Genomic DNA, 56,232 nt, shown 5'->3' with positions numbered 1-56,232 from the left:
GAAGGTGCGCAATCCCGTCGTCCTCACCGGTGACGTACACGCGCACTGGGCAAGCGATCTCAAGGCGGACTACGACGACCCGGACTCGCACACGGTCGGCTCCGAACTCGTCTGCAGCTCGATCACCTCGGGCGGGAACGGTGCGGACTCCATTCCCTCGGACCACCCGTACCTCACCATCAACCCGCACCTGAAGTTCTACAACAACCTCCGCGGGTACATCCGGACGACGGTCACGCCCGGCGAGATGTCGTCCGACTTCCGGTGCCTGCCGTACGTCCAGGAACAGGGCGCGGCGGCGTTCACGCGGGCGACGTTCGCGATCGAGGACGGTACGCCGGGCGTCCACCAGACGTACGACCGGCCGCCGTCGACCAACCGCACTCTGGGCAGCGACCGCGCAGAGATCGAGCGCACGATCGCATGGGAGACGAAGCGGCCCTGACGCCGTTCGCTACGCATCGTCGTACGTCTCGCCAACCGACAGTCGGCCGGACACTCTTGGACCGCGTCCGAGTGTGTCCGGCCGACGGGGAGCAGCGCATGCCTTCGACACCGATCGACCGACGCCAGTTCCTCGTCGCCGCCGGCACGGCCGGCGCGATCGTCGTGCTCGACCCTGTCGGCTTCGCGTTCGCCGACCAGGCGGACGAGGAGACCCGCGTCGTCGAGGGCACGCTCGACCGCGGCGTCGCCGACTGGGTGTACCTCCCGGTGCGGGTACCGGCGGGCATCCGCGAGATCGCGGTGACGTACTCGTACGACAAGCCGACGGTGCCGCCGGGCGAGCAGGGGAACGCGCTCGACATCGGCGTCTTCGACGAGAGCGGCCACGAGCTCGCCGACGCCAAGGGCTTCCGCGGGTGGTCCGGCGGCTTCCGCGACTCGTTCACGATCAGCGCGACCGAGGCGACGCCCGGCTACCTGCCGGGGCCCGTCCGGCAGGGCACCTGGCACGTCGTCCTCGGGCCGTACACGGTGGCGCCGCAGGGCCTCACGTACAAGGTCGAGATCACGTTGCGCAGGGGTACGCCGGGCGAGCCGTTCGTCCCGAGCCATGCGCCGCGCGAGGCGAAGGGACGCGGGAAGGACTGGTACCGCGGCGACCTGCACCTGCACACGCAGCACTCCGACGGACGGTGGGAGCCGGCCCAGCTCGTCGCCGCGGCGAAGGAAGCCGGCCTCGACTTCGTCAACTCCAGCGAGCACAACACCTCCAGCGCCGCGGGCATCTGGGGTCACCACGCATCCGATGACCTCCTGATCATCGACGGCGAGGAGATCACGACGCGCAACGGGCACTACGTCGCCGCCGGGCTGGAGCCCGGCACCTGGATCGACTGGCGCTACCGCTCGGTCGACGACGCACTTCCCCGCTTCCTGCGCCAGATCCACCGGCAGGGTGCGCTCGCGATCGCCGCGCACCCGCACTGCCCGTTCGTCGGGTGCTCGTGGAAGTTCGGCTTCGAGGACTTCGACGCGATCGAGGTGTGGAACGGCCCGTGGACCGCCGACGACGAGGTCTCGCTGTACGAGTGGGACGGCACCCTCGTCACGTCGGCGCGGCGCGGCGGCCGGTGGACTCCCGCCGTCGGTGACAGCGACTCGCACAACGACACCCAGGTCGTCGGGCTCCCGCAGAACGTCGTGCTCGCCTCGGGCCTGCGTCGCGACGCGATCCTCTCCGGCATCCGCGCGGGCCACGTGTACGTCGCGGAGTCCGCGAGCGTCGGGCTGACGTTCGGCGCGACGGCGGAGGGACGTACGGCCGGCATCGGCGAGCGGCTACGCGCCCGCGGGGACGCGAAGGTCACGGTCGAGCTGACCGTCCGCGGCGTCACCGCAGGCGTCGTCAGGATCCTCACCGACGAGGGGCAGCTCGCGCAGTTCACCCTCGCCGACGCCGCCGAGCAGACCGTCACGTGGACCACGACGCCGCAGCAGTCGGCGTACGTCCGTGCCGAGGTGCGCCGACCCGTGCCGACGCCGACGACGCCGGACACGATGGTCGCGTTCACCAACCCGATCTTCCTCGGCTGACCGGGGCACCCCGTGGACCCCCTCAGCCCCGGTGCCCGAAGCGCGGGAATCGTCGCCACCCGCAGGCGTTTCCTCACCCTCACCGGTGCCGCCGCCGCCCTGGCGCTCAACACCGACCTGCTCGGCATCGAGGAGGCCCGCGCGGCTCCACGGCCGGGCCGGTCGAGCGGCTACCCGTTCACCCTCGGCGTCTCGTCGGGCGACCCGCTCCCCGACGCGGTGGTGATCTGGACGCGGCTGGCGCTCGACCCGCTCGCGCCGTTCGGCGGCATGGACTACGAGCCGGTGCGGGTCAGATGGCAGGTCGCCGAGGACGAGCGCTTCCGCAAGGTCGTGAGGTCCGGCAGCACCCGTGCCGAGCCCGAGGTGACCCACGCGGTGCACGTCGACGTGCGCGGCCTCCGCCCGAGCCGGGACTACTTCTACCGGTTCGAGGCGGGCGGCGAGATCAGCCCGGTCGGGCGCACCAGGACCGCACCACCGGCGGGCGCGCACCTGCGCCGCATGAAGTTCGCGTTCGTCTCGTGCCAGTCGTGGACCTCGGGCTTCTACACCGCGTACGCCGACGTCGCCGGATACGACAACGACGTGATCGTCCACCTGGGCGACTACATCTACGAGTTCGGAGTGCGGCCCGACGTCGCGCGCAACGTCGAGATCCCGTCCCGGCTCACCTTCCCGAACGTCGTCGAGACGCGCACCCTGGACCAGTACCGCGACCAGTACGCGCTTTTCATGGCCGATCCCGATCTCCAGGCCGCGCACCGGGTCGCCCCGTGGATCGTCACGATCGACGACCACGAGGTCGCGGAGAACTGGGCCGGCATGTTCGACGAGGACGGCGAGCCCTGGGAGACGTTCATGATCCGGCGCGCCAACGCCCTGCGCGCCCACTGGGAGCACATGCCGCTCCGGCGGGCGCAGCGGCCGGTCGGCCCCGACATGCAGATCTACCGCAGGTTCGACTTCGGCGACCTGCTGCGGCTCAACGTCATGGACACCAGGCAGTACCGCACGCGCATCCTCGAGCAGGACGACCCGGGGTTCGAGGACCCGGCACGGACGTTCACCGGGGCGAAGCAGGAGGCCTGGCTCCTCGACGGGCTCGGCGGGTCGAGGCGCCGGTGGAACGTCATCGCGCAGCAGAACTCGATGGCCAGGCTCGACTCACTTCCCGGCCCGGGTCTGCGTCTCGGCATCGACAGGTGGGACGGCTACCCGGCGTCCCGCGACCGCGTGCTCACCGGCGTGTACGAGCGTGAGGTGCGCAACCTGGTGTCCATCGGCGGCGACGCGCACCGCAGCATCGCCTCGGATCTCAAGCTGGACTTCGACGACCCGGCCTCGCCCCGCGTGGGTGTCGAGTTCACCGGCACCTCGATCTCGTCCGGCGGCGACGGCGTCGACCTCGACGCGGCCGCCCGCGTGACGCTCGCAGAGAACCCGCACGTGAAGTACGTCAACGTGCAGCGCGGCTACGTGAACTGCACGGTCACTCCGCGGGAGTGGGAGTCGGAGTACCGGGTCGCGGACTTCATCACCGATCCCGGCGGGACGTTGTCCACCCGCATCCGCCTGGTCGTCGAGGACGGGCAGCCGCAGATCCGCACCGTGTGAGGAGACCGCCATGACCATGCATCCGGGCGTCAGGGCGGCGATCGTCGCGTTGGCCACCGCACTGCTCGTGGCGCCGGCGGGCCTCGCGCATGCGTCGGAGTCGTCGCCGATCGAGCTCTCCGCCACGCCCGACCGGCAGGAGATCCTGGCCGGCCTGCCCTGCCTACCGGCACCGCCCGTCACCCTCGGCATGACCAACACCGGCGACGAGGCGGTCTACGCCGACACGTTCCTGCGGGCCGACCGTCCACTGGAGCTGTCCCGTGCCATGTTCTCCAGCTACGTGCCCGCGGGCACCACGGTGACCGCACCCCTGACGGTCGAGGCGCCGTACGGCACCGAGCCGGGGCGCTATGACGTCACCCTCGACTCCGCCGGACAGGACCTGGTGGTCCCGATCACGGTCACCGCGCCGCCGGCGAGGGCCCCGGGCGACAACCTGCTCCTGGGCGAGCAGGCGGACCCGTCCTCCACGTACGTGACGGCCGAGACCGCGTTCGATCCCTGTGGTGCGGTCGACGGGGACCACGCCTGGTCGACATCGGCCGCGTGGAGCTCCGACACCTTCGGCGAGTTCCCCGACACGTACACCGTGACGCTGCCGGAGCCGGCGTGGATGAACCGGCTGGACATGTACACCCACGAGACCCAGGGCCTGTCCGCCTGGGACGTGCGGGTCGAGACGAGCGACGGCGCGTGGCGGACCGTGGCGGAGGTACGGGGCAACACCGCGGCGTTCGTGTCGTCCACCTTCCCCGACGTCGAGGCCGCGAAGGTGGAGATCGTGGCGCTGGACTCCGTCGATCACGGCCTCTCGCGGATCCGCGAGATCGAGGCGTACCTCGGCGGACCACCTCCGGCCGGATAGAACGTCGGCCGCTCTTCATCTCGACTTTCTTCATCATTCGCGCGCAACGCACTCGTTTGCCTGCCCTGATCCCAGCGTTCACTCTCGGGCCTGGAGATCGATGAACGCCATTTAGCGATATCCCGAACTATTTTGAATATGCGCACGCGACGATCCGTCCTGAGCACACCTGACCGACTCGAGGGGATCGTCGCCACCCGCAGGCGGTTCCTCACCTTCACGGGCGCCGCGGCCGCCGCGGCACTCACCCCCGACCTGCTCGGCATCGCGCGGGACCACGCCGCACCGCGACCGGGCAGCAAACTGCGCGGGAACCCGTTCGGCCTCGGCATCGCCTCCGGAGACCCGCTGTCGAACGCGGTCGTGATCTGGACCCGGCTCGCCCCCGAACCGCTCGCCCCGTTCGGCGGCATGGAGTACGAGGCGGTGCCGGTCTTGTGGCAGGTCGCCGAGGACGAACGCTTCGGCACGATCGTGAAGTCGGGGACCGCGCAGGCGCGACCCGAGTCGACCCACGCGGTGCACGTCGACGTGCGCGGCCTGCGTCCGGGCCGGGACTACTTCTACCGGTTCAACGCGGGTGGGGAGATCAGCCCCGTCGGGCGCACCAGGACTGCGCCGGCGGACGGCGCACCGTTGGACCGCCTGGCGTTCGCGTTCGCCTCCTGCCAGTCGTGGACCGCCGGCCACTACACCGCGTACGCCGACATGGCCCGACAGGACCTCGACGTGATCCTGCACCTCGGCGACTACATCTACGAGTACGGCGTGCGGCCGGACGTGGCGCGCGACGTCGCGGTGCCGTCGCGGCTCGCGTTCCCGAGCATGGTCGAGACGGAGACCCTGGACCAGTACCGCGACCAGTACGCGCTGTTCAAGAGCGACCCCGACCTGCAGGCCGCGCATGCGATCGCTCCGTGGATCGTCACGATCGACGATCACGAGGTCGTGGACAACTGGGCCGGGCGGATCGACAAGGACGAAACCCCCTGGGCGCGGTTCCTGCTGCGGCGCGCCAACGCCCTGCGCGCGCACTGGGAGCACATGCCGCTGCGGCTCTCCCAGCTACCCACCGGACCTGACATGCGGATCTACCGGAGGTTCACCTTCGGCGACCTCGCGCAGTTCAACGTCCTCGACACCAGGCAGCACCGGTCGGACCAGGTCGAGCAGGACAGCTCGGCGTGGCAGGACCCGGCGCGGACGATGACCGGGAAGAAGCAGGAGGACTGGCTGCTGACCGGACTGGCCGGGTCCGCCCAGCGATGGAAGGTCGTGGCACAGCAGAACGCGCTCTCCCGGCTCGACTCCCTCGAGGGCGCGGGCACGCGCTACTCGATGGACATGTGGGACGGCTACCCCGCGTCCCGCAGGCGCATCCTCGCCGGCGCGCACGAACGGCACGTACGCAACCTGGTGTCACTCGGCGGCGACGTCCACCGCAGCATCGCGTCGGACCTGAAACTGGACTTCGGCGACCAGAAGTCCCCGAACGTCGGCGTGGAGTTCACCGGCACGTCGATCTCGTCAGGCGGCGACGGCGTCGACCTCGACGCGTCCGGCCGGCGGACGCTCGACGAGAACCCACACGTGCGGTTCGTGAACGTGCAACGCGGCTACGTGCATTGCACCGTCACCCCGAGCGAGTGGCAGTCCGAGTTCCGGGTGGCGAACCAGGTCACCGACCCGGGCGGCACGGTGTCCACCCGCACGCGCCTGGTCGTCGAGGACGGCAGCTCACGCATCCAGTCCACGTCAGGAGCGCAGCCATGATCACGGTCCCTCTCGTCAGGTCGACGGTCGTCGCGGTGGCCGCCGTCCTGCTCGTGTCCCCGGCGACCGTCGGCAAGGCGGAGAAGCCCTCGTCCCCGGTGACGATCTCCGCCACGCCCGGCGAGCAACGGGTCAGGGCGGGCCTGCCCTGCCTGCCGGCACCGCCCGTCGACCTCGGGCTGACGAACACCACGGGCGACGCGGTGTACGCGGACATGTTCGTGACGACCGACGACCCGCTGCAGCTGTCGCGCGGGATGTTCTCCAGCTACCTGCCGGCGAAGACGAAGGCGACCGCACCCCTGTCGGTCGGCGCCGCGTACGGCACGAAGCCGGGGTCGTACGCCGTCACGCTGCAGTCCGGCGGACGGCACCTGCGGGTGCCGATCGAGGTCGTCGCGCCACCGGTGAAGAGCCCGGGTGACAACCTGCTGCTGGGCGAGCGGGCCGACCCGTCGTCGACGTACGTCACGGGGGCGCAGGAGTTCGACCCCTGCGGTGGCGTCGACGGGGACCGCACCTGGTCGACGTCGGCGTGGAACTCGGCCAGCAGCGGCGAGTTCCCCGACCACTACACCGTGACCCTGCCGAAGGCGGCGAAGATGAACCGGGTCGACGTGTACACGCACGCGACCGCCGGGATGACCGACTGGGACGTCCGCGTCCTGACGAGCACCGGGTGGCGGACCGTGGCGGCGGTCAGGGACAACTCCGCGGCGTCACGAGGGTCGACGTTCGCACCGGTCACGGCCACGCAGGTGCAGATCGTGGGGCTGGACTCCGTGAACCACGACTACTCGCGGATCCGCGAGGTGGAGGCGTACCTCGCGTGAGGTGTGGGGGGTGATCATCCGGTCACGTGATGTTACGGTAGTGCCTCCCCCCACCCGACCCCCCGACCCGGAGTACCGACCCGCATGGCAGAGGACGTTCTGCCGCGGTCCGCTCCCCCGCCAGCCGCCACGCATCGAACCGTCGCGCCCGCCGCGTCGACCCGTCCTGTCGTGGCGAACGGCGCGGACCGCGCACCCCGAACCGCGCGCGACCCCCTCCTCGACAACGCGAAGTTCCTCGCGATCGCCCTGGTGGTGATCGGCCACGCGATCGAGCTGACGATCGGGGACATGCGCACCGGCGATGGCGCGGTCCCACTGGCGCGGGCGGCGTACGTCACGATCTACTCGTTCCACATGCCGGTGTTCGTTCTCGTCGCCGGCTACCTCTCCCGCGACTTCGGTACGAGGCCGGGCCACGCGCAGCGCGTGATCTCGGCGATCGTGGTGCCCTACCTCGTCTTCGAGGTGACGTACGAGCTCTTCAACCACTACCTGGCGAACGGGTCGGCGAGCATCGACATCCTCGACCCGAGCTACGCGATGTGGTTCCTCATCGCGCTCTTCGTGTGGCGCCTGTCGGCGCCGCTGTGGCGTGTGATGACACCGGTCGCCGCCATCGCCGCCGCCGTCACGATCTCGCTGCTGTCTGGCGTCCTCGAGCTCCCGCCGGTGCTCGACCTGTACCGGATCCTCGGCTTCCTCCCGTTCTTCGTGGTCGGTCTGGTGATCCCGGCCGAGCGCTTCTTCACCCTCGTCCGCCACCGGATCACGCGCATCCTGGCGGCACCCGCACTCGCCGGCATGTTCGCGTTCGCCTACGTCGTCCTGCCGCACTACCCGACACAGTGGCTGTACTACACCGACGGCTACCACGCGATCGGGACGACCGACCTGCTCGGCATCGCGGGACGAGCGCTCGTCCTCGCCGGCGGCTTCGTCATGGTGACCGCGTTCCTCGCGCTCGTGCCGCGCAGGCGCACGTGGATCACCGCACTGGGCGCCGCGAGCCTGTACGTCTACCTGCTGCACCGGTTCGTCGTAAAGGCCGCCGAGTACAACGGCCTCTACGACATCGCGTGGATCCAGACACCACTCGGCGTCCTCGCACTCGTCGGGGGCGCACTGGTCCTCACGCTGATCCTCGCCAGTCCCCCGGTGCGCGCACTGTTCCGACCTGTCGTGGAGCCACGGTTGGAGTGGTTGTTCCGCTCGCAGAGATGAGTGAATTTGGCCGGAAGTGGGCGGGTTAATGGTCGGGTATTTCTGGTAGAATCGAACGTATGATCGAATGCCTGAGGTTGACGGTGGCGGACATGCACGTGTTCGCCGCCGAGACCCGGGCACCGGGACCGGAGATGCAGCGTGTCCTGGACACGATCGACCCCGCCGCGGTGAGCGATGACTCGCGGCTGCGGATGGTCGAGCTGTACCAGCGATGCGAGGCCGCGCTCGCCGCGCGGCAGCAGCACGTACTTGCCGCGTTCGGTTACGGCGACGACCCGGCCGGAGATCACGACACCCGCGGGGAGCTCGCGCCGCTGCTGCGGCTGTCCGAGGGCACGGTGCATTCCCGGTTGTCGGTCGCCGAGGCGTCGACCGATACGTTCACCGCCACGCTGGCCCTGCTCGCGGGCGGGCAGGTCACGTACTGGCACCTACGCGCCCTGGTCGACGAGACCCAGCCCCTCACCCCCGCCTTCGCGCTGGCGGTGGAGGCGCGGGTGCTGCCCAAGGCGCCGGGCCAGACTCTCAGCGAGTACCGCGCCGCGGTCCGCCGCGCGGTCGCGGCCGTGGACCCGGCAGGTGCGCAGGAACGGATGGCATGGCGGGTGAGGGACCGCGCCGCGTGGGTGAAGCCGCTGGGCGACGGGGTCTCCTCGTTGACCGCGGTCATGGCCGGTGACGTGGCGACCGCGGCATGGACCCGCGTCGACGACCTCGCCCGCACGACCACACCAGGTGATGACCGGACGTTGGACCAGCGGCGAGCCGACACCGTCGCTGACCTGCTCCTCGGCACCGCCCCCGGACACCATCAGGCACCCGCCGCCCGCGTCGAAGTCACGATCTCCGCCGACACCCTGCTCGGCGGCGACGAACCAGGTGAACTGCACGGCCACGGCCCGATCCCCGCCCCCACCGCGAGAGCACTCGCGTCCCGGCAAGGCTCGACCTGGCGCAGGCTGGTGATCGACCCGCACACCGGCTGGTTGCGAGCGTGTGGGGAGAAGACCTACCGGCCCGGCGACTGGACCACGCTCCTCACCGACCGGATCGAACCGGTCCCGGCAGCGGTCCCCACCCGGAAGCCGAGTGCGGCGCTGGACCGGTACGTGAAGACCAGAGACGTCCGCTGCATATTCCCCGGCTGCCGCCGCCGCGCCAAGGGCTGCGACCTCGACCACACCACCAGGTGGGAACACGGCGGCGCGACCTCCGCGAAGAACCTGCATCCCTTATGCCGTCGACATCACCGCTGGAAAGACCGCGACGACGTGAAGTGGCGATTACGCAACCACGAGAACGCCACCAGCACCTGGACCAGCCCCACCGGCCGGGTCTACCACCGCCATCCCCACGACCACCGCGACGACTGAGCCCCCACCACGGCATGAGGGCACCTCGATGCTGCCATGACGACATCGAGGTGCCCTTCACGGCTGTACAGCCGCCCTAGAGTGGCGATCATGGCTGCGCGCAACGTGCTCGTCACCGGTGGGTCGAGCGGGATCGGGGAGGCGACCGTGCGGCGGTTCGCCGCGGCGGGTGAGGCGGTGTGGTTCACGTACCGGTCGGGACGTAACCGCGCGACGCAGCTCGTGGACGAGCTGAGGGCCGAGGGTGCCGACGCGCTGGCGCTGGAGCTCGACCAGGGCGACGAGGACAGCCTCGAACGCATGGTCGACGCGCTGCCGGGTCCCGTCGACGTCCTGGTCAACAATGCCGGGCTGGGCACGAAGACCGTCGAGGCGCACGCGCCGGGGTCGGCGCGGGCGCAGGACGAGGCGCTCATGCGGGTCGACGGCCTGGGACCGCTGTGGCTCACCGACCTGCTGGTGCCGGGCATGCTCGACCGCGGGTACGGGAAGGTGGTGTTCGTCGCCAGTGTGGGCGGCGGCATCGCGGTGTTCCCGCAGTTCCGGCGGGCCGAGCAGATGGCGAAGGCAGGGGTCGCGTACCTGGCCAGGCAGCTCGCCGCGGAGCTGGTCCACACGCCCGTCGACGTGACGTGCGTCTGCCCCGGCGCGGTCGACACCCCGATGTTCCGGGCGAGCACGCTCGACGGCCTCGACGCCGGCGAGCGTCGAGCCGTGGAGGCGCGGATGCCCAAGGGTCGGCTGATCGAGCCGGCGGAGATCGCCGAGGTGGTGCACTGGCTGACCACCGACGCCGGGCGCGTCCTGCACGGCGCCGTGCTCGACGCGTCCCTCGGCCTCGGCGTGCATCCGGGCCTGCTGACCGCTGGGATGCTCGCTCCCGAGGACGGCTCGTGACCATCTCCCCCCGTGCCGAACGGCTCCTGGGCGGGGTGTCACCGCTCGTCGCCGCGCACTACCGGATCGCCGGTGACCTGTTCGACCCCGACCGCAACAGGGGCGGCTACGTCAACCTCGGCACGTCGGAGAACCACCTGCTGTGGGACCTCCTCGAGCCCGCACTCACCGGCAAGCGGCCGCTCACCCCGGACGACACGCACTACCACCCGATGTTCGGCATGGCCGGCTTCCGCGCGTCGACGGCCGCGTTCCTCTCCCGCGCGTACGACGTCGCCGTCGACGCCGACGACCTCGTCGTGGTCGGCGGCGCCACGGCCGCGCTCGACACGCTCGCGTACGCGCTCTGCTCGCCCGGCGAGGGCGTCGTCGTCCCGACGCCGTACTACACCGGCCTCGACGACGACCTCGGCGGTCGTGCCGGGGCGCGCGTGGTTCCCGCTCCGCTCAGCAGTGCCGACGGCTTCGCGCTGCGACCCGAGGTGCTCGACGAGGCCATCCGCACCGCGACCGCCGGCGGTGTGACCGTCCGGGCGATCCTGCTGATCTCACCGGCGAACCCGCTCGCGCGCACGTACGACGCCGAGACGATCGCGGCCGCCGCGCAGGTCGCACGCCGGCACGACCTGCACCTCGTCGTCGACGAGATCTACGCGGGCTCGGTGTTCGGCGGCACGCCGTTCTTCACCGCCGCCCGGCTGCCCGCCTCCGTGCTCGACCCGACGCGGGTGCACGTCGTCTGGGGCTTCGCGAAGGACTTCGGCATGTCCGGCTTCAAGGTCGGCGTGCTGCACACCAGGCACGAGGGCGTCCGCGCCGCGGCCGGCCACCTCGCCGCGTTCGGCCCCGTCTCGACCGACACCCAGGTGCTGCTGCGCACGATGCTCGACGACGCCGCGTGGGTCGACCGGCTGCGCACCGAGAACCGGCGTAGGCTGGCCGCGGCACACCACGACGTCACGTCACACCTCGCGTCGTACGGCGTCACCACCGCACCCGCCGACGCGGGACTCTACGTCTGGGTTGACCTGCGCCCGTGGCTGTCCCGGCCGACGTTCGACGCCGAGCGCGCCCTGTGGCTGCGACTACTCGACGACGCCAGGGTCAGCATCTCGCCCGGCGACGTCTTCCACTGCGCCGAACCCGGCTGGTTCCGGCTCTGCTACGCAAGCGACCACGAGGCAGTGCGCGAGGGCGTCGACCGCATCGGCCGCGCACTCCATCCGGCCTAGCCTGCCGCGCCGTTCGTCGGCACCCAGAAGCGCAACTTGCCGCCTCGCTCGTCCTCGAACACGCCGCCGTGCGCCTCGATCACCTTGCGGGACGCCACGTTGTCGACGTCGCAGGTGACCAGGGCCGACCCGATACCGAGCCGGCGCGCGATCGGCAGTGCCGCGCCGAGCATCGCCGTCGCGTGGCCCCGCCGTCGCGCGGTCGGGCGGACGTCATAGCCGATGTGGCCGCCGAGCTCACGCAGGTGGTCAGTCAGCCGGTGCCTGATGGCAAGCCTGGCGAGGTACGTGTCGCCGTCGACCCACCACAGCGTGGTGCAGGGCACCCGGTCTTCCGCGCGCGGTGTGTCCTCGCGGGCGTCCGCGCGCAGGGCCGCGGTGTACGCGGCGAAGCCCTCCTCGGTGTGCCAGCTGTCGCCGTACGTCCGGTGCTCGGAGCCGATCATCGAGTCATCGTCGGCATCGCCGCGACCCTCCTCGCGGAACTCCGCCATCGCGGCGAGGAACGACTTCCGCACCCGTACGTCGGGCTTGATCAGTTCAGGCATGGCTCACAGTGAAGCCCCCACCGGGTGGGGCAGGCAATCGGTTTACGCGGACGGCAGGAGGGCGCGTAGCTCGGCGTCACGCCAGCGGGCGCCCACGGCCTCGACGCGCACCCGACGTGTGTCTCCGCTCTCGTCGCCCGACGGCCGGGTGATCGCGACCTCGAGGCGGTCGTCGGCGAGATCCTCGACGAGGCCAGCGCCCCACTCGATCACGGTGACGGACTCGTCGAGCGCGGCGTCGAGGTCGAGGTCGTCGACCTCCGCGACGCCGCCGAGCCGGTACGCGTCGACGTGCACGAGCGCTGGTCCCTCCCCCCGCGGACGGTGCACGCGGGCGATGACGAACGTCGGTGACGTCACCTGGCCGCGGACGTCGAGTCCCGCGGCGATGCCCTGCACCAGGGTCGTCTTGCCCGCGCCGAGGTCACCGGTCAGGAGCAGGACGTCACCCGGGTCGGTCAACGCCGCCAGCCTGACGCCCAGCGCGCGCATGTCGTGCGCCGACGGGACCTCGACGTCGACGGGCAGCGGGCGGGCGAGGACCAGGGACGTGCCGGTGGCCGACTCGTCGAGGAACCCGCGGTGCCGCCAGAACCTGACCGTGTCCGGCAGCTCGGCGCGCGCGACGATCCGGACGATCGCGAACCCGCGGGCCGCCGCGAGGTCCTCGGCGTAGGCGACGAGCGCGGACGCGATGCCGTGCTTGTGGTAACGCGGCTCGACCGCGACCCGGCGCAACCACATGACGCGGCCGTCGGGGTCGAGCAGGAGTGCACCGGCGGGGTCGCCGTCGACGGTGCACAGCAGCCCGCCGTGCCCCGCCAGCGCCGCGCGGACGGACTCGACGGTCTCGGCCAGCGCGGGCGCGGGTGGGTCGAGCCGGGGACGCGCGGCGAACGCCTCGTGGATCACCCGGTGCACCGCGGGAGCGTCGGACGGGCCCGCCTCGGTGACGGCGAGCTGCATCAAGCCGACTTGCCGCCGGCGCGGACCGCCACCAGCGCGCGGTCGACGAGCTGGCCGATGGCCTCGTTGACGATGCCGGGGTCCTCCAGCATGACCATGTGCCCCGTGCCGGGGACGACGACGTACTCCGCTCCCGGCAGGGCCTCGACGATCGTCTCGGCGTGGAACACCGGGGTCAGCCGGTCGTCCTCGCCGACGACGACGAGGGTCTCGACCCGGTCGATGATCGGGAGCGCGTCGCGCAGGTCATGGGCGGCGAAGACCGGGTAGAACGCGGAGAGCACGTCCATCGGCGTCGAGTTGACCATGCGTTCCTGGAACGCTGCGACCGACGGGCTCACCCGACGCGAGCCGAACGCGTACCTGCGCACGAGGAGGTAGCCGATGTCGCTGCCGAGCCTGCGGGCGCCCTCGACGAAGGTGACCTGCTTGCCGAGCACGCCCACCACCGACTCGGTGAACCGGTCGAGCCTGACCGGCAGGTTGCGGGCCACGACCGAGACGGGATCCGCCGCGCTCGCCACGAACCCGACGCCGACGATCCGGTCGCCGAACAGGTCCGGCTGCCGCTCGGCGAGGGACATGATCGTCATGCCGCCCATGGAGTGGCCCATCAGCACGACGGGTCCGCGGGGCACGGCGGCGTTGAGCACGGCGTGCAGGTCGCGCCCGAGCTGCTCGATGGTGCAGTGCTCGGCGGGGCTGCGTCCTGACCGCCCGTGGCTGCGCTGGTCCCAGAACACCAGCCGGCCGAGGTGCCTGAGGTAGCGGCGCTGGTAGTGCCAGCAGTCCGAGCGCAGGCCGTACCCGTGGCAGAACACCACGGTCACGTCGGCGTCGTCGTCTCCGTCGATCTCGACGTGCAGCGGCACACCGTCGTCGGCGAGCACGGTCAGCGGTCTGCCGCGCAGCCGACCGAACGGCTCACGCGCCTCGGGATCGGGGCCGAGGCGCAAGCGTCCGACGGCATAGCGTTCCGCGGCGATGCCCGCCGCGACACCGGCGGCGAGCACTCCGGCCGCCGCGCCGGCCACGATGCCGGCAACCTTGGGCCCCCGGTTCACGACCTCCGCTCCTCCCGTCCGTCACGCGGCGCCTCGTACGTACGCGGCACCCGCGCACCGACTCTCGTGACGATCTCATACGAGATCGTGTCGAGGACCTCCGCCCAGTCCTGCGCGGTCGGCTCCCCGGCGTCGCCGGGACCGAACAGGACGGCCTCGTCGCCGGCGGCCGCGGCGTCGTCGCCGAGGTCGACGACGAACTGGTCCATGCACACCCGCCCCGCGATCCGCCGCCGCCGACCCGCCACGAGGACCTCCGCCCGGCTCGACGCCGCGCGCGGCACGCCGTCGCCGTAGCCCAATGGCACCAGCGCGAGCGTGGTCGGCCGCTCGGTGCGGTAGGTGTGTCCGTACGAGACCGCGGCGCCCCCTGCCACCCGCTTCACCACGGCGAGTCGCCCGAGCAGGGTCATGGCCGGACGCAGGCCGTAGCGTTCCGGCCCGCCGAGCTGCGGCACCGGGGTGAGCCCGTACGCCGCGATGCCCGTGCGGACGAGGTCGTACCGTGCGCCGGGCAGCGTGAGCGTCGCCGCCGAGTTCGCCAGGTGCCGCACCTCGGGACGGAGTCCCTGCGCCTCCGCATACGCCAGGGCGTCGCGGAAGGCCGTGAGCTGGGCGTCGAGGGACGGGTGTCCCGGCTCGTCGGCGCATGCGAGGTGCGACCACACGCCGACCACCCGGACGAGGCCGTCGGCCTCGTGCCGCCGCGCCGACCGCACCAGCTCGGGCCAGTCGGCGACCGTCGCGCCGCCGCGCGAGAGCCCGGTGTCGATCTTGAGGTGGACGCGCGCGGGCCGATCGGCCTCCACAGCGCCCTTCGCGATCTCGTCGAGCGTCCAGGACGCACCCGCACCGAGGTCGACGTCGGCGGCCACGGCGGCGGCGAACCTGTCACCGGGAACCGTGAGCCAGGCCAGCAGCGGGGCGTAGACGCCGGCCACACGCAGCTCCAGGGCCTCGTCGATCAGGGCGACGCCGAGCCAGCCCGCGCCGCCGGCGAGCGCGGCCCGCGCTACGGGCAGCATGCCGTGCCCGTAACCGTCGGCCTTGACCACCGCCATCAGCCCGGCGCCGCCGGCGTGCTCGCGCAGCGCCGCGACGTTGGAACTGACGGCGTCGAGGTCGATCCTCGCCTCGCCCGGAACCATGACGTCCACAGCTCTATTGTCCCAGGCCCCCGGAGAGCGAGCGCCAGGCGTCGGTGATCGCGGGGACGAGGCGCTCCGCCGAGATCGGAGCACTGCCGCCAGGCCGCCGGAGGCAGTCAACACTGTCGGCCGCGAGGCGGGCGGCGAGGCCATGCAGGTACGCGCCGACGCTGCCGGCGTCACGCGGCGACAGCCCCTGCGCGAGCAAGGCCCCGCACAGGCCGGAGAGCACGTCGCCGGTGCCCCCGGTCGCGAGCCACGGGGTGCCCGTCGGGTTGGCGCGGACGGGCATGCCGGGGGCGGCGACGAGGGTGGTCGACCCCTTCAGCAGGACCGTGACCCCCAGCCGGTCGGCGAGGTCGCGTACGTGGGTCAGCCGGCGCGCCTCGACCTCGGCCCGATCGGCGCCGGCGAGCCTTGCGAACTCGCCGGCGTGCGGCGTCAGCAGGGTGGGCGCCGACCGGTCGAGGGGACCGTCGCCCAGCGTGGCGGCGAGGACGCCGAGGCCGTCGGCGTCGACCAGGACGGGCACGTCGCTCGCGAGCACCTGGGCGAGTCGCTCCGCGGCGATCTCGTCGGTGTCGACGCCCGGCCCGACGATCCATGCCTGGACGCGGCCGGCGTCGGCGGGCATGCCCTCGTGGACCACCGTCGACGGCAGTTCGGCGAGCACGGCGTCGGCTACCCGCCGCGGACCCGAGTAGCGCACCATGCCGGCTCCGGCCCTGGCCGCGGCGGTGACGGCGAGCACGGCCGCGCCGGGGAAGCGGTCGCTGCCGGCGACGACCCCGACGACGCCGCGCCGGTACTTGTCGGACTCGCCGGCCGGCGCGGGCAGCAGCGCCGCGACGTCCGCAGCCTGCAGCGCCTCGACGGCCGCGGCCGGCAGGTCGTCCGCGAGGCCGATGTCGACGAGCTCGACCGCGCCCGCGTACGTCGCCGCGGGGTCGACGAGCAGGCCGGGCTTCCAGGTGCCGAAGGTGACGGTGACGTCGGCCCGTACGGCGACGCCGTCGACCTCACCGGTCGAGGCGTCGACCCCGCTCGGCAGGTCGACCGCCACCACGGTCGCGCCCGTCTCGGCCACGCGCCCGGCCACCGTCGCCGCCGGCTCGCGGAGCCCGCCGCGCCCGCCGATACCCAGCAGCCCGTCGACGACGAGGTCGGCGTCGTCGAGGACGGCGAGAGCAGCCGGATCCGTCACCACGGCCCCGCCGGCGCGACGAAGCGCGGCGATCCCCTGCTCGTGCACGCGCGACCCGACGAGCAGGGCGCTGACCCGCGCACCGCGCCGGGCGAGCCGCGTGCCCGCGTACAGCGCGTCGCCGCCGTTGTCACCGCTGCCGACGAGCAGCACGACGCGGGAGCCGTACACGCGGGGCAGCAGGCGCGCGCACGTCGAGGCGAGCCCGGCGGCGGCGCGCTGCATGAGCGCACCATCCGGTAGCCGCGCCATCAGCGCCCGCTCGGCGGCGCGGACGTCGTCGACCACGTGCGCCCGTCTCATCCGCCCACGCGCCCGCTCATGCCTCCGCCACCACCATGGCGACGGCCATGCCGCCGTCGTGGCTCAGCGAGAGGTGCCAGCTGCGGACGCCGAGCCTGGCCGCCCAGTCCTGCACGGTGCCCCGCACCTCGAGCACGGGACGCCCGCCGCCGCCCCCGACGACCTCGCAGTCATGCCACTCCAGGCCGGCCGGCACGCCCAGCGCCTTGGCCACCGCCTCCTTGGCGGCGAACCTGGCCGCGAGCGACGCCACCGGCAGCTGGCGCTCGGCGGGAGTGAACACCCGGGCGGCCAGCCCGGGCGTCCGCTCCAGCGCCGTCGCGAACCGCTCGACGGGGACGACGTCCACACCCACTCCGACGATCACGCCCCCAGCTTGGCAGATCGCGCGTCGGAGCCTCCGCGGCTACTTCGGGCCGAAGCCGGTGAGCATGGCACCGTCACCGGACTTGTTGAGCTTCAGCATGAGCAGGTATTTCCCCATCGAGTAGAGACCGCTGTAGCTGAAGCTGGTCGACGAGGCGCTGTCGTCGCCGATGTCGATCTTGTCCCCGGGGGCGGTCGCCCCCTTCTTCGCCGGGTCGATCGTCGACAGCTGCGGCGGGTGCTTCGTCGTGTAGTCGGCGTCGTAGCCACCCGTCGTCAGGATGGTGACCTTGGCGGCGTCCGCGGTACGCACCATGACCCCATCCCCCGGCGTGTCGATCTCCTTCGTCCACTCCCGCTCGCCGGTCGTGAGGTTGACGGCGATGACCGCGGGCTTCGCCTTGTAGTCGGACCCCTTGTCCTTCATCGCGATCAGGGTGGTGCCGACGACCTGCACCGGGTAGTCGTCGCGCATGTCGTTGAACCCGGTCGTCCCGAAGCTCGGCCGCAGGGCCATGGCGCCGCCGTCGCCGCGGGACTGGATGACCTTGGTCTGCACGCCCTTGTCGTCGAACAGTCGCAGCTCGCCGTGGTCGGAGGCGTTGTCGACGTGGATGATCGGCGGGGTGGCGCTCACGATGCCGAAGCTCGAGAGCCTGCTCTCGGACTTGATCTCCGTGGTGAACACCGAGGTCAGGCCCTTGTCGGACGGGGTCAGGGCGATCAGGTAGCTCTTCTCGCCGTAGCCGCAGGTCATCGTCGCGAGCGCACCCTTGTCGGTCGCCCGGACGTCACCGGTCGAGCAGCCTTCCTCCTTCGGCGCCGCGGACAGCGGCAGCGCCTCACCGGACGAGGCCGGCGCCAGCTTGGCGTCGTACCTGATCACCCGCTCGCCGGTCGACACGTAGATCTTGCCGGCGGCGGCGGACACCGCGGCGTTCCTCGGCGCGTAGTTCGCGTCGTTGACCTTGAAGTTGTTCGACCAGAGCTGCTTGCCCTGGACCACGTCGACGGCCGCGACCGTCGTGCACTTCTCGTCCGCGCCGAAGACCATCGCGGCGACGTCGTCGGGCGCCTCACGCGAGGCCGCGCAGAGCGCGGTGCCCTCGGGGACGGCGATGGTCCACTTCTCCTTGCCGTCCTGGGCGTTGTAGCCGGTGATGCCCGCCTGGCTGATCCGCACCAGGGTGGAGTTGTCCTTCGACGGGAAGGCGCTGAGCGTGGTGGCGGACTTCTCCGAGTCGGGCTCCGGCACGGACCACGACTGCTTGCGCTGGGTCTCGACGTTCGCGCTGCCGCTCGGTCCGCCGGTGGGCGACCCGCCCCCGCCCGACGTGGCCACGACGATGATGACGATGATGATGATGAGGACGAAGACGCCGCCACCCGCGCTGAGTCCGATGATCAGGCCCTTGTTCGAGCCGCCCGGCGGCTTGGGCGGCGGAGGCCCGTAACCACCACCCGGTGGAGGAGGCGGAGCCCCCCACTGCGGCTGCCCGCCGGGGGCGTATCCACCCGGAGGGGGCTGCTGACCCGGAGGGGGCTGCTGCTGCTGGCCACCCCAGCCCTGGTCGCCCTGTGGCGGTGGGCCGGTGTCCCAGCCCTGGCTGCTCGGCGGGCCGGCGTCCCAGCTGCCGGGGGCCGGCGGCTCCTGCGCCTGGCCGCCCCACTCCTGGGTGGGTTGCACCCAGGGCTGCTGCTGCTGGTTCCCTTGCGCCGGGTCGGGAGCCGGCTGGCCACCCTGCCCCCAGGGGTCATCGCCCTGACCCCAGTTCCCGCCACCGTAGTGGCCTCCAGATGACGACACGAAATGCCTCCTGCGCACGCACGGCTCATAGGTCCGCCACGACGGTTTCGTGCAGACCACCGGTAGAAAGGTACCGGGTGCGACGGTTGACCTACGGCAACGGGTTCCTTCGCGTCGTCAGGCGGGGGCGTACGCCCTGATCGCCGGCGGGTTGCCCTTCGCGCTGACGTCGACCTCGAGCAGGGTCTCCCCCGAGCGGACGTAGAGACGCTGGCCCAGGGCCGACCCGTCGGAGATCGTGGTGACGACCTCGCTCTTGGTCACCGTGCCGCTCTTCGCGTCGACGGTCGAGAACCATGTCTGCCCCTCCGCGGAGCCCGCGGTGTAGACGGTCGCCTTGCTCTTCGAGACGCCGTCACCGAACACCATCGCGCCGTTCGCGCCGGCACCGAGGCTCTTGTTCCAGGCGCGCTGTCCGTCGGTCAGGTCGACGCCGACGGCGTGGGAGAGGGAGCCGCTCTCGGCACGCCCCAGGCCGACGAGGGTGGTGCCGACGACGGCGAGCGGGTACCTGCCGTGGAAGCCAGGCGCCCGGCCGACGTCCGTGGTGTCGAGGTCACCCCCCGCTCCCGCCGCGCCGAAGGTGGCGGTCACCTTGCCCTGGTCGTCGAGAACGGCGAACTCCGCCGGCGCCGGCTGTGCCGCGGTGCCCTTCTCGTCCTGGACGCGGATCACGGTCGGGGAGACGCTGACCACGCTGGGCGCGGCCTCACCCTTGTCGTTCTTGACCTTGGCGGTCCACACGCCGGCGCCGTCGGTCGGGCTCAGGGAGACGAGCGAGTCGTCCTGCCGGCTCGTGGCCTTGCCCGCGCAGTCGACGAACGCCACCAGCGCGTCGTCGGACGCCATCAGGTCGCCGGCATGGCAGTTCGCGTTGTCCTTCGGCCCGACGGTCCACCGTTGCGCGCCGCCGTTGACGTCGAACGCGGTGACGCGCCCGTTGGAGACGACGGCGACACCCTGCACCACCGCGGCGGCTGCCGCGGTCGGGGTCTGGGCGTCGGTGCCGGCGACGAGGCGCTTGCGCCACAGCTCCTTGCCGCTCGTCACGTCGATCGCGGCGGCCTCGGTGCACTGGCCCGGGTCACTGCCCTGCTTGGCGGGACCTGTGACGGCGATCGCGACGTTGCCCGGCGCCGGCGGCGAGATCGTGCACACCTGCTGGCCGGTCGGCGGCTTGGCCTGCCACGCCCGCTTGCCATCGTCGACGGCGTAGCCGGACACGCCGGACGTGGTCGCCCGGACGAGGACGTCGCCCGCCAGGTAGGCATCGACGAGCTGGCCGTCGCCCTTCGCGGCCGGCACCTCCCACGCGACCTCGTACGTGCCCTCGTCACCGGTGCCGCGGACCACGAGGACGACGACGAGGACGACCACCAGCGCGAGGACGAGAGCGCCCCCGCCGACCAGCAGCAGCCGCTTCCTGCCGCCACCGCCACGCGACCGCGACCGCGACGGCACGCCGTGCCGTGGGCCCGCCCACTGCTGCCACGGCGGCTGCGGCTGCCCGGGCGCGGCGCCGTCCTCCCAGCCGGGAGGGCGCGCCGCCCACTGCTGCTCCTGCATCCCGCCCGACCACTGCTGGTGCTGCTGGGGTGCACCCGGCGGTTGCTGCGGGTGGGGTTGCTGTGGGTGCTGCGGCTGCTGCTGCGGCTGCTGGGGACGGGAGTGCGGCGGCTGACCGCCCCACTGCTGCTGGCCCTGGTATTGCTGCTGTTGGTTCTGCTGCTGGCCCCACTGGTCCCCCTGCTGCGGCGCGGGCGGTGGCCAGGACTGCTGGTGCTGCTGGTACTGAGAAGGGGGTTGCTGGGGGGGAGGGGGTTGCTGAGGGCTGGGTTGCTGAGGGGTGGGCTGCTGTGGGTAGCCCTGCTGCGGGTGCTGAGGCTGCTGCGGCGGGTGCTGGGGCTGCTCGCCCTGCTGCCACGGCGGCGGCCAGGGAGCCTGCTGTTGCCCTGCCCACTGACCCGGCTGCTCGGGCTGCTGTCCCCACTGGTCGGCCGGGTCGTCCTGCTGCCACGGGTCGGACTCGGGGTCACGAGGATCGGGTCGGCTGTAGTCACGACCGTAGTCCGGATGGTCGTCGGGCCGACCCCCGTACCCACCTCCCGCGGACACCGCCACACCACCTTCCGAGGGTCACCGTGACGAGCCGGCTCATCTCTGTCTGTCAGACAGTACAAAGTCGGCGGCCCCGACACCAGGGACGCGGACATAACGCAGCGTAGGTGAAGGGCCTGGCGTCACTCGACCGTGACGGACTTGGCGAGGTTGCGCGGCTGGTCGACGTCGAGGCCCTTCGCCAGTGCCAGCTCGCAGGCGAACACCTGCAGCGGCACGGTGGAGACGAGCGGCTGCAGCAGGGTCGGCGCGGTGGGCAGCTCGACGAGGACGTCGGCGTAGGGACGCACCGAGTCGTCACCCTCCTCGGCGAGCACGATGGTGCGGGCGCCGCGGGCCCTGATCTCCTGGATGTTGGAGACGATCTTGTCGTGCAGCGTGCTGCGACCGCGCGGCGGCGGCACCATGACGACGACGGGCAGGCCGTCCTCGATCAGCGCGATCGGACCGTGCTTCAGCTCACCGGCCGCGAACGCCTCGGCGTGGATGTAGGCGAGCTCCTTCAACTTGAGCGCGCCCTCCATCGCGACGGGGAAGCCGACGTGCCGGCCGAGGAACAGCACCGTCGAGGCGTCGCGCAGCTCCCGCGCGAGCTCGCGCACCGGACCGATCGTGCCGAGCACGCGCTCGACGGTCTCCGGCATCGCCGCGAGCTGGGTGATGACGTCGTCGATCTCGTCGCCGAACTTGTTGCCGCGTACCTGCGCCAGGTAGAGCCCGATCAGGTAGCAGACGACCAGCTGGGTGAGGAACGTCTTCGTCGCGGCGACGCCGACCTCAGGACCCGCGTGGGTGTAGAGGGCGCCGTCGGACTCGCGCGGGATGGTCGAGCCGATCGTGTTGCAGATCGCGAGCACGCGCGCCCGCTGCTCGCGGGCGTGGCGGACGGCCATCAGGGTGTCCATCGTCTCGCCCGACTGGCTGATCGCGATGACGAGCGTGCCGCGGTCGACGACGGGGTCGCGGTACCGGAACTCGCTCGCCAGCTCGACCTCGCACGGCACCCGGGTCCAGTGCTCGATGGCGTACTTCGCGATGAGCCCGGCGTGGTACGCGGTGCCGCACGCGATCACGACGATCTTGTCGACCTCGCGCAGCTCGTCGTCAGCGATGCGCATCTCGTCGAGGGTGAGGCGGCCGTCGACCCCGACCCGGCCGAGGAGGGTGTCGGCCACCGCACGTGGCTGCTCCTCGATCTCCTTGAGCATGAAGTACGGGTAGCCGCCCTTCTCGGCGGCCGAGGCGTCCCAGTCGACGTGGAACGGCCGGCCCTCGGCGGCGTTGCCGTCGAAGTCGGTGATCCGCACGTCCGACGCCCGCACCTCGACCACGCGGTCATCGGCGAGCTCCAGCGCCTCGCGCGTGTGCGCGATGAACGCGGCGACGTCGCTGGCGAGGAAGTGCTCGCCCTCCCCGACGCCGACGACGAGCGGCGAGCTGCGGCGTGCCGCCACCACGACGTCGGGATCGCCCGTGGACGTCGCCAGCAGCGTGAAGGCACCGGACAGCTGCCGGCAGCAGCGGCGCATCGCCTCGGCGAGCGAGACGCCCGCCTGCGCGCACTCCTCCTCCAGCAGGTGCGCCACCACCTCGGTGTCGGTGTCGGAGACCAGCGCGTGGCCGCGCTCGGCGAGCTCGGCGCGCAGGAGCGCGAAGTTCTCGATGATGCCGTTGTGGATGACCGCGATCGAGCCCGTGCAGTCGAGGTGCGGATGGGCGTTGCGGTCGGTCGGGGCACCGTGGGTGGCCCACCGGGTGTGCCCGATGGCCACGGCGCCCTCCGGCAGCGGCGTGACGTCGAGCGCGTCGGTGAGCGCGCTGAGCTTGCCGGCTCGCTTGTCGGTGTGCTGCTTGCCCTCGGTGATCACGGCGACACCGGCGGAGTCGTACCCGCGGTACTCCAGCCGCCGCAGGCCGCCGACGACCACGTCGAGAGCAGACCGATGGCCCGTGTACCCCACGATTCCGCACATGGCGACCAGCGTACGTGTCGCCGTCGCGCCCCGTCCGGCGAAGGCGTTCTGCGATGATCCTGCCGTGCTCAGTGTCCGGGTCATGTGCCCCGCCGCCCATACGGCCGAGGTCGTCGACCTGCTCGAGGCCGACACCGGCGTCGCGCACATCGCCGTGCACGAGGGCGCGTCGGTCCGGCCCGCGGGCGACGTCATCGTCTGCGACGTCGCCCGCGAGGCGGCCGACTCCCTGCTGGTCGACCTGCGCGCGCTCGGCGTGGAGAGGTACGGCGGCATCGCGCTCGACGACACGGTGGTGCTCTCCGAGGCCGCGAAGCGCGCCGAGCACGCCGCGCCGGGCGCGGGATCCGACGCCGTCTTGTGGAACACCCTCGAGCGCCAGACCGAGGACGACACCAGCCTGACCTGGTCGTACATCGTCTTCCTCGCGATCGCCACCCAGCTGGCCGGCATCGCGGTCGTCATCGACAGCCCGATCCTCATCGTCGGCGCGATGGTGCTCGGCCCGGAGTTCGCGCCGCTCGCGCGGATCTCCGTGGCGCTGCTGCGCCGCAAGCCGCGCTGGGCATGGCAGGGGATCAGGACCCTCGTCATCGGCTTCGCCGTGGCGATCCTCGTGACGTTCGTGTGCGCGCTGGTCAGCCGCTGGTGGGGGTGGATCACGCCGGACGTGGTCCAGACCGGCTCCCGCCCGCTCACCGAGTTCGTCGTGCATCCGGACAAGTGGTCGTTCATCGTGGCGGTGCTCGCGGGCTGCGCGGGCGTGCTGTCGCTGACGTCCGCCAAGTCCTCGACCCTCGTGGGGGTCTTCATCTCGGTGACCACCGTGCCGGCCGCCGGCAACATCGCGGTGGCCATGGCCCTGGGCGTGTGGAGCCAGGTGTCGCTGTCGGCGATCCAGCTCGGCGTCAACCTCGCCGGCATCATCGCGGCCGGCGCGGTCACGCTCGTCGTGCAGCGGGTGCTCTGGGCACGCGTCAGGCAGCGCGTACGCACCGCCCGTCGGGCCCGGCAAGCCCGCCGGGTCAGAGAGTGAGCTGGGTGCGGACGACGTCGGCGAGACGGTCGGCGACGGCTCCGGCCTCGGCCTCGGTGGGCGCCTCGACCATGACCCGCACCTTCGGCTCCGTGCCGCTCGGGCGGAGGAGGACGCGGCCCTCGTCGCCGAGGCGCTCCGCCTCGGCCGCCACGGCCGCGCGCAGCTCCGGTGAGCTCTCCACCCGCGACTTGTCGACGCCGGCGACGTTGACGAGCACCTGGGGCAGCCGCTTGACGACGCCCGCCAGGTCGTGCAGCGGCCGGCCGGTCTCCGCCACCCGGGCGAGTAGGTGGAGAGCGGCGAGCACGCCGTCACCCGTCGTGGCGTGATCGAGCAGCAGCAGGTGACCCGACTGCTCGCCGCCGAGGTTGTACCCGTCGGCGTGCATCGCCTCGAGCAGGTAGCGGTCACCGACCGCGGTCTCGACGACGCGTAGGCCGGCACCCTCCATCGCCTGGCGGAAGCCGAGGTTGGACATCACGGTGGCGACGACGGCGCCGTGCCGCAGCTCCCCGCGGTCGCGCATGGCCAGGGCGAGTACGGCCATGATCTGGTCGCCGTCGACGACGTCGCCGTCGCCGGTTACGGCGAGGCACCTGTCGGCGTCGCCGTCGAAGGCCACGCCCGCGTCGGCGCCGTGCGAGACGACGGCCTTGGCCAGCGTGTCGAGGTGGGTGGAGCCGCATCCCTGGTTGATGTTCAGGCCGTCCGGCTCGACGCCGAGCGTGACGAGGTCGGCGCCGGCCGCGGCGAGCGCGGCGGGCGCCACCCGGAAGGCGGCGCCGTGGGCACAGTCGACGACGATGCGTAGGCCGTCGAGGCGGTGCGGCGTCGCCTCGACGAGGTGCGTCACGTAGGTGTCGTCGAGCCCTTCCCCGCCGCTCACCCTGCCGACGTCCGGGCCGACGGGTCGCGTCCAGTCCTCGCCCAGGCGGGCTTCCACGGCGTCCTCGACGGCATCGGGGAGCTTCAGGCCGCCGCGGGCGAAGAACTTCACGCCGTTGTCGGGCGCCGGGTTGTGGCTCGCCGAGAGCACGACACCCATGTCGGCGCCGAGGTGGTCGGTCAGGTAGGCGATCGCCGGCGTCGGCAGGACGCCCACGCGGACGACGTCGACTCCCGCGCTGGCCAGCCCGGCGACGACGGCTGCCTCGAGGAACTCTCCGGACGCGCGGGTGTCGCGGCCGACGACGGCCTTGGGCCGGTGACCGGCGAACGCGCCGACCTCACCGAGCACGTGGGCGGCCGCCACCGCGAGGTCGAGCACGAACTCGGCCGTGAGGTCACGGTTGGCGACGCCACGGACGCCGTCGGTGCCGAACAGCCGGGGACCAACACTGGCCACGGGTGGTGACGCGGTCTAGCGCTTGGAGTACTGGGGCGCCTTGCGGGCCTTCTTCAGACCGTACTTGCGCCGCTCCTTGGCCCTCGGGTCGCGGGTGAGGAAGCCGACCTTCTTCAGCGGCGGACGGTGCTCGCTGTCGACGTCGATCAACGCACGGGCGATGCTGAGACGCAATGCCCCGGCCTGGCCGCTCACGCCGCCACCGTGGAGCCGCGCGACGATGTCGAAGGCGCCGTCGGCCTCGAGCGTGACGAACGGCTCGCGCACGATCTGCTGGTGCACCTTGTTGGGGAAGTACACGTCGAGCGGGCGGCCGTTGATCCGCCACTCACCGGTGCCGGGTGACAGCCGGACACGGGCGACGGCCTCCTTGCGGCGGCCGGTGGCGATCGCCGAGCCGGTCACGACCGCGCGCTTGGGCGCCGCCGCACCGCCCGGTGCCGCGTCGCCCGGGGTCTCGCTGGTGTAGACGCCGCCCTCGGGCACCACGTCGGCCTCGGCCCCGCCGGTCTGCTCTTGTGCTTGTTCTGTCACTGCTCCACCTGGGTGATCTCGAAGGGCACCGGCTGCTGGGCGCGGTGCGGGTGCTCGGGTCCGGCGTACACCTTGAGCTTCTTCAGCATCCGGCGGCCGAGACGGGTCTTCGGCAGCATGCCGCGTACCGCCTTCTCGATCGCCCGCTCCGGGTGCTTGGTCAGCAGCTCCTCGTACGGCATGCTGCGCAGGCCGCCGGGGTAGCCGGAGTGCCGGTACGCCAGCTTGTCCTTGCGCTTGTTGCCGGTGAGGGCGATCTTGGCCGCGTTGACCACGACGACGAAGTCACCGTCGTCGACGTGGGGAGCGAAGGTCGCCTTGTGCTTGCCACGAAGCAGCACGGCCGTCTGACTCGCCAGGCGGCCGAGGACGACGTCGTCGGCGTCGATCACATGCCACTGCCGAGACGTGTCGGCGGGCTTCGGGCTGTACGTGCGCACGGGCATGGCCTTTGCTTCGGTTCGTGTATCCGGATGGGCCGGCACCTGCGGTCGGCCACGCGAACACCGCGCATCGCACGGCGTAACTCCCGGCAAGAATACCCGGCGCCCCCCGGCCCCGGCAAAACGCCCCCTCGCCGGGCCCTCGCGGCGTGCTCCCTCACCCTCGGCACGGCGTCGTGACGCTGCGCCCGACCCGCGAGCACCTGGGTCTGCGACGTCCCCCGCGCCATGTGGCCGCCCCGTAGGCTGCCCCTCATGAGCGGCGGGACGGATCCGACACGGCCAGGCCCCGGGCAACCCCCGGGGCACTGGGGCACCAACCCGTGGGAGCAGGGCGGCCAGCCGCCCCCCGCGGAGACCGTCCAGGGCGGCGGACCCCCGCCGTACGGCCCGCCGGGCCCGTACCAGCCGGCACAGCCTCCCCCTGGCGGGAACCCGCCCACCCAGCCGATGCCGCCGATGCCCCAGGGACCGCAGGGCGGCCCACCGCCGCTGGGCGGCGTGCAGGGTCCGTTCGGACCGGCACCCGGCGGTCCCGGCGGTCCGGGCGGCGGTCCACCCGGACCGCCGTACGGTCCGCCGCCTGGCAAGCCGGGCGGCTCGAAGATGCCGCTGATCATCGTGCTCGTCGTCGTCGGTGTGCTCGTCCTCGGCGGGATCACCGCGGGCGGCGTCGCGGTCGTCGCGTCCCGCGACAAGCCGAGCCCCACCCCGACGGCCACACAGAGCAGTCCCTCGCCCACGACGTCGTCACCCACACCGACGCCGTCCGCGACGACGTCCTCGCCGAGCCCGACCAGCACCGTCCCGCTGACCGAACGCCTGAACAAGCGGTCATCGGACCCGAAGGCGCTCACCGCCGCCGAGCTCTTCCCCCGGACGTACAAGTCCGACGAAGGTCGCCGGTACGTCCGCAAGACGACCAAGATGCATTCGAGCTGCGCCAAGTCGGTGCGCGGCGCCCGGCTGGTGAGAGCGCTCAAGTCCGGCAAGTGCACCCAGGTCGCCATGGGCACCTACGTCGACAGCAAGAACAAGACCGTCACCACGATCGGCCTGGCCAACATGGTCGACATCAAGGCAAGCGAGAGGGTCGCCTCCGCCGTCAAGCCGACAGCCAACCGGCTGTTCGTCCCGTTGAACGGCAAGGGGGCGACGTTCAGCGGCAAGAACTTCGCCGAGTTCGCGACCGCGATCGGCCACTACGTCGTCGTCAGCGCGGTCACGTACACCAACAGGTCGCCCTCGTCGGTGTCGGCGAAGATGTTCAACGCCCGGGGCGACATGTCCGACATGATCAACCGGCCGCTGTCCCTCCGGATGATCCTGGCGCGACCCTAGCCGACGCCCGGGCCCAGGCGATCGCGACCAGCACCGCGAGCAGCGTGCCGGCCGCGGCCATGGCGCCGACGGTCCCGGTCACCGAGCCCGACGCCTCGGCGAAGACCCCGCCGAGGCCGACCCCGATCCCCTGCGCCACCCGCAGACCCGTCCGGTAGAGGCCGATCGCGGAGGCGCGGATCGCGTCGGGGACCATGGTCGTGAACAGGGCGTTGGCGGTGACGATGTACGCGCCGGCCGTCCCCGACAGCATCAGCAGCGCGAGCGCGAGCACCGGGTGCGGCTGGAGCCAGAAGGCGACCAGCAGCGCGACCGACGCGACGGCGAGCGGGCCGAGCGCGCGGCTGCGCTGCTCGGCGTCCAGCAGCCGCGACAGCACGAAGACGCCGATGACGAACCCCAGCGGGTCGGCGGCGAGCAGCAGCCCCACGCCTCGGTCGCCGAGCCCGACCTGGTCGGCCAGCGGAGCGGCGAGCCCTTCGGGGACCACCGCGAAGCCCACCAGGCAGGCGAACGCCAGCAGCAGGCGCGGCCGCGACCGCCCGAACAGCCAGCGCACGGCCCCCTCGCCCTTCTCCGGCGACACCGTCCGCGCGGCGGGCCGGCGGGCGAGGAACGCCCACGCGGACATGCCCATGAACAGGAACGTCGCGGCGTCGAGCAGCAGGGCCCAGGACGGCCCGATCACGGTGACGAGGAGCCCGCCGGCGGCGAGGCCGCACAGCATGACCGTGTTCGTGCTCATGCTGCGCAGGTCCTGGCTGCGCAGGTACTCCGGCGTGTCCGCGAAGACGTCCCGCCCGAGCGACACCATCGCCGCGTGCGACACCGACCCGATGAGCTGCACCGCGAAGACCAGCACGCACAGCACGACGAGCGGGACCCCGGGCACGGCCATGAGCACCAGGAGCGCCCCCTGCGCCAGCGCGGCGACGGCGAGCACCTCGCGACGCGGGAGGATGTCGGCGATCCTCGCCAGGCCGATTCCGCCGAGGAGCGCGGGGACGAAGTTCAGCGAGTAGACGATCGCGGTCCACAGCGGCGAGCCGGTGCGGTCGTAGACGAGGATCGCCAGCGCCACCTTGGCGAGCTGGTCGCCGGCCACCGACTGCGTCTCGGCCACGAAGAGGACGCGGAACTCGGCGTTGCGTAACGGCACCCAGAGACTCGGCGGGCGGGATCCGGCCATGCTTCTCCGTCATCGCGAGGCCCCGGCGCCGAGCCGCCCGCACGGCCGAGGTCCGGCGCCAGTGTAGGCCCCGGCACTAGGCGCGGCGGTTCCTGGTGACGCGGGCGCGGCTCGTGAGGTCGGCGTCCGGGGGGTAACGGACCTCCTCCAGGGTGAGGCCCTGCGGCGGCATCACCGTGACGCCGGAGTCGCGGACGCCGGCGGCGAGCACCGCGGCCGGCCAGTCGACGGGCCGCCTGCCCTCGCCGACCGCCACGGCCGCGCCGACGAGCGCACGGACCATGTGGTGGCAGAACGCGTCGGCCTCGATGTCGGCGACGAGGAGGCCGGACTCGTCGCGCCGCCAGGCGTAGCGGAGCAGCCCGCGGACGGTGCTGGCTCCCTCGCGGCGACGGCAGAACGCGGCGAAGTCGTGCTCGCCCTCCAGCGCCGCGCACGCCCGCGCCATCGGTTCGACCGCGAGCGGCCGGCGGTGCCAGGTGGTGCCGAACCGGCGCAGCGGGTCGGGGCCCGCGGGGTCGTCGCAGAGGCGGTACGCGTACCGCCGCGACAGCGCGGAGAACCGCGCGTCGAAGCCGGCGGGCGCCGCGGACGCGGCCAGGACCCGGACCTCGCCGGGCAGGACGCCCGCGAGTCGCCGGACCAGGGTGCGGCCGTCGTCCCAGCGGTCAGGCGGCAGGTCGACGTGGGCGACCTGTCCGCGCGCGTGCACGCCCGCGTCGGTGCGCCCGGCCACGGTCAGTGCGGGCGGCTCCGCGAGGCGCAGCACCCGGCCGAGCGCCTCCTCGAGCAGCCCCTGCACGGTGCGGCGCCCCGGCTGCGCCGCCCAGCCGGACAGCGAGGTGCCGTCGTACGCGACGTCCAGCCGGATGCGCACGAGCCCGCCTCCGGGCTGGGAGGCGGGCTCGTTCGGGTCCGAGAGAAGGCTCAGGACTTGTCCTTGTCCTCGTCCCCACCGTCGTCGGCCTTGTCGTCGGCGTCGTCTGCCTTCGCCTCGACGTCGTCCGTGCTCTCTGCCGCCTCGTCGGGCGCGTCGTCCTTCTGGTCCTTCTCGTCGGCGTCGGCGTCGGTGTCGGCGGCCGCGGGCTTCTCGGCGGCCTTCTTGGCCGCCTTCTTCGCCGTGGCCTTCTTGGCCGGCGCCTGGCGCTCCACGAGCTCCTCGACGAGCTCGATCACCGCGAGCGGCGCGTTGTCGCCCTTGCGCGCACCGATCTTGGTGATCCTGGTGTAGCCGCCGGGACGGTTCACGTAGCGCGGGCCGATCTCCGCGAACAGCACGTGTGCGACGTCCTTGTCGCGGATGACGCGACCGACCTGCCGGCGTGCGTGCAGGTCACCGCGCCTCGCCTTGGAGATCAGACGCTCCGCGAGCGGCCGCAGCCGCTTGGCCTTGGTCACCGTCGTCGTGATCCGGCCGTGCTCGAAGAGCTGGGTGGCGAGGTTGGCCAGGATCAGCCGCTGATGACTTGGGCTTCCGCCAAGACGCGGGCCCCTGGGAGGGCTGGGCATCGGGGTCGTCTCCTCTCAGAACTGCTCGGTCTCGGCGTAGCTCTGGTCGTCGTCGTACGTGTCGTCGTCGTACGAGTCACGCACGACGGCGTTGGGGTCGAACCCGGGTGCGGAGTCCTTGAGGGCGAGACCGAGCTCCTCGAGCTTGGCCTTGACCTCGTCGATGGACTTCGCGCCGAAGTTGCGGATGTCGAGCAGGTCGGCCTCGCTGCGACCGATCAGCTCGCCCACGGTGTGGATGCCCTCGCGCTTGAGGCAGTTGTACGAGCGGACCGTGAGGTCGAGGTCCTCGACCGGCATGGCCAGGTCGGCGGCGAGCTGCGCGTCGACCGGCGACGGGCCGACCTCGATGCCCTCGGCCTCGGCGTTGAGCTCACGGGCGAGCCCGAACAGCTCGACCAGGGTCTTGCCGGCGCTCGCGACGGCGTCGCGAGGGCGCATGCAGGGCTTGGTCTCGACGTCGACGACCAGCCGGTCGAAGTCGGTGCGCTGCTCGACACGGGTGGCCTCGACCTTGTAGGTCACCTTGAGCACCGGCGAGTAGATCGAGTCGACGGGGATGCGGCCGATCTCGGCGTCCGCACGCTTGTTCTGCGCGGCCGAGACGTAGCCGCGGCCGCGCTCGACGGTCAGCTCGACCTCGAGCTTCGCCTTGGCGTTGAGCGTCGCGATGTGCAGGTCGGGGTTGTGCACCTCGACACCCGCGGGCGGGGTGATGTCGGCCGCGGTGACCTCGCCGGCACCCTGCTTGCGCAGGTACATCGTGACGGGCTCGTCGTGGTCGGAGCTGACCACGAGCTCCTTGAGGTTGAGGATGAGGTCGGTGACGTCCTCCTTGACCCCGGGGATCGTCGAGAACTCGTGCAGCACGCCCTCGATGCGGATGCTGGTGACCGCGGCACCGGGGATCGAGGAGAGCAGCGTGCGGCGAAGCGAGTTGCCGATCGTGTAGCCGAAGCCCGGCTCGAGCGGCTCGATGACGAACCTCGAGCGGTACTCGTCGAGCTGCTCGTCGGACAGAAGGGGACGCTGGGCAATGAGCACTGTCGGATTCCTTTCCGCGACGTCCGCTATTTGACGGTCGCGATGGTGCCTCGCCGGAGCGAGGCTGTGCCTACTTGGAGTACAGCTCGACGATCAGCTGCTCCTGCACCTGGGTGTCGATGACCTGCCGGCCCGGGAGCGCGTGCACGAGCACCCGCATGCGGTCCGGCCGGACCTCGAGCCAGGCAGGAACCCGCCGCTCGCCGGCCTCGGCCCGCGCCACGACGAACGGCGTCATCTCGAGCGACTTGTGTCGCACCTCGACGATGTCGGTCGGCTTCACGCGGGCGGAGGGGATGTCGACCTTGCGGCCGTTGACGGTGATGTGGCCGTGGGTGACGACCTGCCGCGCCATGTCACGGCTCTTGGCGAACCCGGCGCGGAACACGACGTTGTCGAGCCGGCTCTCCAGGATCTGCAGGAGGTTGTCGCCCGTCCTGCCCTGCCGACCGCTCGCCTCTTCGTAGTAGCCGCGGAACTGGCGCTCGAGCACGCCGTAGATGCGCGCGCACTTCTGCTTCTCGCGCTTCTGCAGCAGGTACTCGGTCTCCTTGGTGCGTCCGCGACCGTGCTCACCCGGCGGGTATGGCCGGCTCTCGAACGGGCACTTCGCGGACTCGCACTTGCTGCCCTTGAGGAACAGCTTCATCTTCTCGCGGCGGCAACGCTTGCAGTCCGCGCCGGTGTAACGGGCCATTCGTCCGTGCTCTCCTCAGACTCGCCGGCGCTTCGGCGGACGGCAACCGTTGTGCGGGCTCGGGGTGACGTCCTGGATCGAGCCGACCTCGAGTCCGACGGCGGACAGCGAACGGATCGCGGTCTCGCGTCCGGAGCCCGGGCCGCGGACGTAGACGTCGACCTTGCGCATGCCGTGCTCCATCGCACGCCGCGCGGCGGCCTCCGCCGCGAGCTGCGCGGCGAACGGGGTCGACTTGCGCGAACCCTTGAAGCCCACCTGGCCGGAGCTCGACCAGGCGATCACGTTGCCCACCGGGTCGGTGATCGAGATGACGGTGTTGTTGAACGTGCTCTTGATGTGAGCGTGCCCGTGGGCGACGTTCTTTCTTTCCTTGCGGCGCACCTTCTTGGCGGCGCCGGTACGAGTCTTCGGCGGCATGCTGCCTGCTTCTCCTCGGGAGGTCGTCGGTCAGAGCTGTCCGGCTGCGAAATCCGTCCAGCCGACTACTTCTTGGTCGCCTTCTTCTTGCCGGCGACGGTCTTGCGGCGACCCTTGCGGGTGCGCGCGTTGGTGTGGGTGCGCTGGCCGTGGACCGGCAGGCCGCGGCGGTGCCGGATGCCCTGGTAGCACCCGATCTCGACCTTGCGGCGGATGTCCGCTGCGACCTCGCGCCGCAGGTCACCCTCGATCTGGTAGTGGTCCTCGATCCAGTCGCGCAGCTTGACGAGCTCCTCGTCACCGAGCTGGTGGACGCGGCGGTTGGGATCGACGCCGGTGCCGGCGATGGTCTGCTGCGCACGGGTGCGCCCCATGCCGAAGATGTAGGTGAGCGCGACCTCGACCCGCTTGTCACGCGGGAGGTCGACGCCGACGAGACGTGCCATCTGGGTGGCTACTCCTTGCCGTTCCGGAGGTCCTCCGCGCCGCATCCCCGCCCGTGGTGGGCGTGGCCCCGGCCTCCGTCCGGGGGTGCTCCGACCAGGTGGTCGGAGGTGCGGCACGCGTACGTTGTCTGCTGCCTCAACCCTGCCGCTGCTTGTGGCGGGGGTTCTCGCAGATCACCATGATGCGGCCGTGACGCCGGATCACCTTGCACTTGTCGCAGATCTTCTTGACGCTCGGTTGGACCTTCATGGCGTGGCTCTCATCGGTAGCGGAACACGATCCGACCGCGAGACAGGTCGTAGGGGCTGAGCTCGACGACGACGCGGTCGTCGGGCAGGATCCGGATGTAGTGCATCCGCATCTTGCCGCTGATGTGCGCGAGCACCTTGTGCCCGTTCTCGAGCTCGACCCGGAACGTGGCGTTGGGAAGAGACTCGACGACGGTGCCCTCGACCTCGATGACACCTTCCTTCTTGGGCATTCTCTCCCGTCTCACAACGGCTCGTCGGTTCGGGCGGATCGTCGGTGGGTGACTGCCTGGACGCCCCGGTGTGGACAGCCACCCGCACCGCCAGAGGCGACGCGCCGGGTGGCGCCGGGGCACGACAGACAAGTTTACGCCACCGGTCGATGACCCGCTCAGCGGGCCCTACCCGGGGGCGCACCAACGTCCAGCATAGCGCGCGGACAGGCCCGTCCGCGGCCCGCCGCGACGGCCCTAGAGCTCGCGGTGGGGGTAGCGCCCGTGCGGGTCGTCGCTGCCACCGCGGCGCCGCTCCAGGCGCTGCCGCCGCTGCTCCACGTGGCGCTGCTGCGACCTGGCGCCGCCGAGCGTGCCGGCGAGCAGCATGATGCCCCACGGTCCGGCGACCCAGAGCGGCCAGGGGTAGATCCACTGCATCCCGCTCGCCAGCATCGAGAAGAGCCAGATGGCGAAGCAGATGACGGACACCGACGCCCACGGACCCCACATGGCGGCGAGCCGCTTGCGGGCGTCCGCGTCGAGCACCTCCCGCTTCGCCGGCTTGGCCTCGGCCGTGCTCGGTACGCGCGCGGGCAGGTCACCGGTCAGCGGGACGAGCTCGCCGAACGTCTTGGCGGCGTACGCCGCGTCGGACCGCTCGTGGAACTCCTCGAGGGTGAGCCGGCCGTCCGCGTAGTGCTCGCGAAGCTCCTCGGCCACGCGCTCGCGGTCGGAGTCGGCACAACGCAGCTCCGGGTGGTTATCGGACATCATCACCTGCCAGCCCTGGGGACGCGCCCGCGGTGGCGTTGTCCACGTCGTTGCCTGCGTCGGCCTCCGCCGGACCGCCGTATGCGTCGCCGAGGAGCTGCCGGCCGCCGTCGAACGCGGTGAGCACCCACGGCCCGCGCTCCGTGACCGCGACCGTGTGCTCGAAGTGCGCGGCGTACGAGCCGTCCCTGGTGACCACGGTCCACTCGTCGTCGAGCACCCGGGACCGGTGCGTGCCCAGCGTCACCATCGGCTCCACGGCGAGGACCAGCCCCGGCTCGAGGCGCCGCGACGCCCCGCCCCTGCGGGTGGCGTAGTTGGCGACGAAGGGCTCCTGGTGCATCGCGGTGCCGATACCGTGACCCCCGTACTCACGCGGGATGCCGTACGTCCCCGCCGCGCGGACGGTGTCCTCGACGGCCCTGCCGATGTCGACCAGCCGCCCGCCGGGACGCGCGACGGCGAGGCCGCGCCACAGCGAGGTCTCGGTCGTCTCCATCAGAGTCTGCAGCTCGCCGGACACCTCACCGACCGCGACGGTGACGGCAGCGTCGCCGTGCCACCCGTCGATGATCGCGCCACAGTCGATCGAGACGACGTCGCCGTCGCGGAGCACCCGCTCCGTGCTCGGGATGCCGTGCACGACCTCGTCGTTCACCGACGTGCAGATGCAGGCGGGGAAGCCCTGGTAGCCGAGGAAGCTCGGCACCGCGCCTGCGGCGCGGATCGACTCCTCGGCGATCTCGTCGAGCTCGCCGGTCGTCACGCCCGGTGCCACGGCGGCGGACACGGTACGAAGCGTGCGGGCCACCACCAGGCCGGCCTCGCGCATGTGCGCGATCTCGGCCTCGGACTTCATCTCCACCATGGCGGGTGCGGCTCCGTTCAGGTCCCCTCGTCGTCGTTCCATCGTCGCACGCGGAACGGCCGACCGGCCCTGACAACCGTCACGAGTAGGGCACGCCGACGCAGGAGATCAGGACCAGGCGTTATCGAGGGGGTTCAGCGCGCCGATCGCACGGTCGGTGACCTCCTCGACCGGCCCCGTGGCGTCGATGCCGACGAGGATGCCCCGGTCGGCGTAGTACGCGACGAGCGGCGCGGTCTGGTCGTTGTAGACCTCGAGGCGGTGGCGGACGGTCTCCTCGCGGTCGTCGTCGCGCTGGAACAGCTCGCCGCCGCAGTGGTCGCAGGAGTTGGCGTCGGTCGGCGGGTCGAAGTCGATGTGCCAGACGGTGCCGCACTGGCGGCAGGTGCGCCTGCCGGCGAGCCGGCGGACGACCTCGTCGTCGTCGACAACGAGCTCGAGCACGACGTCGAGGCCGCGGTCGAGCTCGTCGAGCATGCCGCCGAGCACCTCGGCCTGCGGCACGGTGCGGGGGAAGCCGTCGAGGAGGAACCCGTCGCGGGCGTCCTCCTCGGCCAGTCGCTCACGGACCATCTTGATCGTCACCTCGTCGGGCACGAGGTCGCCGGTGTCCATGTACCTCTTGGCCTCGACGCCGAGCGGCGTGCCCTGGCTGACGTTGGCCCGGAACAGGTCACCGGTGGAGATGTTGGCGATCGCCAGGTGGGAGCTGATGAACTGAGCCTGGGTCCCCTTGCCCGCTCCAGGAGGACCGACCAGCACGATGCGCATCGCGCCTACCGCAGGAAGCCCGCGTAGTTGCGCTGCTGGAGCTGGCTCTCGATCTGTTTGACCGTGTCGAGACCGACGCCAACGATGATCAGCAGGCTGGTACCGCCGAACGGGAACTGCTGGGTCGCCTGTACCAGGCCGATCGCGATGAGCGGGATCAACGAGATGAAGGCAAGGTACAGCGATCCTGGGGCGGTGACCCTCGTCAGGACGAAGTCGAGGTACTCGGCGGTCGGCCGGCCCGGGCGGATGCCCGGGATGAAGCCGCCGGCCTTCTTCATGTTGTCCGCGACCTCGACCGGGTTGAACGTGATGCTCACGTAGAAGAACGTGAAGAACAAGATCAGGAGGACGTAGATGGCCATGTAGAGCGGGTGGTCGCCCTTGATCAGGTACCTGTTCACGAACGACACGAACCCCTGGTTGTCCTGCCAGATCAGCGAGGCGAGCTGCGGCAGGTACAGCAGGGACGAGGCGAAGATGACCGGGATGACACCGGCCTGGTTCACCTTCAGCGGGATGTAGGTCGAGCTGCCGCCGTACATCTTGCGGCCGATCATGCGCTTCGCGTACTGCAGCGGGATGCGCCGCTGTGCCTGCTCGACGAACACGACGGCGGCGACGAGCAGGATGCCGACCACCATGACGACGGCGAACTTCCACTTGCTCTGGGTGAAGATCGCGCCGAGCTGGGATGGGAAGACCGCGATGATCTGGCAGAAGATCAGGATCGACATGCCGTTGCCGATGCCGCGGTCGGTGATCAGCTCGCCCAGCCACATGATCACGGCGACGCCCGCGGTCATCGTGAACACCATCACGATGATCGTGAAGACCCCCTGGTCGGGGATGATGTCGTCGCCGGAACAGCCGGGGGCGTTGCCGAACAGCTGGCCGAACCGCGCCATGGCGATGTAGCCGGTCGCCTCGAGGATGCCCAGGGCGATGGTGAGGTACCGGGTGTACTGGGTCAGCTTGCTGGTGCCGCCCGGTCCTTCCTTCTTCAGCTCCTCGAAGCGCGGGATCACCACGGTGAGCAGCTGGATGATGATGCTCGCCGTGATGTACGGCATGATGCCGAGCGCGAAGATCGACAGCCGCAGCAGCGCACCGCCGCTGAAGAGGTTCAGCAGGCCGTAGACGCTGCTGTTCTCACCGCCCGAAGCCGCTTCCGCACACCTCGTGATCGCCTCGTAGGAGACGCCGGGTGTGGGCACGATCGAGCCCATCCGGAACACGATGATGATGAACAGGACGAACAGCAGCTTCTTGCGCAGATCCGGGGTGCGGAACGCCCGGGTGAACGCCGACAGCTGCACTCTTCCTCCTGCGCGGCACAGTTCGTGTGCCTCTCGTCGAACACGGCGACCCGCCGGTCTGGGGTAAGTGGCCGCCAGGGGACTCTAACAGTGCGCGGACTACGCCTCGGTGACGCTCCCGCCCGCCCCGGTGATCTTGTCCCTGGCGGACGACGAGACCGCGTCGGCCGTGATGTTGACGGCGACGGAGATGTCGCCGTGGCCCAGCACCTTGACCGGACGGCCCTTGCGCACGGCCCCGCGCTCCACGAGGTCCGCGATCGTCACGTCGCCACCCTCGGGGAACAGGTCGGCGAGCCTCGCGACGTTGACGACCTGGAACTCGACCTTGTTGCGGTTGGTGAAACCACGCAGCTTGGGCAGCCGCATGTGCAGCGGCATCTGACCGCCCTCGAACCGCGGCGACACCTGACCGCGGGCCTTGGTGCCCTTGGTGCCGCGCCCGGCGGTCTTGCCCTTCGACCCCTCACCGCGACCGACCCGGGTGCGCTTGGTCTTCGCACCGGGCGCCGGGCGCAGGTGATGCACCTTGAGCGTCATGAGTTCTCTACCTCCTCGACGGTGACCAGGTGCGTCACCGTCGCGATCATGCCGCGGACCTCGGGACGGTCGTCCCGTACCACCGTGTGGCCGCGGCGCTTGAGTCCAAGCGTACGGAGGGTGTCGCGCTGGTTCTGCTTGCCACCGATCTCCGAACGCAGCTGCGTGATCCTGAGCTGCTTGCTCATGCTGCTCCCTCGGCTGCCTTCGCCTTCAGCATCGCGCTCGGCGCGACGTCCTCGACGGGCAGGCCGCGACGGATCGCGATGTCCTCGGGGTTGGTGAGGCCGCGAAGCGCCGCCACCGTCGCGTGCACGATGTTGATCGGGTTGGACGAGCCGAGCGACTTCGTCAGCACGTCGTGGACGCCCGCGCACTCGAGCACGGCACGCACCGGACCGCCGGCGATGACGCCGGTGCCGGGGCTCGCCGGCTTGAGCAGCACGACTCCCGCGGCCTCCTCACCCGTGATCGGGTGCGGGATCGTGCCCTGGATGCGGGGGACGCGGAAGAAGCTCTTCTTCGCCTCCTCGACGCCCTTCGCGATCGCCGCGGGCACCTCCTTGGCCTTGCCGTAGCCGACGCCGACCTGGCCGTTGCCGTCACCGACGATGACCAGCGCTGTGAAGCTGAAGCGCCGGCCACCCTGCACGACCTTGGCGACGCGGTTGATCTTCACGACCTTCTCGATGTACGTGCCCTTGTCGGGCCCGCCGTCCTTGCGGTCGCGTCGATCACGGCGCTCGCCGCCGCGACCCCTGGGTCCAGCCATCAGCAGTGTCCTCTTCCCGCGTTGCCTACGTAGTTCACAGCGTCAGCCCGCCTTCCCGCGCGCCGTCCGCGAGCTCCGCGACGCGTCCGTGGTAGCGGTAGCCGCCGCGGTCGAACACGACCGCCTCGACGCCCTTGGCCTTCGCGCGCTCGGCGACGAGCGCGCCGACCTTGCGGGCCTTGGCCTTCTTGTCGCCGTCGGTCGCACGGAGGTCGGCCTCCATGGTCGACGCGGAGACCAGGGTGCGGCCGACGGTGTCGTCGACGACCTGCGCGACGACGTGCCGCGCGGACCTGCTGACCACGAGACGCGGCCGCTCGGCGGTGCCGTTGACGCGCTTGCGCACCCGGAAGTGCCGGCGCAGACGCGCCGCACGGCGACCCGGGACCCTCTTGGTGCCAGCCATGGCTACTTCGCCTTCTTTCCGGCCTTGCGCCGCACGCGCTCGCCCTCGTACCGCACGCCCTTGCCCTTGTACGGCTCCGGCGGGCGGATCTTACGGATGTTCGCGGCGACCTCGCCGACCTTCTGCTTGTCGATGCCCGACACCTCGAACCTGGTCGGCGACTCGACCGCGAAGGCGATGCCGTCCGGCGGCCGGACGACCACCGAGTGGCTGAAGCCGAGCGCGAACTCAAGGTTGCTGCCCTTCGCCTGCACCCGGTAGCCGGTGCCGACGATCTCGAGCTTCTTCGCGAAGCCGTCGGTGACGCCGGTGACCATGTTGGCGATCAACGTGCGGGTGAGCCCGTGCAGCGCACGGTTGTCCCGCTCGTCGTCGGGCCTGGTCACCGTGACCGTGCCGTCGTCCTCGGTGACGTCGATCGGGCCTGCCACCTGGTGCGCCAGCTCGCCCTTGGGGCCGTTCACCGTCACGGTCTTGCCGTCGACGCGCACGCTCACCCCGCCGGGGACGGTGATCGGAAGCCGTCCGATACGCGACATGTCCCTTGCTCCTTACCAGACGTAGGCGAGGACTTCCCCGCCTACGCGCCGCTTCGCGGCCTGCTTGTCGGTCATCAGTCCCGACGACGTCGAGATGATCGCGATTCCGAGCCCGCCCAGCACCTTCGGCAGCGACGTGGACTTGGCGTACACGCGCAGTCCGGGCTTGCTGACGCGCCGGATGCCGGCGATCGAGCGTTCCCGGTTGGGGCCGTACTTGAGGTCGACGGTCAGCGTGCGGCCGACGCCCTCGTTGTCCGCGACGCTCCAGCCGAGAATGTAGCCCTCACGCTGCAGGAGCTCGGCGACGTTCGCCTTGATCTTGGAGTACGGCATCGCCGCGCTGTCGTGGTGCGCGGTGTTGGAGTTGCGCAGACGGGCCAGCATGTCTGCGATCGGGTCGGTCATCATGGCCGGCGGCCTCTCTCACTGCGGTTTCCCCGACCTGGGCCGGGGACCTGCGGCGTAGACGGATGGATGGGTGTCGCGTCGTTCACCAGCTGGACTTGGTCACGCCGGGGAGCTCGCCCCGGTGTGCCATCTCCCGCAGGCAGATCCGGCAGAGGCCGAACTTGCGGTAGACCGAGTGCGGACGTCCGCACCGGTTGCACCGCGTGTACGCGCGAACCGCGAACTTCGGCTTCTGCTGGCTCTTGTAGATCAGTGCTTTCTTCGCCACGGTCAGCTCTCCTTGAACGGGAAGCCCAGCGCGCGAAGCAGCGCACGGCCCTCGTCGTCGGTCTTGGCGGACGTCACGACCGTGATGTCCATGCCGCGGGTGCGGTCGATGCGGTCCGGGTTGACCTCGTGGAACATCAGCTGCTCGTTGAGCCCGAACGTGTAGTTGCCGTTGCCGTCGAACTGGGTCGGCGCCAGTCCGCGGAAGTCACGGATGCGCGGGAGCGCGATCGACAGCAGCCGGTCGAGGAACTCCCACATCCGCGGGCCGCGCAGCGTCGAGAACGCGCCGATCGGCATGCCGTCGCGGAGCTTGAACTGCGCGATCGACTTCTTCGCCTTCGCCACGGCCGGCTTCTGCCCGGTGATCAGCGTGAGGTCGCGGACGGCGCCCTCGATGATCTTCGCGTCCCTGGCCGCCTCGCCGACACCCATGTTGACGACGATCTTGCTGACCGTCGGCACCTGCATGACGTTGCCGTACGCGAACTCCTTGGAGAGCTCGGGCACGATCTCGTCGAGGTACCGCTGCCGCAGGCGCGGCCGCTCGGTAGCCGTCGTCGCCATCAGAGGTCCTTCCCGGTGCGCTTCGAGACCCGCACGCTGCGCTGCTTGATCTTGCCCGAGGGCAGCTCGGTCTCTTCCTTGCGGTAGCCGACCCGCGTCCTGCCCTCGTCGTCGACGACCATCACGTTGCTCACGTGGATCGCCGCCTCCTGCGTGACGATGCCGCCGGTCTTGGCGCCGCGCTGCGAGGTCGACACCTTGGTGTGCTTCTTGATCCGGTTGACGCCCTCGACGAGCACGCGGTCGCGCTCGGGGTACGCCATCAGGACCTTGCCCTTGACACCCTTGTCCTTGCCGGCGACGACGAGGACGGTGTCGCCCTTCTTGACCCGCATCTCAGAGCACCTCCGGAGCCAACGAGATGATGCGCATGAACCGCTTCTCGCGCAGCTCGCGACCCACCGGGCCGAAGATGCGCGAACCGCGTGGCTCGCGTCCGTCCCTGATGAGAACGGCCGCGTTGTCGTCGAAACGGACGTACGAACCGTCGGTGCGGCGCCGCTCCTTGGCGGTGCGCACGATGACCGCCTTGACGACCTCGCCCTTCTTGACCGGGGCGCCGGGCATCGCGTCCTTCACCGTGGCCACGATCACGTCGCCGATGCCCGCATACCGCCGGCCGGAGCCGCCGAGCACCCGGATGCAGAGGATCTCCTTCGCACCCGTGTTGTCGGCGACCTTGAGCCGCGACTCCTGCTGGATCACGTCAACTCCCGTTTCGTCGGTCCGATGACCGCTGTGTACTGCGTTTCCTACCTGGCCAGCTGTTACTTGGCCTTCTCCACGACGCGCAGGACGCGCCAGCGCTTCGTCGCGGACAGCGGCCTGGTCTCCATCAGCTCGACCCGGTCGCCGACACCGCACTCGTTGGTCTCGTCGTGCGCCTTGTACTTCCTGCTGCGACGGATGACCTTCCCGTACAGCGGGTGGGTCACGTCGTCGTAGATCGCGACGACCACCGTCTTGTCCATCTTGTCGCTGACGACGTAGCCCTCGCGGATCTTGCGCTGGCCCCGCTGGACCTTCGCGGTCGCGTTGTCTTCGGTCACTGCTTCACTCATGCCACGTCCTCGGACTCACTGTCGGTCTCCTCCACGATCTCCACGATGCCGAGCTCGCGCTCGCGCATGACCGTGTAGACCCGTGCGATGTCGCGGCGCACGGCGCGCAGGCGACCGTGGCTCTCCAGCTGGCCGGTGGCCGCCTGGAAGCGGAGGTTGAACAGCTCCTCCTTGGCCTCCTTCAGCTTGGACACCAGCTCCTCCTCGTCGAGGACGCGCAGGTCAGCTGCACTCTCGCTCATCAGGACTCCCCGAGCTCACGCTTGACGAACCGGCACTTCATCGGGAGCTTGTGGATCGCGCGGCGCAACGCCTCGCGAGCGATCGGCTCCGGAACGCCGGACAGCTCGAACATCACGCGGCCGGCCTTCACGTTCGCGATCCACCACTCCGGCGAGCCCTTGCCGGAACCCATCCGGGTCTCGGCGGGCTTCTTGGTGATCGGGCGGTCGGGGAAGATGTTGATCCACACCTTTCCGCCACGCTTGATGTGCCGGGTCATCGCGATACGGGCGGCCTCGATCTGCCGGTTCGTGACGTACGACGGCTCGAGCGCCTGGATGCCGTACTCCCCGAAGTTGACCCGCGTGCCGCCCTTGGCGTTGCCACCGCGCTTCGGGTGGTGCTGCTTGCGGTGCTTGGTCTTCCGCGGAATCAACATGACTAGCCCTCCGTTCCCGGCTGCTCCGCCTGGCCGGCAGACGGTGCGGTCGTGGAGCCGCCGGCATCGGCGGCCGGCTCCGCGGCGGGACGCTCCTGCTGCGGCTGGGCGGCTCGCTCGCCACCCGGTCCGCGGCCGCCGCCGTCACGAGCCCCGCCGTCACGGCCGCCGCCCTCACGGCGACCGCCGCCCCGGCGCGGACCACCGCGGTCGGGACGGTCGCCCCGGCCACGCTGGGCGGCCGCGCGCGACGCCGCCTCGGCGGCCTGGCGCTCGGACCTGCTCTGCAGGAGCTCGCCCCGGTAGATCCAGACCTTCACGCCGATCCGGCCGAAGGTCGTGCGCGCCTCGAAGAAGCCGTAGTCGACGTCGGAGCGCAGCGTGTGCAGCGGGACCCGGCCCTCGCGGTAGAACTCCGACCGCGACATCTCCGCGCCGCCGAGGCGACCGGAGCACTGCACCTTGATGCCCTTGGCACCGGCCTTGGTCGCGGTCTGCATCGCCTTGCGCATCGCCCGCCGGAACGCCACGCGGCTGGCAAGCTGCTCGGCGACGCCCTGGGCGACGAGCTGCGCGTCGACCTCGGAGTTCTTGACCTCGAGGATGTTCAGCTGCACCTGCTTGCTGGTGAGCTTCTCGAGGTCGCCGCGGATACGGTCGGCCTCCGCGCCGCGCCGGCCGATGACGATGCCGGGACGTGCGGTGTGGATGTCGACGCGGACGCGGTCACGGGTGCGCTCGATCTCGACCTTGGAGATGCCCGCGCGCTCGAGGCCGCGGGTCATCATCCGCCGGATCGCGACGTCTTCCTTGACGTAGTCCTTGTACAGCTTGTCGGCGTACCACCGGCTCTTGAAGTCGGTGGTGATACCCAGCCGGAAGCCGTGCGGGTTGATCTTCTGACCCACTAGGAAGACTCTCCTTCAGTCGCGGCGTCGGACGCCTTGCCCGCGTCGTCCGCCTCGTCGGCATCCTTCTCCGCCGACGCCTTCTTGGCCGCGGTCTTCTTCGCCGGCTTCTCGGTCGTGGACGTCTTCTCCGCCGACCCGGTCTCCTCGGTCTCGCCGGCGTCGTCCTTGGCGTGCCTGCCCTTGGCCTTGGCGGTCTCGGCCTCGTCGGACTCGGCCTTGGCGGTCTCGGCCTTGTCGTCCTCGGCCTTGTCGTCCTTGGCCTTGGTCTTGTCGTCCTTGGCCGTGGACTTCTTCGCCCGCCGGTCGGCCGACCTCGACGCGCGCCTGCCGCCCGTCTCCTCGGCGTCGTCGTCGCCGCGCTCCTCGACCACCACGGTGATGTGGCTGGTGCGCTTGTGCACCGGGTACGCGCGGCCCTGTGCGCGGGGACGCCACCGGCGGAGGCTGGGGCCCTCGTCGACGTACGCCTCGCTGATCCACAGCAGCTCACCGTCGAGCTGCTTGTTGTTCTCGGCGTTGGCGACCGCGCTGCGCAGCACCTTCGAGACCGGGTCGCAGGCCCGCCACGGCGAGAACTGCAGCACCGTCAGGGCCTCGTCGGTCTTCATGCCACGGATCACGTCGACGACGCGGCGGACCTTGCGCGGGCCCATCCGCACGTACTTCGCGGACGCGACCGCCTCGTTGTCGGCCAATGTCTCGGCCTTGCTCTGCTTACCCACGGCGAGACCTCCGGTCCTCCTTCACGTGCCCCCGGAAGGTGCGCGTGGGTGCGAATTCCCCGAGCTTGTGGCCGACCATCGCCTCGGTCACGAACACGGGGATGTGCTTGCGACCGTCGTGCACGGCGATGGTGTGACCGAGCATCTCGGGCACGACCATCGAGCGCCTGGACCAGGTCTTGATGACGTTCTTGGTGCCCTTCTCGTTCTGGACCTCCACCTTCTTCAACAGGTGGTCGTCCACGAAGGGACCCTTCTTCAGGCTGCGCGGCATCGAGCTGGCTCCTAGCGCTTCTTCTTCGGCCGACGGCGGACGATCTGGCCGTCGCTCGGCTTGTGCTGCTTACGGGTGCGACCCTCCGGCTTGCCCCACGGGCTCACCGGGTGGCGACCACCGGACGACTTGCCTTCGCCGCCGCCCAGCGGGTGGTCGATCGGGTTCATGGCGACACCGCGGACCGACGGGCGCCGGCCCTTCCACCGCATGCGGCCGGCCTTGCCCCAGTTGATGTTCGACTGCTCGGCGTTGCCGACCTCGCCGACGGTGGCGCGGCAGCGCGCGTCGACGTTGCGGATCTCGCCGGACGGCATGCGCAGCTGTGCGTGCGCGCCCTCCTTGGCGACGAGCTGGGCGCTCATGCCCGCGGACCGCGCGATCTTGGCGCCACCGCCCGGCCGCATCTCGATCGCGTGGACCACGGTGCCGACCGGGATGTTGCGCAGCGGCAGGCAGTTGCCCGGCTTGATGTCGGCCGACGGGCCGTTCTCGATCGGGTCGCCCTGGCGGAGCCGGTTCGGCGCGAGGATGTAGCGCTTCTCGCCGTCGGCGTAGTGGAGCAGGGCGATCCGCGCCGTGCGGTTGGGGTCGTACTCGATGTGCGCGACCTTGGCCGGCACGCCGTCCTTGTCGTGCCGGCGGAAGTCGATCAGCCGGTACGACCGCTTGTGCCCGCCACCGCGGTGGCGCGTCGTGATCTTGCCGCTGCCGTTCCGGCCGCCCTTCTTGGGCAGCGGACGCACCAGCGACTTCTCCGGCTCGTCGCGGGTCACCTCGACGAAGTCGGCGACGCTCGCACCGCGACGACCCGGGGTCGTCGGCTTGTACTTGCGGATGGCCATCAGTCGGTCCTCGTCCTCGTCCTCTGCTCTGGCGGTGGAAGGGTTTTCCCGGTCAGCTGACCGGGCCTCCGAAGATGTCGATGCGGTCGCCCTGGGCGACGCTCACGATCGCGCGCTTGGTGTCGGGCCTGCGGCCCCACCCCGTGCGGGTGCGTCGCGTGCGCTTGCCCCCGCGGTTCAGCGTGTTGACGCCGGTGACCTTGACGCTGAAGACCGCCTCGACCGCCTCGCGGATCTGGATCTTGTTCGCGTCCTTGCGGACGAGGAACGTGTACTTGTTCTCGTCCAGCAGGCCGTAGCTCTTCTCCGAGATGACCGGAGCGAGGAGCACGTCACGCGGGTCGGCGATCTTGCTCACTTGTCGCCCTCCCCTTCAGCGTCGTCGTCGGAGTCGGCCTCGTCGTCCTTGGCCTCGTCGTCCTTCTTCGCGGCCGTCTTCTTCGCCGCGGTCTTCTTGGCTGCGGTCTTCTTCGCCGGCTTCTTCTCCTCGGCCGCTGCCTCGACCTCGTCGTCGTCCTCGTCGTCGATCTCGTCGACGACCTCGGCACCGGTGGCCGAGAGCTCGGCGGCGCCGAGTCGCGCACCGACCGGGCCGGCGCAGAACGCCTCGAGCGCCTTCTCGGTGAACACGATGTCGTCGGAGACGAGCACGTCGTAGGTGTTGAGCTGGTCGGGCGCCAGCACGTTGACCTCCGGCGCGTTGCGCAGGCTGAGGTACGTGACCTCGTCCTCGCGCGGCGCCACGACGAGCACCGGGCGGCGCTCGGTGATCGAGGTGAGCGCCGAGACGGCCTTCTTCGTCGACGGCTTGTCGCCGGTGAGGAGCGCCGAGACGACGTGCACCCGGTCGCCGCGTGCGCGGTCGGACAGGGCGCCGGCGAGCGAGGCCGCCTTCATCTTCTTCGGCGTGCGCTGGGCGTAGCTCCGCGGCGTCGGACCGTGGACCACGCCACCGCCGGTGAACTGCGGCGCGCGGGTCGAGCCCTGCCGGGCGCGCCCGGTGCCCTTCTGGCGGTGCGGCTTGCGCCCACCGCCGCGGACGACGCCGCGACCCTTGACCGCGTGCGTGCCCTGGCGGGCCGCGGCGAGCTGCGCGACGACGACCTGGTGGATCAACGGGATGTTGACCTGGACGTCGAAGAGCTGGTCGGGCAGCTCGACGGACCGCTTGGTCTTCTTGCCCTTGGCGTCGTGAACCGTGAGGTCAGTCACTCGGCACCTCCGTCGGTCGCGGCGGCCTTGGCCGCCGTGCGGACGAGCACGACCGTCCCGGACGGGCCGGGGATCGCGCCCCGCAGGAAGATCAGGCCCTCGTCGGCGTCGACGTCCTGGACCCGGAGGTTCTGGACCGTCGTGCGTGCGTTGCCCATCCGGCCGGCCATGCGGTGGCCCTTGAACACCCGCGACGGGGTGGCGCAGCCGCCGATCGAGCCGGGCGACCGGTGCTTGCGCTCGGTGCCGTGCGAGGCGCTGAGGCCCTTGAAACCGTGCCGCTTGACGACGCCGGCGATGCCCTTGCCCTTGCTGCGGCCGACCACGTCGACGCGCTGGCCGACGTCGAACCTCTCGACCGTGAGCTCGGTGCCGAGCGTGTACTCGGACGTGTCGTCGGTGCGGACCTCGACGAGGAACCGGCGCGGCGGCACACCCGACTTGGCGAAGTGGCCGGTGACCGGCTTGGTCACCTTCCGCGGGTCGATCGCGCCGTACGCGATCTGCACCGCGGAGTACCCGTCGGAGTCGGGAGTACGCACCTGCGTGACGACACACGGACCCGCCTTGACGACGGTGACCGGGACGACCCTGCCGTCCTCGTCCCACAGTTGGGTCATGCCGAGCTTCTCGCCCAGCACGCCTGTCACGTTGCTCATCAGTCTTCCCTACAGCTTGATCTCGATGTCGACGCCGGCCGGCAGGTCGAGACGCATCAGCGAGTCGACCGTCTTGGGCGTGGGGTCGAGGATGTCGATGAGCCGCTTGTGGGTACGCAGCTCGAAGTGTTCCCGCGAGTCCTTGTACTTGTGCGGCGAACGGATCACGCAGAACCTGTTCTTCTCGGTCGGCAACGGCACCGGTCCCGCGACCTTCGCGCCGGTACGCGTCACCGTGTCGACGATCTTGCGCGCCGAGTTGTCGATGACCTCGTGGTCATAGGCCTTGAGCCGAATGCGGATCTTCTGTCCCGCCATGGTGGCCTCGGTTCCTCACTTCAGTCCGTGCCGCAGCGTGCCGTGGTCTTGGTGTTGACGCGGCACGGGGGCCGGAACCCCGGAGGGTCCCGGCCCACCGCATCGTCGTCCTGCGTCCTGCTGTTGTGCTAGCTAGCCGGTGATCTTCGTGACCCGGCCCGAGCCGACGGTGCGGCCACCCTCACGGATGGCGAACCGCAGGCCCTCCTCCATGGCGATGGGCTGGATCAGCTTGACGTGCATCGTGGTGTTGTCGCCCGGCATGACCATCTCGGTGCCCTCGGGGAGGTCCACCACGCCCGTGACGTCGGTCGTCCTGAAGTAGAACTGGGGGCGGTAGTTGTTGAAGAACGGCGTGTGCCGCCCGCCCTCGTCCTTGGACAGGACGTAGACCTGGCCCTCGAACTCCGTGTGCGGAGTGATCGAGCCCGGCTTGCTCACGACCATGCCGCGCTGCACGTCCTCGCGCTTGGTACCGCGCAGGAGCAGCCCGACGTTGTCGCCCGCCTGACCCTCGTCGAGGATCTTGCGGAACATCTCGACGCCGGTGACCGTGGTCTTGATCGGCTTCTCCTTGATGCCGCTGATCTCGACCTCGTCACCGGTGTTGACCTTGCCGCGCTCGATGCGACCGGTCACGACCGTGCCGCGACCGGTGATCGTGAAGACGTCCTCGACCGGCATGAGGAGCGGCCTGTCGATGTCGCGCGCCGGCTCCGGGATGCTGTCGTCGCACGCCTGGAGCAGCTCGACGATCTTGTTGCCCCACTCCTCGTCGCCCTCGAGTGCCTTGAGCGCCGAGACCCGCACGACCGGCAGGTCGTCGCCGGGGAACTCGTTGTCGGTGAGCAGCTCACGGACCTCCAGCTCGACGAGCTCGAGGATCTCCTCGTCGTCGACCATGTCGGCCTTGTTGAGCGCGACCAGGATGTACGGCACGCCGACCTGACGGGCGAGCAGCACGTGCTCCTTGGTCTGCGGCATCGGGCCGTCGGCCGCCGAGACCACGAGGATCGCGCCGTCCATCTGCGCGGCACCGGTGATCATGTTCTTGATGTAGTCCGCGTGGCCCGGGCAGTCGACGTGGGCGTAGTGCCGCTTGTCGGTCTGGTACTCGACATGCGCGATCGAGATCGTGATGCCGCGCTCCCGCTCCTCCGGCGCATTGTCGATCTCGTCGAAGGGCATATACGGGTTCAGGTCCGGGTGCTTGTCATGCAGGACCTTGGTAATCGCCGCCGTCAGCGTCGTCTTGCCATGGTCGATGTGACCAATGGTCCCGATGTTGACGTGCGGCTTGTTCCGCTCGAACTTCGCCTTCGCCACTGCTTCTCCCTGTGGGCCTCTCGGTATACGCGTGGTGCCGTGGTGTTGCCGGACCGTGGACTACTCGCCGCGGACCTTCTGCACGATCTCGTCGGCGACGCTCCGCGGAACCTCGGCGTACGAGTCGAACTCCATGCTGTAGCTCGCCCGACCCTGCGACTTGCTCCGCAGGTCTCCGACGTAGCCGAACATCTCCGACAGCGGGACGAGCGCCTTGACGACGCGGAGCCCCGTGCGCTCCTCCATGGCCTGGATCTGGCCACGGCGGGCGTTCAGGTCGCCGATCACGTCGCCCATGTAGTCCTCGGGCGTCGTGACCTCGACCTTCATCATCGGCTCGAGGAGGACCGGATGCGCCTTGCGCGCGGCCTCCTTGAAGACCATCGAACCCGCGATCTTGAACGCGAGCTCGGACGAGTCGACCTCGTGGTACGCCCCGTCCTTGAGCGTGACCTTGACGTCGACCAGCGGGTACCCGGCAAGTACCCCGAACTCCATGGCTTCCTGGCAACCGGAGTCGACCGAGGGGATGTACTCCTTCGGGATGCGACCGCCGGTGATGGCGTTGACGAACTCGTAGCCGCCGTCTCCGCCGCCGGTGGGCTCGAGGTCGATCTCGACCTTGGCGTACTGCCCCGCACCACCGGTCTGCTTCTTGTGGACGTACGTGACCTTGGTGACCTTGTCGCGGACCGTCTCGCGGTACGCCACCTGCGGCTTGCCGACGCTCGCGACGACCCGGAACTCGCGCTTCATCCGGTCGACGAGGACGTCGAGGTGCAGCTCGCCCATGCCGGAGATGACCGTCTGGCCGGTCTCGTCGTCGGTGCGGACCGTGAAGGTGGGGTCCTCCTCGGCCAGCCGCTGGATCGCGGTCGACAGCTTCTCCTGGTCGGCCTTCGAGCTGGGCTCGATGGCCACCGAGATCACCGGCGCGGGGAACTGCATGGACTCCAGGACGATCGGCTTCGCCGTGTCGCACAGCGTGTCACCGGTCGTGGTGTCCTTCAGACCCTGGACCGCCGCGATGAAGCCGGCACCGATGGAGCTGATCTCCTCGCGGTGGTTGGCGTGCATCCGGTAGATCTTGCCGATGCGCTCCTTGCGCTCCTTCGTCGCGTTGAGCACCTGCGTGCCCGACGTCAGACGACCGGAGTAGACGCGGACGTACGTGAGCTTGCCCAGGTGCTGGTCGCTCATGATCTTGAACGCCAGTACCGACAGGGGCTCGTCGTCGGACGGCTCGCGGGTCAGCTCGTCCGGGTCGTCGCCCCTCAGCTCACGCCCGTGCACGGCCCCGACCTCGATCGGGCTCGGCAGGTAGTCGATGACGGCGTCGAGCAGCGGCTGCACGCCCTTGTTCTTGAACGCCGTGCCGCACAGTACCGGGGTGACCTTCGCGCCGATGGTGGCGCGGCGGATCGCCGCGGCGAGCTGGTCGACGTCGGGCTCCCGGCCCTCGAGGTACAGCTCCATCATCTCGTCGTCGTTCTCCGAGATGGTCTCGACGAGCTTGTCGCGCCAGTCACGCGCCGCCTCGGCGTGGTCGTCGGGGATGGAGACCTCGTCGAACTTCTCGCCCTTGCCGTCGCCCTGCCAGAGCAGCGCGCGCATGCGGACGAGGTCGATGACGCCGCGGAAGTCGGCCTCGGTGCCCCACGGCAGCTGCAGCACGAGGGCGGTGGCGTTGAGCCGGTTCACGATCATGTCGACGCAGCGGTGGAACTCGGCGCCCACGCGGTCCATCTTGTTGACGAAGCAGATGCGCGGCACGTGGTACTTGTCCGCCTGCCGCCACACAGTCTCGGACTGCGGCTCGACGCCGGCGACACCGTCGAAGACCGCGACCGCGCCGTCGAGTACGCGCAGCGAGCGCTCGACCTCGACCGTGAAGTCGACGTGGCCGGGGGTGTCGATGATGTTGATGGTGTGGTCGCGCCAGGCAGCGGTCGTCGCGGCGGACGTGATGGTGATGCCGCGCTCCTGCTCCTGCTCCATCCAGTCCATCGTCGCGGCGCCCTCGTGCACCTCGCCGAGCTTGTAGTTGACACCCGTGTAGTACAGGATGCGCTCGGTCGTCGTGGTTTTGCCCGCGTCGATATGCGCCATGATCCCGATGTTGCGGACCTTGGCGAGGTCGGTCTTGACGTCAGTGGCCACGGTGGCTCTTCGTTCCTCGTCTCAGCACGTGTTCGCCGGTGTTCACCAGCGGTAGTGGGCGAATGCTTTGTTGGCCTCGGCCATGCGGTGGGTGTCCTCGCGGCGCTTGACGCTCGCGCCGAGACCGTTGCTCGCGTCGAGGATCTCGCCGGTGAGCCGCTCGGTCATCGTCTTCTCGCGACGGGCGCGGGCGAAGCGGACGATCCATCGCAGCGCGAGGGTGTTGGCGCGCTGCGGGCGCACCTCGATCGGCACCTGGTAGGTCGCGCCGCCGACGCGGCGGCTCTTGACCTCGAGCGCCGGCTTGACGTTGTCGAGCGCGCGCTTGAACGTGACGACCGGGTCGTTGCCGCTCTTCTCCCTGACGCCCTCGAGGGCGCCGTACACGATGTGCTGGGAGATGGAGCGCTTGCCGGACAGCAGCACCTTGTTGACCAGCTGGGTGATCATCGGCGAGCCGTATACCGGGTCGACCATGACCGGGCGCTTCGGCGCGGGGCCTTTACGTGGCATCGGACTACTTCTCCCTCTTCGCGCCGTACCGGCTACGCGCCTGCTTGCGGTTGCGGACACCCTGCGTGTCGAGCGGGCCGCGGACGATCTTGTACCGCACGCCCGGCAGGTCACGGACCCGGCCACCGCGGACCAGGACGATCGAGTGCTCCTGCAGGTTGTGGCCCACGCCGGGGATGTACGCGGTGACCTCGACGCCGTGCGTGAGGCGCACGCGCGCGACCTTGCGCAGCGCGGAGTTGGGCTTCTTCGGGGTCGTGGTGAAGACGCGCGTGCAGACTCCGCGGCGCTGCGGGCTTCCCTTGAGCGCCGGAGTCTTGGTCTTGCCGACCTTCTCCTTGCGGCCCTTGCGGACCAGCTGCTGAATCGTGGGCAACCGACGTCTCCCAAGTCCCGAATTCTGGTTGGTCGTGGGTCCGGGTCCTCCACCCCGCGAGACGGACGCTCGCCGAGCCTCGGATGACCCGATTCCTCCGACCCCCGCGGTCGGGCGTGTCGCCCGCACACTTCGATCAACACGTGATCGAAGGGGATCGGAAGTGCGCGCCGCAAGAAACCCGGAAAGGGCCTCGCGGGGCACGCCGTGCCTGGAGATTCCCAGGCACGAGGGACAAGACTACCGAGCCCCCCGGAAGAGGTCAAAACCGGGGGGCTCGTCGCGGAGTTCCGCGGTCGTCAGCTGCTGCTTGCGGCGCTGGCGATCGTGATGACGAGCCAGAAGAGCCAGCCCGCGATGCCGATGAAGCCACAGATGATTCCGGCGAGCGCCATGCCGGAACCGGTCTTGGCGCCGCCGGACTCCTCGATGCGCTTGCGGCTCAGGAAACCGAGGATGACCCCGACGATGCCGGTGACGAACCCGAAGCAGAACAGGCTGGCGATGCCGCAGACGAGCGCACCGATCGCCATGCCGTCGGTCTGCTGGGTCTGTCCGTAGCCGCCCTGCTGCCCGTACGCGGCCGGCTGCCCGTAGGCGGGCGCGCCGTAGGCGGGCGGCTGCCCGTAGCTCGGCTGGCCGTAGCCCGCACCCTGGCCCTGGCTCGGGTCGGCGTACCCGGCGCTGCCGTAGCCGGACGCGCTCTGGCCGTAGGACTGGCCGGGGTCCTGCTGCCCGTAGGGCGAGGCGGCCTCTCCGCCGTAGGGCGACGCCTGGCCGGGGTCCTGCTGCCCGTACGGCGAGGCGGGCTGCTGACCCTGGTCCTGCCCGTACGGCGAGGACGGCGGCTGCTGACCCTGGTCCTGCCCGTACGGCGAGGACGGCGGCTGCTGACCCTGGTCCTGCCCGTACGGCGAGGACGGCGGCTGCTGACCCTGGTCCTGCCCGTACGGCGAGTACGGGGGCTGCTGACCGTACGGCGAGGCGGGCGGCTGGCCCTGCTCCTGGCCGTACGCCGGCGGCTGCTCCCCGTACGGCGACGCAGGCGGCTGGCCGGGGTCCTGCCCGTACGGCGACGACTGCTGCTGGCCGTACGGCGTGGACTGCTGGGTGTACGGGCTCGTCGGCTGGTCGCCGCCCGCGGGGGCCGACGGCTGCTCGTACGGCGACGACGGCGCACCGTACGCCGGGCCCGCCTGCCCAGGGTCGCCGTAGCCCGGCTGGGTGACGCCCTCGTCGGCCGGTGGATCATCGTTACCGGAGCGCATCGCGTCGGCGATCGAGGAGCCGTAGTCGTGCTCGGGTGCCGGCTGCTGACCCTCGGCCGGACCCTGCTGCTCCTCGGCCGACTCGTCACGCGGTCCGGGCGTGTAACCGCCCTGCTCCGTCATCAGCCACTCCGTTTCGCTCTCTGTCGCAGACCGCCGGAGGCAGTCAGCACTGTGTCCGCAGCACCGTAGCGTGTGGCGGCTGCCGTAAGGAAACGACAGCCGCCACGTGCTCGGGTTTCGCTCTCGGCGAAATCGCCTACCTCGCCTCGTACTCCCCCAGGTCGTACGGCTCGAGCGGGATACCGTACTCCGCCTCGCCGAACGACGTGATCGAGTACATCTGGGCCTTCGCCTCCTCGGTGGGCTCGACCCGGACGTTGAGGTACCGCTGCGTGCCGGTACCCGCCGGGATGAGCTTGCCGATGATGACGTTCTCCTTCAGGCCGACCAGCGAGTCGCTCTTGGCGTGGATCGCCGCCTCGGTGAGCACCCTCGTCGTCTCCTGGAAGGAGGCCGCCGACAGCCACGACTCGGTCGCGAGCGAGGCCTTGGTGATGCCCATGAGCACCGGACGCGCCGACGCCGGGGTGCCACCCTCCGCCACGACCTGGCGGTTGGTCTCCTCGAACCGCGGCCGCTCGACCAGCTCGCCGGGGAGCAGGTCGGTGGCACCGGACTCGAGGACGTTCACCCGTTTGAGCATCTGGCGGACGATGATCTCGATGTGCTTGTCGTGGATCGACACACCCTGCGACCGGTACACCTCCTGCACCTCGTCGACGAGGTGCACCTGCACCGCACGCGGGCCGAGGATCCGCAGCACCTCGGACGGGTTCACCGTGCCGACGACGAGCTGCTGACCGACGGCGACGTGGTCGTCGTCCTGCACCAGCAGGCGCGACCGCTTCGACACCGGGTAGGCGATCTCCTCGGAGCCGTCGTCGGGCACGATGACGATGCGTCGTGCCTTGTCGGTCTCCTCGACGCGCACCCGGCCGTCGACCTCGGTGATCGGGGCGACGCCCTTGGGGGTGCGCGCCTCGAACAGCTCGACGACACGCGGCAGACCGTGGGTGATGTCGTCACCCGCGACGCCGCCGGTGTGGAACGTGCGCATCGTCAGCTGCGTGCCCGGCTCGCCGATCGACTGGGCGGCGATGATGCCGACCGCCTCGCCGATGTCGACGAGCTCACCGGTCGCGAGCGACCGGCCGTAGCACTTGGCGCACAGCCCGCTCTTGGCGTCACAGGTCAGGATGCTGCGCGCCTTGACCTTCTCGACGCCGGCCTCCACCAGCCGGTCGATGACCTTGTCACCGAGGTTGGTGTCGACCGCCGCGACGACCTTCCCACCGACCTCGATGTCCTCGGCGAGGATGCGTGCGTAGGCCCGCGTCTCCGCAGTCTCCGACTTGAGCAGCGTGCCATCGGCCCTGCGGTCGGCGATCGAGAACATGATGCCGCGATCGGTGCCGCAGTCCTCCTCGCGGATGATGACGTCCTGCGAGACGTCGACCAGTCGCCTGGTGAGGTATCCGGAGTCGGCGGTGCGCAGCGCCGTGTCGGCGAGACCCTTGCGGGCACCGTGGGTGGAGATGAAGAACTCCACCACGGACAGCCCCTCGCGGTAGCTCGCCTTGATCGGCCGCGGGATGATCTCGCCCTTGGGGTTGGCCACCAGGCCACGCATGCCCGAGATCTGCCGGACCTGCATCATGTTGCCGCGGGCGCCGGAGTTGACCATCATGAAGATGGGGTTGAGCTTCGGGAAGCTCGCCTCCACCTCGTCGGCGATCTCCGCCGACGCCTTGGTCCAGATCTCGATGAGCTCCTGGCGGCGCTCGTCGTCGGTGATGAGACCGCGCTCGTACTGCTTCTGGACCTTGTCCGCCATCCCCTCGTAGTTCTCCATGATGCGGGGCTTGGCGGGCGGCACGATGATGTCGTCCATCGAGATCGTGATGCCGGACCTCGTCGCCCAGTGGAAGCCGAGCTCCTTGAGCGCGTCGAGGGTGGCCGCCACCTGGACCTTGGAGTAGTTCTCCGCCAGGTTGTTGACGACCGAGGACAGCTGGCGCTTGCCCACCTCGCCCTCGACGTAGGCGTGGTCCGCGGGCAGCGTCTCGTTGAAGTACGCGCGACCCAGCGTGGTCTCGACCGTGATCGGCTGTCCAGGCTCCCAGCCCTCGGGGGGCTCGTACCCCTCGGGCGGCACGAAGTCGGTGAACCTGATCTTGACCTTCGACTGCAGCGCGATCTCGCCGCGGTCGTACGCCATGATCGCCTCGGAGACCGAGGTGAACGCGCGACCGGCTCCCGGAGCGTCCTCGAGGTCGGCGGTGAGGACGTAGATGCCGATGACCATGTCGTGAGTCGGCATGGTGACCGGGCGACCGTCCGCCGGCTTGAGGATGTTGTTGGTCGAGAGCATCAGGATGCGCGCCTCGGCCTGGGCCTCGGCGGACAGCGGCAGGTGCACGGCCATCTGGTCACCGTCGAAGTCGGCGTTGTACGCCGCGCACACGAGCGGGTGGATCTGGATGGCCTTGCCCTCGATGAGCTGCGGCTCGAACGCCTGGATGCCGAGCCGGTGCAGCGTGGGCGCACGGTTCAGCAGCACCGGGTGCTCGGTGATGACCTCTTCGAGCACGTCCCACACGACAGGGCGCGCCCGCTCGACCATGCGCTTGGCGCTCTTGATGTTCTGCGCGTGGTTGAGGTCGACCAGCCGCTTCATCACGAACGGCTTGAACAGCTCGATCGCCATGCCCTTGGGCAGGCCGCACTGGTGCAGCTTGAGCTGCGGACCGACGACGATGACCGAACGGCCCGAGTAGTCGACCCGCTTGCCGAGCAGGTTCTGG

General features: G+C 70.6%; 64 protein-coding genes (1 of these 64 only partly in view). 12 read left to right on the top strand and 52 right to left on the bottom strand.

What is annotated here, in order from left to right; translation table 11 throughout:
* The 10 genes from GEV10_07730 to GEV10_07685 all read left to right on the top strand — a co-directional run.
* Positions 1–445: the 3' end of an alkaline phosphatase gene (locus GEV10_07730; protein MQA78354.1), read on the top strand. Its footprint begins 1,202 nt before the window's first position; 445 of the gene's 1,647 nt are visible here — the last part of the coding sequence; the start codon falls outside the window, past its left edge; it ends in the stop codon at positions 443–445.
* A 98-nt stretch (positions 446–543) separates the two neighbouring features.
* A complete protein-coding gene (locus tag GEV10_07725; GenBank protein ID MQA78353.1) occupies positions 544–2,040 on the top strand; it encodes a phosphoesterase in 1,497 nt (498 codons plus the stop codon).
* 48 nt (positions 2,041–2,088) lie between these two features.
* Positions 2,089–3,657, top strand: coding sequence for an alkaline phosphatase (locus GEV10_07720; protein MQA78352.1), 1,569 nt, complete (start codon positions 2,089–2,091; stop codon positions 3,655–3,657).
* Positions 3,658–3,667: 10 nt separating this feature from the next.
* Positions 3,668–4,525: a hypothetical protein gene (locus tag GEV10_07715; protein MQA78351.1), complete on the top strand. Its 858-nt coding sequence runs from the start codon at positions 3,668–3,670 to the stop codon at positions 4,523–4,525.
* 138 nt (positions 4,526–4,663) lie between these two features.
* The gene (locus GEV10_07710; GenBank protein ID MQA78350.1) at positions 4,664–6,298 is read left to right on the top strand and encodes an alkaline phosphatase; all 1,635 of its coding nucleotides are present in this window, start codon (positions 4,664–4,666) and stop codon (positions 6,296–6,298) included.
* A complete protein-coding gene (locus GEV10_07705; protein MQA78349.1) occupies positions 6,295–7,131 on the top strand; it encodes a hypothetical protein in 837 nt (278 codons plus the stop codon). Before GEV10_07710 ends, GEV10_07705 begins: the two co-directional genes overlap by 4 nt.
* A gap of 84 nt (positions 7,132–7,215) precedes the next feature.
* Positions 7,216–8,355, top strand: a complete 1,140-nt coding sequence (locus tag GEV10_07700; GenBank protein ID MQA78348.1) for an acyltransferase family protein — start codon at positions 7,216–7,218, stop codon at positions 8,353–8,355.
* A gap of 59 nt (positions 8,356–8,414) precedes the next feature.
* On the top strand, positions 8,415–9,731 hold the full coding sequence (locus GEV10_07695; GenBank protein ID MQA78347.1) for a DUF222 domain-containing protein: 1,317 nt from the start codon (positions 8,415–8,417) through the stop codon (positions 9,729–9,731).
* A gap of 90 nt (positions 9,732–9,821) precedes the next feature.
* On the top strand, positions 9,822–10,628 hold the full coding sequence (locus GEV10_07690) for an SDR family NAD(P)-dependent oxidoreductase (GenBank protein ID MQA78346.1): 807 nt from the start codon (positions 9,822–9,824) through the stop codon (positions 10,626–10,628).
* A gap of 2 nt (positions 10,629–10,630) precedes the next feature.
* Positions 10,631–11,860, top strand: coding sequence for an aminotransferase class I/II-fold pyridoxal phosphate-dependent enzyme (locus GEV10_07685; protein MQA78345.1), 1,230 nt, complete (start codon positions 10,631–10,633; stop codon positions 11,858–11,860).
* On the opposite strand, the gene GEV10_07680 is transcribed toward GEV10_07685, so the two are convergent.
* From GEV10_07680 to glmS, 9 genes are all read right to left on the bottom strand, one after another.
* Positions 11,857–12,408, bottom strand: a complete 552-nt coding sequence (locus tag GEV10_07680; GenBank protein MQA78344.1) for a GNAT family N-acetyltransferase — start codon at positions 12,406–12,408, stop codon at positions 11,857–11,859. The genes GEV10_07685 and GEV10_07680 overlap by 4 nt on opposite strands.
* 42 nt (positions 12,409–12,450) lie before the next feature.
* Positions 12,451–13,374 carry a tRNA (adenosine(37)-N6)-threonylcarbamoyltransferase complex ATPase subunit type 1 TsaE gene (tsaE, locus tag GEV10_07675; protein ID MQA78343.1) on the bottom strand — a complete coding sequence of 308 codons (924 nt, stop codon included), beginning with the start codon at positions 13,372–13,374 and terminating at the stop codon, positions 12,451–12,453.
* Positions 13,374–14,438 (bottom strand): alpha/beta fold hydrolase, encoded by a 1,065-nt coding sequence (locus GEV10_07670; protein MQA78342.1) that lies wholly within the window; start codon positions 14,436–14,438, stop codon positions 13,374–13,376. Before GEV10_07670 ends, tsaE begins: the two co-directional genes overlap by 1 nt.
* Positions 14,435–15,586, bottom strand: coding sequence for an alanine racemase (locus GEV10_07665; GenBank protein MQA78341.1), 1,152 nt, complete (start codon positions 15,584–15,586; stop codon positions 14,435–14,437). Before GEV10_07665 ends, GEV10_07670 begins: the two co-directional genes overlap by 4 nt.
* A gap of 13 nt (positions 15,587–15,599) precedes the next feature.
* Complete coding sequence (locus GEV10_07660; GenBank protein ID MQA78340.1) at positions 15,600–17,093, bottom strand: NAD(P)H-hydrate dehydratase; 1,494 nt, start codon at positions 17,091–17,093, stop codon at positions 15,600–15,602.
* A gap of 16 nt (positions 17,094–17,109) precedes the next feature.
* Positions 17,110–17,460, bottom strand: a complete 351-nt coding sequence (locus GEV10_07655) for a holo-ACP synthase (GenBank protein ID MQA78339.1) — start codon at positions 17,458–17,460, stop codon at positions 17,110–17,112.
* A gap of 39 nt (positions 17,461–17,499) precedes the next feature.
* Positions 17,500–19,266: a PQQ-binding-like beta-propeller repeat protein gene (locus GEV10_07650; GenBank protein MQA78338.1), complete on the bottom strand. Its 1,767-nt coding sequence runs from the start codon at positions 19,264–19,266 to the stop codon at positions 17,500–17,502.
* A gap of 117 nt (positions 19,267–19,383) precedes the next feature.
* The gene (locus tag GEV10_07645) at positions 19,384–21,381 is read right to left on the bottom strand and encodes a PQQ-binding-like beta-propeller repeat protein (protein MQA78337.1); all 1,998 of its coding nucleotides are present in this window, start codon (positions 21,379–21,381) and stop codon (positions 19,384–19,386) included.
* A 125-nt stretch (positions 21,382–21,506) separates the two neighbouring features.
* A complete protein-coding gene (gene glmS, locus GEV10_07640; protein ID MQA78336.1) occupies positions 21,507–23,357 on the bottom strand; it encodes a glutamine--fructose-6-phosphate transaminase (isomerizing) in 1,851 nt (616 codons plus the stop codon).
* 64 nt (positions 23,358–23,421) lie between these two features.
* Here glmS and GEV10_07635 point away from each other — a divergent pair, with 64 nt between their 5' ends.
* On the top strand, positions 23,422–24,393 hold the full coding sequence (locus tag GEV10_07635; GenBank protein ID MQA78335.1) for a DUF389 domain-containing protein: 972 nt from the start codon (positions 23,422–23,424) through the stop codon (positions 24,391–24,393).
* On the opposite strand, the gene GEV10_07630 is transcribed toward GEV10_07635, so the two are convergent.
* Genes GEV10_07630 through rplM form a run of 3 tightly spaced genes read right to left on the bottom strand, consistent with a single transcriptional unit; the run spans position 24,383 to position 26,715 of the window.
* Positions 24,383–25,741, bottom strand: a complete 1,359-nt coding sequence (locus tag GEV10_07630; GenBank protein ID MQA78334.1) for a phosphoglucosamine mutase — start codon at positions 25,739–25,741, stop codon at positions 24,383–24,385. The two genes, GEV10_07635 and GEV10_07630, sit on opposite strands and share 11 nt — an antisense overlap.
* A 15-nt stretch (positions 25,742–25,756) precedes the next feature.
* Positions 25,757–26,230, bottom strand: a complete 474-nt coding sequence (rpsI, locus tag GEV10_07625; GenBank protein ID MQA78333.1) for a 30S ribosomal protein S9 — start codon at positions 26,228–26,230, stop codon at positions 25,757–25,759.
* A gap of 41 nt (positions 26,231–26,271) precedes the next feature.
* Positions 26,272–26,715: a 50S ribosomal protein L13 gene (gene rplM, locus GEV10_07620; protein MQA78332.1), complete on the bottom strand. Its 444-nt coding sequence runs from the start codon at positions 26,713–26,715 to the stop codon at positions 26,272–26,274.
* 258 nt (positions 26,716–26,973) lie between these two features.
* Between rplM and GEV10_07615 the strand changes: the two genes are divergently transcribed.
* On the top strand, positions 26,974–28,059 hold the full coding sequence (locus GEV10_07615) for a hypothetical protein (protein MQA78331.1): 1,086 nt from the start codon (positions 26,974–26,976) through the stop codon (positions 28,057–28,059).
* Here GEV10_07615 and GEV10_07610 read toward each other — a convergent pair.
* From GEV10_07610 to rpoC, 40 genes are all read right to left on the bottom strand, one after another.
* Complete coding sequence (locus GEV10_07610; GenBank protein ID MQA78330.1) at positions 28,016–29,248, bottom strand: MFS transporter; 1,233 nt, start codon at positions 29,246–29,248, stop codon at positions 28,016–28,018. The genes GEV10_07615 and GEV10_07610 overlap by 44 nt on opposite strands.
* Before the next feature lie 76 nt (positions 29,249–29,324).
* Positions 29,325–30,179 carry a tRNA pseudouridine(38-40) synthase TruA gene (truA, locus tag GEV10_07605; GenBank protein MQA78329.1) on the bottom strand — a complete coding sequence of 285 codons (855 nt, stop codon included), beginning with the start codon at positions 30,177–30,179 and terminating at the stop codon, positions 29,325–29,327.
* The gene (gene rplQ / locus GEV10_07600; GenBank protein MQA78328.1) at positions 30,176–30,757 is read right to left on the bottom strand and encodes a 50S ribosomal protein L17; all 582 of its coding nucleotides are present in this window, start codon (positions 30,755–30,757) and stop codon (positions 30,176–30,178) included. Before rplQ ends, truA begins: the two co-directional genes overlap by 4 nt.
* A 15-nt stretch (positions 30,758–30,772) precedes the next feature.
* The gene (locus GEV10_07595) at positions 30,773–31,801 is read right to left on the bottom strand and encodes a DNA-directed RNA polymerase subunit alpha (GenBank protein MQA78327.1); all 1,029 of its coding nucleotides are present in this window, start codon (positions 31,799–31,801) and stop codon (positions 30,773–30,775) included.
* 70 nt (positions 31,802–31,871) lie between these two features.
* Complete coding sequence (gene rpsD / locus GEV10_07590; GenBank protein MQA78326.1) at positions 31,872–32,498, bottom strand: 30S ribosomal protein S4; 627 nt, start codon at positions 32,496–32,498, stop codon at positions 31,872–31,874.
* 15 nt (positions 32,499–32,513) lie between these two features.
* Positions 32,514–32,918, bottom strand: a complete 405-nt coding sequence (gene rpsK / locus GEV10_07585; GenBank protein MQA78325.1) for a 30S ribosomal protein S11 — start codon at positions 32,916–32,918, stop codon at positions 32,514–32,516.
* Positions 32,919–32,983: 65 nt separating this feature from the next.
* Positions 32,984–33,364 carry a 30S ribosomal protein S13 gene (gene rpsM / locus GEV10_07580; protein MQA78324.1) on the bottom strand — a complete coding sequence of 127 codons (381 nt, stop codon included), beginning with the start codon at positions 33,362–33,364 and terminating at the stop codon, positions 32,984–32,986.
* Between the two features lie 136 nt (positions 33,365–33,500).
* The gene (gene rpmJ, locus GEV10_07575) at positions 33,501–33,614 is read right to left on the bottom strand and encodes a 50S ribosomal protein L36 (protein MQA78323.1); all 114 of its coding nucleotides are present in this window, start codon (positions 33,612–33,614) and stop codon (positions 33,501–33,503) included.
* 10 nt (positions 33,615–33,624) lie between these two features.
* The gene (gene infA, locus GEV10_07570) at positions 33,625–33,846 is read right to left on the bottom strand and encodes a translation initiation factor IF-1 (GenBank protein MQA78322.1); all 222 of its coding nucleotides are present in this window, start codon (positions 33,844–33,846) and stop codon (positions 33,625–33,627) included.
* 237 nt (positions 33,847–34,083) lie between these two features.
* Complete coding sequence (locus GEV10_07565) at positions 34,084–34,599, bottom strand: DUF1707 domain-containing protein (GenBank protein MQA78321.1); 516 nt, start codon at positions 34,597–34,599, stop codon at positions 34,084–34,086.
* The gene (gene map / locus GEV10_07560) at positions 34,589–35,467 is read right to left on the bottom strand and encodes a type I methionyl aminopeptidase (protein MQA78320.1); all 879 of its coding nucleotides are present in this window, start codon (positions 35,465–35,467) and stop codon (positions 34,589–34,591) included. Before map ends, GEV10_07565 begins: the two co-directional genes overlap by 11 nt.
* 108 nt (positions 35,468–35,575) lie before the next feature.
* The gene (locus GEV10_07555) at positions 35,576–36,238 is read right to left on the bottom strand and encodes an adenylate kinase (protein ID MQA78319.1); all 663 of its coding nucleotides are present in this window, start codon (positions 36,236–36,238) and stop codon (positions 35,576–35,578) included.
* Between the two features lie 5 nt (positions 36,239–36,243).
* A complete protein-coding gene (gene secY, locus GEV10_07550) occupies positions 36,244–37,551 on the bottom strand; it encodes a preprotein translocase subunit SecY (protein ID MQA78318.1) in 1,308 nt (435 codons plus the stop codon).
* A gap of 105 nt (positions 37,552–37,656) precedes the next feature.
* A complete protein-coding gene (gene rplO, locus GEV10_07545) occupies positions 37,657–38,097 on the bottom strand; it encodes a 50S ribosomal protein L15 (GenBank protein MQA78317.1) in 441 nt (146 codons plus the stop codon).
* On the bottom strand, positions 38,094–38,285 hold the full coding sequence (gene rpmD / locus GEV10_07540) for a 50S ribosomal protein L30 (protein MQA78316.1): 192 nt from the start codon (positions 38,283–38,285) through the stop codon (positions 38,094–38,096). Before rpmD ends, rplO begins: the two co-directional genes overlap by 4 nt.
* The gene (gene rpsE, locus GEV10_07535; GenBank protein ID MQA78315.1) at positions 38,282–38,872 is read right to left on the bottom strand and encodes a 30S ribosomal protein S5; all 591 of its coding nucleotides are present in this window, start codon (positions 38,870–38,872) and stop codon (positions 38,282–38,284) included. Before rpsE ends, rpmD begins: the two co-directional genes overlap by 4 nt.
* Positions 38,873–38,903: 31 nt before the next feature.
* A complete protein-coding gene (rplR, locus tag GEV10_07530; protein MQA78314.1) occupies positions 38,904–39,275 on the bottom strand; it encodes a 50S ribosomal protein L18 in 372 nt (123 codons plus the stop codon).
* Between the two features lie 2 nt (positions 39,276–39,277).
* A complete protein-coding gene (gene rplF, locus GEV10_07525; protein ID MQA78313.1) occupies positions 39,278–39,814 on the bottom strand; it encodes a 50S ribosomal protein L6 in 537 nt (178 codons plus the stop codon).
* Between the two features lie 12 nt (positions 39,815–39,826).
* Positions 39,827–40,225, bottom strand: a complete 399-nt coding sequence (rpsH, locus tag GEV10_07520; protein MQA78312.1) for a 30S ribosomal protein S8 — start codon at positions 40,223–40,225, stop codon at positions 39,827–39,829.
* Between the two features lie 82 nt (positions 40,226–40,307).
* Positions 40,308–40,493 carry a type Z 30S ribosomal protein S14 gene (locus GEV10_07515; GenBank protein ID MQA78311.1) on the bottom strand — a complete coding sequence of 62 codons (186 nt, stop codon included), beginning with the start codon at positions 40,491–40,493 and terminating at the stop codon, positions 40,308–40,310.
* 2 nt (positions 40,494–40,495) lie between these two features.
* Entirely contained in the window at positions 40,496–41,059 is a 564-nt protein-coding gene (gene rplE / locus GEV10_07510; protein MQA78310.1) for a 50S ribosomal protein L5, read from the bottom strand.
* Entirely contained in the window at positions 41,059–41,394 is a 336-nt protein-coding gene (rplX, locus tag GEV10_07505) for a 50S ribosomal protein L24 (GenBank protein MQA78309.1), read from the bottom strand. The genes rplE and rplX overlap by 1 nt, the downstream gene beginning before the upstream one ends.
* A gap of 1 nt (position 41,395) precedes the next feature.
* Positions 41,396–41,764, bottom strand: a complete 369-nt coding sequence (rplN, locus tag GEV10_07500) for a 50S ribosomal protein L14 (protein MQA78308.1) — start codon at positions 41,762–41,764, stop codon at positions 41,396–41,398.
* Positions 41,765–41,826: 62 nt separating this feature from the next.
* Positions 41,827–42,120 carry a 30S ribosomal protein S17 gene (gene rpsQ / locus GEV10_07495; GenBank protein ID MQA78307.1) on the bottom strand — a complete coding sequence of 98 codons (294 nt, stop codon included), beginning with the start codon at positions 42,118–42,120 and terminating at the stop codon, positions 41,827–41,829.
* Positions 42,117–42,362 (bottom strand): 50S ribosomal protein L29, encoded by a 246-nt coding sequence (locus GEV10_07490; GenBank protein MQA78306.1) that lies wholly within the window; start codon positions 42,360–42,362, stop codon positions 42,117–42,119. The genes rpsQ and GEV10_07490 overlap by 4 nt, the downstream gene beginning before the upstream one ends.
* Complete coding sequence (gene rplP, locus GEV10_07485) at positions 42,362–42,781, bottom strand: 50S ribosomal protein L16 (protein MQA78305.1); 420 nt, start codon at positions 42,779–42,781, stop codon at positions 42,362–42,364. The genes GEV10_07490 and rplP overlap by 1 nt, the downstream gene beginning before the upstream one ends.
* Positions 42,782–42,783: 2 nt before the next feature.
* Complete coding sequence (gene rpsC / locus GEV10_07480) at positions 42,784–43,689, bottom strand: 30S ribosomal protein S3 (protein ID MQA78304.1); 906 nt, start codon at positions 43,687–43,689, stop codon at positions 42,784–42,786.
* The gene (gene rplV / locus GEV10_07475) at positions 43,689–44,345 is read right to left on the bottom strand and encodes a 50S ribosomal protein L22 (protein MQA78303.1); all 657 of its coding nucleotides are present in this window, start codon (positions 44,343–44,345) and stop codon (positions 43,689–43,691) included. The genes rpsC and rplV overlap by 1 nt, the downstream gene beginning before the upstream one ends.
* A 61-nt stretch (positions 44,346–44,406) precedes the next feature.
* Positions 44,407–44,688: a 30S ribosomal protein S19 gene (rpsS, locus tag GEV10_07470; protein ID MQA78302.1), complete on the bottom strand. Its 282-nt coding sequence runs from the start codon at positions 44,686–44,688 to the stop codon at positions 44,407–44,409.
* Between the two features lie 11 nt (positions 44,689–44,699).
* Entirely contained in the window at positions 44,700–45,533 is an 834-nt protein-coding gene (gene rplB / locus GEV10_07465) for a 50S ribosomal protein L2 (GenBank protein ID MQA78301.1), read from the bottom strand.
* Between the two features lie 52 nt (positions 45,534–45,585).
* Complete coding sequence (rplW, locus tag GEV10_07460; protein MQA78300.1) at positions 45,586–45,891, bottom strand: 50S ribosomal protein L23; 306 nt, start codon at positions 45,889–45,891, stop codon at positions 45,586–45,588.
* Positions 45,888–46,745, bottom strand: a complete 858-nt coding sequence (gene rplD, locus GEV10_07455) for a 50S ribosomal protein L4 (GenBank protein MQA78299.1) — start codon at positions 46,743–46,745, stop codon at positions 45,888–45,890. The genes rplW and rplD overlap by 4 nt, the downstream gene beginning before the upstream one ends.
* Entirely contained in the window at positions 46,742–47,404 is a 663-nt protein-coding gene (gene rplC, locus GEV10_07450) for a 50S ribosomal protein L3 (GenBank protein ID MQA78298.1), read from the bottom strand. The genes rplD and rplC overlap by 4 nt, the downstream gene beginning before the upstream one ends.
* A gap of 9 nt (positions 47,405–47,413) precedes the next feature.
* Positions 47,414–47,722, bottom strand: coding sequence for a 30S ribosomal protein S10 (gene rpsJ / locus GEV10_07445; GenBank protein ID MQA78297.1), 309 nt, complete (start codon positions 47,720–47,722; stop codon positions 47,414–47,416).
* Between the two features lie 132 nt (positions 47,723–47,854).
* The gene (gene tuf, locus GEV10_07440; protein MQA78296.1) at positions 47,855–49,048 is read right to left on the bottom strand and encodes an elongation factor Tu; all 1,194 of its coding nucleotides are present in this window, start codon (positions 49,046–49,048) and stop codon (positions 47,855–47,857) included.
* 60 nt (positions 49,049–49,108) lie between these two features.
* Positions 49,109–51,208 carry an elongation factor G gene (fusA, locus tag GEV10_07435; protein MQA78295.1) on the bottom strand — a complete coding sequence of 700 codons (2,100 nt, stop codon included), beginning with the start codon at positions 51,206–51,208 and terminating at the stop codon, positions 49,109–49,111.
* 42 nt (positions 51,209–51,250) lie between these two features.
* Positions 51,251–51,721 (bottom strand): 30S ribosomal protein S7, encoded by a 471-nt coding sequence (gene rpsG / locus GEV10_07430; GenBank protein MQA78294.1) that lies wholly within the window; start codon positions 51,719–51,721, stop codon positions 51,251–51,253.
* Between the two features lie 4 nt (positions 51,722–51,725).
* Positions 51,726–52,097: a 30S ribosomal protein S12 gene (locus GEV10_07425; protein MQA78293.1), complete on the bottom strand. Its 372-nt coding sequence runs from the start codon at positions 52,095–52,097 to the stop codon at positions 51,726–51,728.
* Between the two features lie 299 nt (positions 52,098–52,396).
* Positions 52,397–53,488: a DUF4190 domain-containing protein gene (locus GEV10_07420; protein MQA78292.1), complete on the bottom strand. Its 1,092-nt coding sequence runs from the start codon at positions 53,486–53,488 to the stop codon at positions 52,397–52,399.
* A gap of 136 nt (positions 53,489–53,624) precedes the next feature.
* Positions 53,625–56,232 (bottom strand): DNA-directed RNA polymerase subunit beta' (gene rpoC / locus GEV10_07415; GenBank protein MQA78291.1); only part of this gene is annotated, 2,608 nt, incomplete at its 5' end.

The sequence above is a fragment of the Streptosporangiales bacterium genome, from assembly GCA_009379955.1.
Classification (GTDB): Bacteria; Actinomycetota; Actinomycetes; order Streptosporangiales; family WHST01; genus WHST01.
The sequence above is the reverse complement of the archived record's forward strand: the minus strand, read 5'-3'. Positions and strand labels throughout refer to the sequence as shown.

Bases quoted from the DNA above. Each gene is read 5' to 3' on its own strand.
- rplF (MQA78313.1), bottom strand. From the start codon at position 39,814: ATGTCGCGTATCGGACGGCTTCCGATCACCGTCCCCGGCGGGGTGAGC.
- GEV10_07705 (MQA78349.1), top strand. From the start codon at position 6,295: ATGATCACGGTCCCTCTCGTCAGGTCGACGGTCGTCGCGGTGGCCGCC.
- GEV10_07490 (MQA78306.1), bottom strand. From the start codon at position 42,362: ATGAGCGAGAGTGCAGCTGACCTGCGCGTCCTCGACGAGGAGGAGCTG.
- rpsQ (MQA78307.1), bottom strand. From the start codon at position 42,120: ATGAGTGAAGCAGTGACCGAAGACAACGCGACCGCGAAGGTCCAGCGG.
- glmS (MQA78336.1), bottom strand. From the start codon at position 23,357: ATGTGCGGAATCGTGGGGTACACGGGCCATCGGTCTGCTCTCGACGTG.
- GEV10_07555 (MQA78319.1), bottom strand. From the start codon at position 36,238: ATGCGCATCGTGCTGGTCGGTCCTCCTGGAGCGGGCAAGGGGACCCAG.
- rplC (MQA78298.1), bottom strand. From the start codon at position 47,404: ATGAGCAACGTGACAGGCGTGCTGGGCGAGAAGCTCGGCATGACCCAA.
- GEV10_07610 (MQA78330.1), bottom strand. From the start codon at position 29,248: ATGGCCGGATCCCGCCCGCCGAGTCTCTGGGTGCCGTTACGCAACGCC.
- GEV10_07700 (MQA78348.1), top strand. From the start codon at position 7,216: ATGGCAGAGGACGTTCTGCCGCGGTCCGCTCCCCCGCCAGCCGCCACG.
- GEV10_07680 (MQA78344.1), bottom strand. From the start codon at position 12,408: ATGCCTGAACTGATCAAGCCCGACGTACGGGTGCGGAAGTCGTTCCTC.
- rpmD (MQA78316.1), bottom strand. From the start codon at position 38,285: ATGAGCAAGCAGCTCAGGATCACGCAGCTGCGTTCGGAGATCGGTGGC.
- GEV10_07665 (MQA78341.1), bottom strand. From the start codon at position 15,586: ATGGTTCCGGGCGAGGCGAGGATCGACCTCGACGCCGTCAGTTCCAAC.
- GEV10_07420 (MQA78292.1), bottom strand. From the start codon at position 53,488: ATGACGGAGCAGGGCGGTTACACGCCCGGACCGCGTGACGAGTCGGCC.
- rplR (MQA78314.1), bottom strand. From the start codon at position 39,275: ATGGCTGGCACCAAGAGGGTCCCGGGTCGCCGTGCGGCGCGTCTGCGC.
- rpmJ (MQA78323.1), bottom strand. From the start codon at position 33,614: ATGAAGGTCCAACCGAGCGTCAAGAAGATCTGCGACAAGTGCAAGGTG.
- rpsG (MQA78294.1), bottom strand. From the start codon at position 51,721: ATGCCACGTAAAGGCCCCGCGCCGAAGCGCCCGGTCATGGTCGACCCG.
- GEV10_07710 (MQA78350.1), top strand. From the start codon at position 4,664: ATGCGCACGCGACGATCCGTCCTGAGCACACCTGACCGACTCGAGGGG.
- GEV10_07660 (MQA78340.1), bottom strand. From the start codon at position 17,093: ATGAGACGGGCGCACGTGGTCGACGACGTCCGCGCCGCCGAGCGGGCG.
- rpsM (MQA78324.1), bottom strand. From the start codon at position 33,364: ATGGCACGTCTCGTCGGCGTCGACCTCCCGCGTGACAAGCGGGTCGAG.
- GEV10_07715 (MQA78351.1), top strand. From the start codon at position 3,668: ATGACCATGCATCCGGGCGTCAGGGCGGCGATCGTCGCGTTGGCCACC.
- rpsK (MQA78325.1), bottom strand. From the start codon at position 32,918: ATGCCGCCGAAGACTCGTACCGGCGCCGCCAAGAAGGTGCGCCGCAAG.
- infA (MQA78322.1), bottom strand. From the start codon at position 33,846: ATGCCCAAGAAGGAAGGTGTCATCGAGGTCGAGGGCACCGTCGTCGAG.
- rpsS (MQA78302.1), bottom strand. From the start codon at position 44,688: ATGCCGCGCAGCCTGAAGAAGGGTCCCTTCGTGGACGACCACCTGTTG.
- rplB (MQA78301.1), bottom strand. From the start codon at position 45,533: ATGGCCATCCGCAAGTACAAGCCGACGACCCCGGGTCGTCGCGGTGCG.
- tsaE (MQA78343.1), bottom strand. From the start codon at position 13,374: ATGCAGCTCGCCGTCACCGAGGCGGGCCCGTCCGACGCTCCCGCGGTG.
- rplP (MQA78305.1), bottom strand. From the start codon at position 42,781: ATGTTGATTCCGCGGAAGACCAAGCACCGCAAGCAGCACCACCCGAAG.
- rplE (MQA78310.1), bottom strand. From the start codon at position 41,059: ATGGCGACGACGGCTACCGAGCGGCCGCGCCTGCGGCAGCGGTACCTC.
- rpsH (MQA78312.1), bottom strand. From the start codon at position 40,225: ATGATGACCGACCCGATCGCAGACATGCTGGCCCGTCTGCGCAACTCC.
- GEV10_07690 (MQA78346.1), top strand. From the start codon at position 9,822: ATGGCTGCGCGCAACGTGCTCGTCACCGGTGGGTCGAGCGGGATCGGG.
- rplQ (MQA78328.1), bottom strand. From the start codon at position 30,757: ATGCCCAGCCCTCCCAGGGGCCCGCGTCTTGGCGGAAGCCCAAGTCAT.
- rpsD (MQA78326.1), bottom strand. From the start codon at position 32,498: ATGGCCCGTTACACCGGCGCGGACTGCAAGCGTTGCCGCCGCGAGAAG.
- rplX (MQA78309.1), bottom strand. From the start codon at position 41,394: ATGCGGGTCAAGAAGGGCGACACCGTCCTCGTCGTCGCCGGCAAGGAC.
- GEV10_07615 (MQA78331.1), top strand. From the start codon at position 26,974: ATGAGCGGCGGGACGGATCCGACACGGCCAGGCCCCGGGCAACCCCCG.
- GEV10_07695 (MQA78347.1), top strand. From the start codon at position 8,415: ATGATCGAATGCCTGAGGTTGACGGTGGCGGACATGCACGTGTTCGCC.
- GEV10_07565 (MQA78321.1), bottom strand. From the start codon at position 34,599: ATGTCCGATAACCACCCGGAGCTGCGTTGTGCCGACTCCGACCGCGAG.
- rplO (MQA78317.1), bottom strand. From the start codon at position 38,097: ATGACGCTCAAGGTGCATCACCTGCGCCCGGCGCCCGGTGCGAAGACC.
- GEV10_07725 (MQA78353.1), top strand. From the start codon at position 544: ATGCCTTCGACACCGATCGACCGACGCCAGTTCCTCGTCGCCGCCGGC.
- rplV (MQA78303.1), bottom strand. From the start codon at position 44,345: ATGGGCCCGCGCAAGGTCCGCCGCGTCGTCGACGTGATCCGTGGCATG.
- map (MQA78320.1), bottom strand. From the start codon at position 35,467: ATGGTGGAGATGAAGTCCGAGGCCGAGATCGCGCACATGCGCGAGGCC.
- rpsJ (MQA78297.1), bottom strand. From the start codon at position 47,722: ATGGCGGGACAGAAGATCCGCATTCGGCTCAAGGCCTATGACCACGAG.